This is a genomic window from Chloroflexota bacterium (genome assembly GCA_014360825.1).
In the GTDB taxonomy this organism is placed as follows: Bacteria; Chloroflexota; Anaerolineae; order UBA2200; family JACIWT01; genus JACIWT01.
Window position 1 is genome coordinate 1 of sequence record JACIWT010000012.1, and the last position, 57,671, is coordinate 57,671.

50 protein-coding genes, 4 tRNA genes and 2 pseudogenes (1 of these 56 running past the window's edge) are annotated in these 57,671 nt (G+C 55.6%); 33 read left to right on the top strand and 23 right to left on the bottom strand.

Translation table 11 applies throughout. The features are described 5' to 3' along the window. Positions 1–82: 82 nt before the first annotated feature. The 6 genes from H5T64_09055 to H5T64_09080 all read right to left on the bottom strand — a co-directional run bounded on the left by H5T64_09055 (position 83) and on the right by H5T64_09080 (position 1,867). Positions 83–155 (bottom strand) — tRNA-Trp (locus H5T64_09055). 10 nt (positions 156–165) lie between these two features. Next, positions 166–330, bottom strand: a complete 165-nt coding sequence (gene rpmG, locus H5T64_09060) for a 50S ribosomal protein L33 (protein ID MBC7264487.1) — start codon at positions 328–330, stop codon at positions 166–168. A gap of 35 nt (positions 331–365) precedes the next feature. After that, positions 366–1,568, bottom strand: coding sequence for an elongation factor Tu (gene tuf / locus H5T64_09065; GenBank protein MBC7264488.1), 1,203 nt, complete (start codon positions 1,566–1,568; stop codon positions 366–368). Between the two features lie 38 nt (positions 1,569–1,606). Continuing rightward, positions 1,607–1,682: transfer RNA gene (locus tag H5T64_09070), tRNA-Thr, on the bottom strand. Positions 1,683–1,696: 14 nt separating this feature from the next. Further along, positions 1,697–1,778, bottom strand: a tRNA-Tyr gene (locus tag H5T64_09075). Between the two features lie 15 nt (positions 1,779–1,793). Further along, a tRNA-Thr gene (locus tag H5T64_09080) sits at positions 1,794–1,867 on the bottom strand. A gap of 272 nt (positions 1,868–2,139) precedes the next feature. Here H5T64_09080 and H5T64_09085 point away from each other — a divergent pair. From H5T64_09085 to holA, 3 genes are all read left to right on the top strand, one after another. After that, entirely contained in the window at positions 2,140–2,994 is an 855-nt protein-coding gene (locus H5T64_09085; GenBank protein ID MBC7264489.1) for a 3-hydroxybutyryl-CoA dehydrogenase, read from the top strand. A 159-nt stretch (positions 2,995–3,153) separates the two neighbouring features. Beyond that, positions 3,154–3,648 (top strand): hypothetical protein, encoded by a 495-nt coding sequence (locus tag H5T64_09090; protein MBC7264490.1) that lies wholly within the window; start codon positions 3,154–3,156, stop codon positions 3,646–3,648. A 5-nt stretch (positions 3,649–3,653) separates the two neighbouring features. Beyond that, positions 3,654–4,655: a DNA polymerase III subunit delta gene (gene holA / locus H5T64_09095; protein ID MBC7264491.1), complete on the top strand. Its 1,002-nt coding sequence runs from the start codon at positions 3,654–3,656 to the stop codon at positions 4,653–4,655. A gap of 58 nt (positions 4,656–4,713) precedes the next feature. On the opposite strand, the gene H5T64_09100 is transcribed toward holA, so the two are convergent. From H5T64_09100 to H5T64_09115, 4 genes are read right to left on the bottom strand one after another with little or no spacing between them, the layout of a single operon-like run. After that, on the bottom strand, positions 4,714–5,001 hold the full coding sequence (locus H5T64_09100) for a hypothetical protein (GenBank protein ID MBC7264492.1): 288 nt from the start codon (positions 4,999–5,001) through the stop codon (positions 4,714–4,716). A gap of 2 nt (positions 5,002–5,003) precedes the next feature. Then, entirely contained in the window at positions 5,004–5,348 is a 345-nt protein-coding gene (locus H5T64_09105; GenBank protein ID MBC7264493.1) for a hypothetical protein, read from the bottom strand. Next, the gene (locus H5T64_09110; GenBank protein MBC7264494.1) at positions 5,345–5,587 is read right to left on the bottom strand and encodes a hypothetical protein; all 243 of its coding nucleotides are present in this window, start codon (positions 5,585–5,587) and stop codon (positions 5,345–5,347) included. Before H5T64_09110 ends, H5T64_09105 begins: the two co-directional genes overlap by 4 nt. Further along, on the bottom strand, positions 5,584–6,681 hold the full coding sequence (locus H5T64_09115) for a DNA translocase FtsK (GenBank protein MBC7264495.1): 1,098 nt from the start codon (positions 6,679–6,681) through the stop codon (positions 5,584–5,586). The genes H5T64_09110 and H5T64_09115 overlap by 4 nt, the downstream gene beginning before the upstream one ends. A gap of 236 nt (positions 6,682–6,917) precedes the next feature. Between H5T64_09115 and xseA the strand changes: the two genes are divergently transcribed. Together xseA and xseB are read left to right on the top strand one after the other, a co-directional pair. Beyond that, a complete protein-coding gene (gene xseA, locus H5T64_09120) occupies positions 6,918–8,147 on the top strand; it encodes an exodeoxyribonuclease VII large subunit (GenBank protein ID MBC7264496.1) in 1,230 nt (409 codons plus the stop codon). Beyond that, on the top strand, positions 8,134–8,388 hold the full coding sequence (xseB, locus tag H5T64_09125; protein ID MBC7264497.1) for an exodeoxyribonuclease VII small subunit: 255 nt from the start codon (positions 8,134–8,136) through the stop codon (positions 8,386–8,388). Before xseA ends, xseB begins: the two co-directional genes overlap by 14 nt. Here xseB and H5T64_09130 read toward each other — a convergent pair. The 5 genes from H5T64_09130 to xerD all read right to left on the bottom strand — a co-directional run bounded on the left by H5T64_09130 (position 8,359) and on the right by xerD (position 14,994). Then, on the bottom strand, positions 8,359–9,534 hold the full coding sequence (locus H5T64_09130; protein MBC7264498.1) for an efflux RND transporter periplasmic adaptor subunit: 1,176 nt from the start codon (positions 9,532–9,534) through the stop codon (positions 8,359–8,361). The two genes, xseB and H5T64_09130, sit on opposite strands and share 30 nt — an antisense overlap. A 19-nt stretch (positions 9,535–9,553) precedes the next feature. Then, positions 9,554–12,349 (bottom strand): alpha/beta fold hydrolase, encoded by a 2,796-nt coding sequence (locus H5T64_09135; protein ID MBC7264499.1) that lies wholly within the window; start codon positions 12,347–12,349, stop codon positions 9,554–9,556. Next, positions 12,342–13,070, bottom strand: coding sequence for a hypothetical protein (locus H5T64_09140; protein ID MBC7264500.1), 729 nt, complete (start codon positions 13,068–13,070; stop codon positions 12,342–12,344). The genes H5T64_09135 and H5T64_09140 overlap by 8 nt, the downstream gene beginning before the upstream one ends. 170 nt (positions 13,071–13,240) lie before the next feature. Further along, positions 13,241–14,089, bottom strand: a complete 849-nt coding sequence (locus H5T64_09145; protein ID MBC7264501.1) for a purine-nucleoside phosphorylase — start codon at positions 14,087–14,089, stop codon at positions 13,241–13,243. Then, positions 14,086–14,994: a site-specific tyrosine recombinase XerD gene (gene xerD, locus H5T64_09150; GenBank protein MBC7264502.1), complete on the bottom strand. Its 909-nt coding sequence runs from the start codon at positions 14,992–14,994 to the stop codon at positions 14,086–14,088. Before xerD ends, H5T64_09145 begins: the two co-directional genes overlap by 4 nt. 400 nt (positions 14,995–15,394) lie before the next feature. On the opposite strand from xerD, the gene recA reads away from it, so the two are divergent. The 5 genes from recA (at position 15,395) to H5T64_09175 (ending at position 20,473) form a co-directional block, all read left to right on the top strand. Next, on the top strand, positions 15,395–16,531 hold the full coding sequence (gene recA, locus H5T64_09155; GenBank protein MBC7264503.1) for a recombinase RecA: 1,137 nt from the start codon (positions 15,395–15,397) through the stop codon (positions 16,529–16,531). Positions 16,532–17,046: 515 nt separating this feature from the next. Next, positions 17,047–17,697, top strand: coding sequence for a RecX family transcriptional regulator (locus tag H5T64_09160; protein MBC7264504.1), 651 nt, complete (start codon positions 17,047–17,049; stop codon positions 17,695–17,697). 52 nt (positions 17,698–17,749) lie between these two features. Beyond that, on the top strand, positions 17,750–19,285 hold the full coding sequence (gene rny, locus H5T64_09165; GenBank protein MBC7264505.1) for a ribonuclease Y: 1,536 nt from the start codon (positions 17,750–17,752) through the stop codon (positions 19,283–19,285). Positions 19,286–19,382: 97 nt separating this feature from the next. Continuing rightward, on the top strand, positions 19,383–19,643 hold the full coding sequence (locus tag H5T64_09170) for a stage V sporulation protein S (protein MBC7264506.1): 261 nt from the start codon (positions 19,383–19,385) through the stop codon (positions 19,641–19,643). Continuing rightward, complete coding sequence (locus tag H5T64_09175) at positions 19,640–20,473, top strand: PHP domain-containing protein (protein MBC7264507.1); 834 nt, start codon at positions 19,640–19,642, stop codon at positions 20,471–20,473. The genes H5T64_09170 and H5T64_09175 overlap by 4 nt, the downstream gene beginning before the upstream one ends. Positions 20,474–20,512: 39 nt before the next feature. On the opposite strand, the gene H5T64_09180 is transcribed toward H5T64_09175, so the two are convergent. Beyond that, positions 20,513–21,436, bottom strand: coding sequence for a stage 0 sporulation family protein (locus tag H5T64_09180; protein MBC7264508.1), 924 nt, complete (start codon positions 21,434–21,436; stop codon positions 20,513–20,515). 13 nt (positions 21,437–21,449) lie between these two features. Further along, positions 21,450–22,424, bottom strand: a complete 975-nt coding sequence (holB, locus tag H5T64_09185) for a DNA polymerase III subunit delta' (GenBank protein ID MBC7264509.1) — start codon at positions 22,422–22,424, stop codon at positions 21,450–21,452. Between the two features lie 255 nt (positions 22,425–22,679). On the opposite strand from holB, the gene H5T64_09190 reads away from it, so the two are divergent. From H5T64_09190 to H5T64_09260, 15 genes and pseudogenes are all read left to right on the top strand, one after another. After that, a complete protein-coding gene (locus tag H5T64_09190) occupies positions 22,680–28,448 on the top strand; it encodes a hypothetical protein (protein ID MBC7264510.1) in 5,769 nt (1,922 codons plus the stop codon). A 26-nt stretch (positions 28,449–28,474) separates the two neighbouring features. Further along, complete coding sequence (locus H5T64_09195; GenBank protein MBC7264511.1) at positions 28,475–28,756, top strand: hypothetical protein; 282 nt, start codon at positions 28,475–28,477, stop codon at positions 28,754–28,756. Between the two features lie 89 nt (positions 28,757–28,845). Next, positions 28,846–29,385 (top strand): annotated as a pseudogene (locus H5T64_09200) (RHS repeat-associated core domain-containing protein). Positions 29,386–30,414: 1,029 nt separating this feature from the next. Beyond that, positions 30,415–30,633, top strand: coding sequence for a hypothetical protein (locus H5T64_09205; protein ID MBC7264512.1), 219 nt, complete (start codon positions 30,415–30,417; stop codon positions 30,631–30,633). Next, positions 30,630–31,535 carry a hypothetical protein gene (locus tag H5T64_09210; protein ID MBC7264513.1) on the top strand — a complete coding sequence of 302 codons (906 nt, stop codon included), beginning with the start codon at positions 30,630–30,632 and terminating at the stop codon, positions 31,533–31,535. The genes H5T64_09205 and H5T64_09210 overlap by 4 nt, the downstream gene beginning before the upstream one ends. A 159-nt stretch (positions 31,536–31,694) precedes the next feature. After that, positions 31,695–32,927: a hypothetical protein gene (locus H5T64_09215; protein ID MBC7264514.1), complete on the top strand. Its 1,233-nt coding sequence runs from the start codon at positions 31,695–31,697 to the stop codon at positions 32,925–32,927. Between the two features lie 34 nt (positions 32,928–32,961). Further along, positions 32,962–33,561 (top strand): hypothetical protein, encoded by a 600-nt coding sequence (locus H5T64_09220; protein ID MBC7264515.1) that lies wholly within the window; start codon positions 32,962–32,964, stop codon positions 33,559–33,561. A gap of 35 nt (positions 33,562–33,596) precedes the next feature. Beyond that, positions 33,597–33,995: a VanZ family protein gene (vanZ, locus tag H5T64_09225; protein MBC7264516.1), complete on the top strand. Its 399-nt coding sequence runs from the start codon at positions 33,597–33,599 to the stop codon at positions 33,993–33,995. Between the two features lie 230 nt (positions 33,996–34,225). Then, positions 34,226–34,834, top strand: a complete 609-nt coding sequence (locus H5T64_09230; protein MBC7264517.1) for an RHS repeat-associated core domain-containing protein — start codon at positions 34,226–34,228, stop codon at positions 34,832–34,834. A 416-nt stretch (positions 34,835–35,250) separates the two neighbouring features. After that, a complete protein-coding gene (locus H5T64_09235; GenBank protein MBC7264518.1) occupies positions 35,251–35,445 on the top strand; it encodes a hypothetical protein in 195 nt (64 codons plus the stop codon). A gap of 14 nt (positions 35,446–35,459) precedes the next feature. Then, positions 35,460–35,795, top strand: a complete 336-nt coding sequence (locus tag H5T64_09240; protein ID MBC7264519.1) for a hypothetical protein — start codon at positions 35,460–35,462, stop codon at positions 35,793–35,795. Further along, a complete protein-coding gene (locus tag H5T64_09245) occupies positions 35,792–36,421 on the top strand; it encodes a hypothetical protein (protein MBC7264520.1) in 630 nt (209 codons plus the stop codon). Before H5T64_09240 ends, H5T64_09245 begins: the two co-directional genes overlap by 4 nt. An 18-nt stretch (positions 36,422–36,439) precedes the next feature. Continuing rightward, positions 36,440–36,589 (top strand): annotated as a pseudogene (locus H5T64_09250) (RHS repeat-associated core domain-containing protein). A gap of 229 nt (positions 36,590–36,818) precedes the next feature. Continuing rightward, positions 36,819–37,829 carry a D-2-hydroxyacid dehydrogenase gene (locus tag H5T64_09255; GenBank protein ID MBC7264521.1) on the top strand — a complete coding sequence of 337 codons (1,011 nt, stop codon included), beginning with the start codon at positions 36,819–36,821 and terminating at the stop codon, positions 37,827–37,829. A gap of 58 nt (positions 37,830–37,887) precedes the next feature. Continuing rightward, positions 37,888–38,340 (top strand): CinA family protein, encoded by a 453-nt coding sequence (locus tag H5T64_09260; protein MBC7264522.1) that lies wholly within the window; start codon positions 37,888–37,890, stop codon positions 38,338–38,340. 138 nt (positions 38,341–38,478) lie between these two features. On the opposite strand, the gene rplT is transcribed toward H5T64_09260, so the two are convergent. The 3 genes from rplT to H5T64_09275 are packed head-to-tail and all read right to left on the bottom strand — an operon-like array spanning position 38,479 to position 39,688. Continuing rightward, complete coding sequence (gene rplT, locus H5T64_09265; protein ID MBC7264523.1) at positions 38,479–38,835, bottom strand: 50S ribosomal protein L20; 357 nt, start codon at positions 38,833–38,835, stop codon at positions 38,479–38,481. Positions 38,836–38,868: 33 nt separating this feature from the next. Then, positions 38,869–39,072, bottom strand: a complete 204-nt coding sequence (gene rpmI / locus H5T64_09270) for a 50S ribosomal protein L35 (GenBank protein MBC7264524.1) — start codon at positions 39,070–39,072, stop codon at positions 38,869–38,871. 31 nt (positions 39,073–39,103) lie between these two features. Then, on the bottom strand, positions 39,104–39,688 hold the full coding sequence (locus H5T64_09275) for a translation initiation factor IF-3 (protein MBC7264525.1): 585 nt from the start codon (positions 39,686–39,688) through the stop codon (positions 39,104–39,106). Positions 39,689–40,143: 455 nt separating this feature from the next. Between H5T64_09275 and H5T64_09280 the strand changes: the two genes are divergently transcribed. After that, complete coding sequence (locus tag H5T64_09280) at positions 40,144–40,950, top strand: hypothetical protein (GenBank protein ID MBC7264526.1); 807 nt, start codon at positions 40,144–40,146, stop codon at positions 40,948–40,950. A gap of 80 nt (positions 40,951–41,030) precedes the next feature. After that, positions 41,031–43,883, top strand: a complete 2,853-nt coding sequence (locus H5T64_09285) for a DUF2723 domain-containing protein (GenBank protein ID MBC7264527.1) — start codon at positions 41,031–41,033, stop codon at positions 43,881–43,883. A gap of 4 nt (positions 43,884–43,887) precedes the next feature. Here the strand turns inward: H5T64_09285 and H5T64_09290 are convergent, their stop codons facing one another. Next, positions 43,888–46,548 (bottom strand): hypothetical protein, encoded by a 2,661-nt coding sequence (locus H5T64_09290; protein ID MBC7264528.1) that lies wholly within the window; start codon positions 46,546–46,548, stop codon positions 43,888–43,890. Continuing rightward, a complete protein-coding gene (locus H5T64_09295) occupies positions 46,545–47,786 on the bottom strand; it encodes a hypothetical protein (protein MBC7264529.1) in 1,242 nt (413 codons plus the stop codon). The genes H5T64_09290 and H5T64_09295 overlap by 4 nt, the downstream gene beginning before the upstream one ends. Before the next feature lie 51 nt (positions 47,787–47,837). On the opposite strand from H5T64_09295, the gene H5T64_09300 reads away from it, so the two are divergent. Then, positions 47,838–49,691, top strand: a complete 1,854-nt coding sequence (locus H5T64_09300) for a glycosyltransferase family 39 protein (GenBank protein ID MBC7264530.1) — start codon at positions 47,838–47,840, stop codon at positions 49,689–49,691. Positions 49,692–49,740: 49 nt separating this feature from the next. On the opposite strand, the gene H5T64_09305 is transcribed toward H5T64_09300, so the two are convergent. Further along, a complete protein-coding gene (locus H5T64_09305; protein MBC7264531.1) occupies positions 49,741–51,723 on the bottom strand; it encodes a glycosyltransferase family 39 protein in 1,983 nt (660 codons plus the stop codon). A 106-nt stretch (positions 51,724–51,829) separates the two neighbouring features. Here H5T64_09305 and H5T64_09310 point away from each other — a divergent pair, with 106 nt between their 5' ends. The 5 genes from H5T64_09310 to H5T64_09330 form a co-directional block, all read left to right on the top strand. Further along, positions 51,830–52,936: a glycosyltransferase family 4 protein gene (locus H5T64_09310; GenBank protein MBC7264532.1), complete on the top strand. Its 1,107-nt coding sequence runs from the start codon at positions 51,830–51,832 to the stop codon at positions 52,934–52,936. Positions 52,937–53,052: 116 nt separating this feature from the next. Beyond that, the gene (locus H5T64_09315) at positions 53,053–54,192 is read left to right on the top strand and encodes a glycosyltransferase family 4 protein (protein MBC7264533.1); all 1,140 of its coding nucleotides are present in this window, start codon (positions 53,053–53,055) and stop codon (positions 54,190–54,192) included. Between the two features lie 2 nt (positions 54,193–54,194). Next, entirely contained in the window at positions 54,195–55,625 is a 1,431-nt protein-coding gene (locus H5T64_09320; protein ID MBC7264534.1) for an undecaprenyl-phosphate glucose phosphotransferase, read from the top strand. A 24-nt stretch (positions 55,626–55,649) separates the two neighbouring features. Beyond that, positions 55,650–56,849 carry a YgeY family selenium metabolism-linked hydrolase gene (locus H5T64_09325; protein ID MBC7264535.1) on the top strand — a complete coding sequence of 400 codons (1,200 nt, stop codon included), beginning with the start codon at positions 55,650–55,652 and terminating at the stop codon, positions 56,847–56,849. A 71-nt stretch (positions 56,850–56,920) separates the two neighbouring features. Next, positions 56,921–57,671: the 5' portion of an N-acetylornithine carbamoyltransferase gene (locus H5T64_09330; protein ID MBC7264536.1), read on the top strand. The gene runs 293 nt beyond the window's last position; the window shows 751 of its 1,044 coding nt (coding positions 1–751); the start codon lies at positions 56,921–56,923; the stop codon falls past the right edge of the window.

A 57,671-nucleotide genomic window follows, 5' to 3' on the forward strand; every position in this document is an offset into this window, starting at 1 on the left:
TCTCTTTTTTAGCCACAGAAAACCTTCTCTCGTTGATTGCGGCTTTGGCGGGAGTCATTCCGCTATGCGCTCACAAAAAAGGCAGGCGAGGCAGGAATCGAACCCGCAACCTACGGTTTTGGAGACCGTTGCTCTGCCAATTGAGCTACTCGCCTGCGCAGCCCCTTACCGCTGTTCGCGGTGTTCCGTGTGCTTACGGCAACGGGGGCAATACTTTTTCAACGTAAGGCGGCCCGAATCGTTCTTGCGGTTCTTTTCCGTCGTATAATTGCGCTCTTTGCACTCGGTGCAGGCGAGCGTAATCACGATGCGATTTTCTTTTTTCGCCATGGTATCAACACCCCAATTGGGCTATCGTAGTATTATTACTCGACGATTTGCGTGACGACGCCGGCACCCACCGTGCGCCCGCCTTCACGAATGGCAAACCGCGACCCAACCTCCAACGCCACCGGCACGATCAACTTTACCGTCAGGTTCGCCCGATCCCCAGGCATCACCATCTCCACCCCGGGGTCCAGGATCACCTCCCCCGTCACGTCCGTCGTCCGAATGTAGAACTGCGGACGATACCCCTGGAAGAACGGCGTGTGCCGACCACCCTCTTCCTTCTTTAAGACGTATACCTCGCTCCGAAACGTCGTGTGCGGCGTGATCGACTTCGGCTTGGCCAATACCTGCCCACGCTCTACCTCGTCCCGCTCAACCCCGCGCAGCAGGCACCCAATGTTATCCCCCGCAATCCCTTCGTCCAACGTCTTGCGGAACATCTCTACGCCCGTCACCACCGTCGTCCGTACGTCCGGCCGTAGACCCACGATCTCTACCGTGTCCCCTACCTTCACCCGACCACGCTCTACACGCCCCGTCACCACCGTCCCACGCCCTTTGATCCCAAAAACGTCCTCTATCGGCATCAGGAACGGCTGATCCACCGCTCGCTCCGGCGTCGGAATGTACTCGTCTACCACCCGCAAGAGTTCCCAGATGCAGGCATACTCCGGCGCGTTCGGATCCGTCGAGGGGCTTTCCAGCGCCTTCAACGCCGACCCCCGCACGATCGGTATGTCCTCCCCAGGAAAACCGTAGGTCGAGAGGAGTTCCCGCAACTCTAACTCCACTAACTCCAGCAACTCCTCGTCTTCCATCATGTCTACTTTGTTCAGGAACACCACCATCGCCGGCACCTCAACCTGCCGCGCCAATAGAATGTGCTCCCGCGTCTGCGGCATTGGCCCGTCCGGAGCACTCACCACCAAAATCGCCCCGTCCATCTGCGCCGCACCCGTGATCATGTTCTTGATATAGTCCGCATGCCCAGGGCAATCCACGTGCGCATAGTGCCGCTTCTCCGTCTCGTACTCTACGTGCGAGATCGAGATCGTCAGCCCACGCGCTTTCTCCTCCGGCGCATTGTCAATCTGATCGTAGGCTAAAAAGTTCGCCATCTTCTTCAGCGATAGCACCTTCGTGATCGCCGCCGTCAGCGTCGTCTTCCCATGATCTACGTGCCCAATCGTCCCTACGTTCACGTGCGGCTTCGTCCGCTCAAACCTCTGCTTCGCCATCCTTGTCTCCTCCTATTGAAACGGGCCTAACCTCTTGATGGAGCCCACGATGGGATTTGAACCCATGGCCACGTCCTTACCAAGAACGTGCTCTACCGGCTGAGCTACGTGGGCAATCACAAAAAAGGTGGGCAGGGAAGGATTCGAACCTCCGAAGGCTGAGCCAACTGATTTACAGTCAGTCCCCTTTGGCCACTTGGGTACCTGCCCTTACAAGCAACGCGGAGCCGACGGTGGGACTTGAACCCGCAACCCGCGGTTTACAAAACCGCTGCTCTGCCGCTTTGAGCTACGTCGGCTTGTTTTTATTATAACCACAATGGCAAAGCGGTCAAGTCGGCGGGATAGTATAATCTTTTCCCTCGAATTGTCAAATCATCAACGCTGGGAACTGCTAAAGGCTGATGCAATTTGTGGATTGGCAGCAAATTGACTATCATTGGGTGCGAATGATGGAAAATCGCGGCAAGCACAAATTAGTGGCATTCAAGCATGTGTAAAGAGAAGTCACATCTCTTGGACCATTGATGGCTAACATGTCCTACACACAACCAAGGAGGTAAAAGGGGGAATGAGCATCAAGAAAGTGGGAGTTGTGGGCTGCGGACTCATGGGCTCGGGTATCGCTGAAGTTTGTGCTAGGCAAGGCTATAGTGTTGTAGTCCGGGAGGTGAATGAGGAACTCCTGGATAAAGGTCTGAATAGCATTCGAAAATCGTTAAGTAAAGCAGTCGAGAGAGGCAAAGTATCTCAGGAAGACGCCAACGCTGCGCAGGCGCGGATCAAAGGGACCACCCATATGGAGGATTTGGCGGACAGGGATTTGATAATCGAGGCCATCGTCGAGAATATGAGCATGAAGAAAGAGGTTTTCGCCACCCTAGACAGGATTTGCCCGCCTCACACCATCTTGGCAAGTAACACCTCATCGCTTTGCATCACGGAGATGGCAGCAGTGACCAAGCGCGGAGATAAAGTCCTTGGCTTGCACTTCTTTAATCCAGTGCCAGTGATGCCCCTGTTGGAAATCGTACGCACTATTCTGACCAGCGACGAAACCCTGAGCGTTGCTCAGGAGTTTGGAAAATCGCTGGGCAAGACTACCATCATAGCCAAGGATACCCCGGGGTTCATCGTGAACCTGCTTCTGGTGCCCTATTTGCTGGATGCTATCCGCGCTTTGGAAAGCGGCATCGCCAGTCGCGAGGATATTGACAATGCCATGAAACTAGGCTGTGGCCATCCCATGGGCCCCCTAACACTCGCCGATTTCGTGGGTCTGGATACAACCTATTATATCGCCAACGTAATGTTCGAGGAGTTTAAAGAGCCTCGTTATGCTCCGCCTCCGCTGCTCAAACGTATGGTATTAGCCGGACACTTGGGACGTAAATCGGGCAAGGGATTCTACGATTACCCCTCATAGATTAAGGGAGAGTGGCCAGCAAGTGTCACATTCCGACCACTTATAAACGTTAAGGCCGGCGGGATGTGCTGTGCAGAGTAGGCTAAGGCTTGACCAAGATCAAACCAGCGGCAGGCCAGCACGTCCATTCGGGTTCTCATTAAGAGGGATATCTTACTCATGAAATGGCCATCAGCCATCGAGAAAATACGCCGCAACCATGCTCTGGAACATGCCACGATCCACATCTTGAGCCAGCGATGTCCACGTGCTCAACTCATTGGGCACAGTGACGCTGACGGATTTGTTATCTACGGTCACGTACCCACGGAGATCGTCGCTGCTACCGCATCCGAAGCGCTGGCACGTTTGCAAGCCGGTGAACGCGATTTAGCCGTGCACCCACGCTGTGGGACCAATTTGGCAATGGGTGCTCTTCTGACCGGGGCAACCTCATTCCTGGTGATGAAAAGCAGTGCCAAGCGGAAGATGAGTAACCTACCCGGTGTGCTGCTGGCAACGACGTTGGCGCTAATGGCGGCACAACCGCTGGGCTTGAAAGTGCAGGAGCTCATTACCACTTCCGCTAACTTGGATACGGCACTCATTGCGGACGTGAAGCGCTACATTCTCAGAGGTTTGACAGTTCACCGGGTCTTCGTGCACCACGAGTGAGAGCGATGTTTTATATATTGCACGGCGAGGATGAATTCAGCCTCCACGAAGCACTGACCACAATGCGCGCGAAGATGGGTGAGCGCACGCTCGCTGACCTCAACACAACCGTGCTGGATGGCCGCAAACTTACCTTGACTGAACTGATGAACGCCTGTAATGCCATTCCTTTCGTGGCCAAACGGCGGCTGGTCATTGTGGAGAATTTCGCCTCGCGCCTCGAAGGGCCTCCACGAGGGCAGGGCAAAGCCAGGGGCGTGAAAGCAAACGATGAACTGCTTCAAGCGCTGAGGGAATATCTCCCCAAAATGCCGGAAACCACGCGACTGGTCTTCGTAGAGAACCATACTCTAAGCCCCCAGAACCCACTGTTGGAACTGGCCCAGCAAGAAAAAGGCGGGTATGTCAAAACATTTGAGCCACCCAAGGGCGATGCGCTCACAAAGTGGATTGTGGAGCGAGTGAGAACAAAGGGCGGGGAGATCGAGGTTGTAGCAGCGACAGAACTAGCAAATTTCGTGGGTAATGACCTGAGGAAACTGGATCAAGAGTGTGAAAAACTCGTCCTTTATACCGCTGGAGAACGCACCATCACCACGGAAGATGTGTGCCAATTAGTGAGCCACGTGCAGGCCGCGAGTATCTTTACCCTGGTGGATGCCCTTGGGCATCGCGAGCGCGAACGTGCAATGCAGTTGTTACATGAGCAATTAGACCGGGATGCCACGCCCCTTTATCTGTTCTCTATGATCGTGCGCCAATTCCGCATCCTCTTACAGGTGAAAGAACTACTGGGTCATGGGCTGTCGCCAGCAGAGATTCGAGCGAAACTGGGTATTAGCAGCCAGTTTGTGGTAGACAAAGCGGTGGCGCAATCACGACAGTTTTCGATGGAGCGCTTGGAATGCATTTACCAACGCCTGGTGAACACCGACGCAGACATCAAGACGGGCTGTATGCCGGAGATACTGGCTTTGGATTTGCTTGTGGTAGACCTGTGCCGTTAGGGCAACAAATGGATCAGGCACCACCTCGAGCCTGATCCATTTGTGCGTAGTGAGCGACTTATCTTCTGCGTTGTACTCCGAGCCAGAAATGATGGGGTGGAATATGTGGAACAGCGAGCACCCTTACCCCATTTTGCTCCAGCGTGTTCCCATTAAGTGTCATCGGGTTCACATAGCAGATGTTCGGCCGTCGACCGAATTTCTGCTCATAGCGCTGCGCTGCCGCTGTGATCTTAGTCCCCAAGTCGCGGCGCGGATCGTCGTCGAACCAGAGCAACCCTGCCTCCATCGGTGGCGCTCGCTTGCCCAATTCCAAGGTACCGGATCGATCCGTCAAAGAGGTCAAAGTCAATCCTCCCCGATTACCCGGAAATCCCGTGGGGCGCCATGCTCGACCATTGGCGGTATATAGGACGACGGGAACATCTCACGCGGCGCCGGTGTTCCCCCTTGGATTACGATCACCGGCGGATATTCTCGCTGCCTGAGGTGGTCTTCCGCGCTCTCTTCCCGGGCTCGCATCCGGTGCGTCACAACCAGGACTAATACGCTCATCGGGATGGCGGCGATCACTCCACAGGCTACCCCTACTACCACCGCCATAGCCTCCGCGCTCATGCGATTCCCTACCACAATGGCCAACGCCACTGCAAATACGACGCCTATCACTGCCACTGTTGCTCTACCGCTCATGGTATCTGTTTCCTCCTGCTCTCACACCAAGGACGTGGATCTACACCTTGGCTATCCAGAAGTTTCCCATCTACTCCCAGGGCTACGGCCACGCTCCATAACGCGGCCGCGAAACCCTCCTGATAACCCTGTATGAACTCGTCCTCCCGCCTCATAGTCGAAACGCTCGTCCGGCATAACGCTGCCACCGAGCGAAGGATATTTGCGATATCGTCTCGGAACCAGATGTCTGTGCTCACGGTTTCACCTGCCTTCCGCCGGACGTCAGGCGGTCTCTCACTAATGTCTTCATGGGTAACCATGGCTTCACATCGCCAGCCACAGCCTTCCCCATGTTCAAATTGGTCAGTACTTGAGCGATCTCACCCTCCGAAATGAAAGCAGCCTGCAGCCTCGTTACCTGGCCCTTGGCTACTATCAGGAAATCGCCACGACCCAATAGCCGCTCCGCACCTGTTCCAGCCAGACCCGAGGCGACCTTTGCATCCTCGGGACTCGTGACGCTGCCTACAATACGCACAGGGAAATTCGATTTGACTAGGGATCCGATCACTGCCACGGTCGGCTTCTGGGTGCAGGCAACAAGATGCAAGCCCGCTTCCCGCCCCCGTTGGGTGAGCCGTGTGAGTGCTTCTTCCACTTCAGCCCCGCCCACTAAGATGAGGTCGGCGAGTTCATCGATGAAAATGACGACCCGAGGGGAATCAATTCCCATTCGATCGCGGCGTTCCATCTCGGCCACCAGGCCACGCAAGCGCTCCGGAGCAGCCCAAGGGTCGCGCACCACAGGGAATAACAGGTGGGGCAGATTATCCAAGGGTGCAAAGCCACGACCTTTGGGATCAAACAGGGCCAACTGCAGTTCTCGTTGGCGGCTGTGAAGGGCCAAGGAAATGATCATAGCCCGAGCGAGAGCGGTTTTGCCAGAGCCAGTGGTGCCGGCCAGAAGGACGTGTGCCACATCAGGGCTGGTCAGGTTGAGGAGAATGGGCACCCCAGTTTCGTCAAGCCCAAGCACTGGCGTGCAGGGTGGAACAAAGGCGAGTTGGTCGAGCAACGGAAGCAGGCGAACCGCAGCGGCTTCAACGCGGGGAATCTCCACGTTAAGGGTACCCCCATTGCGTATGATCCGGCAGGAAGGCACACCGAGGGAAAGAGCGATTTCCTCGGAGAGAGCCTGGATTCGTGCCAGACGAGTGCCTAAGGCAGGGGAAAGATGGTAGCGAACGAAGCGCGGTGTGACGACCCCTCCCCATACCTGGGTGGGGAGATGGTGGGAGGCCAGGACCATCTCAATCCGGTCGGCTTGGAATTCGAGATCTTGACGGCGCATAGTGCTCCTCCTAATTGCAAACGAATTGCGTGTCTCTGGTGGCTGGATAGAACAAATGTTCTATTACGGCCCCATTATAGCAGAACATTTGTTCTTTGTCAAGTGGAGCATGTTGAGTGCATTGAAGCGTTTGTAGACGTTGCATAGCTTGTGGTACAATGGCGGTAAGTGCTTGGGCAGTGCACGACCATATTTTAGGTTGTCGATTCTGGGTAGGCTGTTTTCAGGGGTCTGCATTGGAAATCTATTCTGTCAGTTACATTACGCGTTACATCCGCGAACTCTTTGAGGTGGATTTCACTCTCCAGGATATCTGGATAAGAGGTGAGGTTTCCAACCTGACACAGGCGCCCTCTGGACACGTCTATTTCACTCTGAAAGATGAGGCCGCGCAAATTCGCTGCGTTCTCTGGCGATCACAAGCGGCGCGCCTCACCCAGTTGCCTCGCGATGGCGATGGTGTTGTGGCCCACGGGCGCGTCAGCGTTTACGAAGCCCAGGGAGTTTACCAATTCTACGTAGATATGGTGCAACCAGTCGGAGTGGGGTTGCTGTATCTCCAATTCGAGGCTCTTCGAAAAAAGTTAGAATCCGAAGGACTGTTTGCACCGGAGCGAAAGCGCCCGCTACCACCCTATCCACAGCGCATTGGTGTGATAACATCACCCATCGGTGCGGCCATCCGTGATATCCTGCATGTGCTGAGACGGCGCTACCCCATTGCTGAAGTCATCTTGGCCCCAACTTTAGTGCAAGGTGACGAAGCCCCACCACAGATTGTGGCAGCGCTCCGCGCTTTGAACGACTACCCCGACATAGAAGTGATCATTTTGGCCCGGGGAGGCGGATCCATAGAGGAATTGTGGGCATTTAATGATGAACGGGTGGCGCGAGCCATCGCCGCGTCACAGATCCCGGTGGTCACAGGAATCGGACACGAGACGGATTTCACCATCGCCGACTTCGTGGCAGACTTGCGTGCGCCAACTCCCACCGCCGCAGCAGAGATGGTTGCGCCCGAGCGCACATTAATGCTAGAGACCATCACGCGGTATGGTCAGCGCTTGGAACATCTGATGGAACAGCGAGTGCGAGAAGGCGAATTGCGCTTGGGCACACTGCGAGCGAGACTAGGGCGTGCCTCGCCCCAGGCGATACTGGAGGGATATGCGCAGCGCCTGGACGACATAACACGGACGATGATGTCCATGATGGAACACGGCCTGAGCCTGCGCCAAGAGCGGTTGGCTGGCCGAGCGGCGCAACTCCAGAGCTTGGACCCGCAACATATCTTGGAGCGCGGCTATGCAGTTGTATCGCGGACCGACTCGGGAGAGGTTGTACGCCGACGCGGTCAGGTTGCATCTGGGGATGGTATCCAGGTGCGAGTAAGCGATGGACACTTCAGAGCCACCGTGGACAGCAAAGAGAGTGAGCGAGGTCAAAAACAAGATGGGGAACTATAATTTTGAAGAAGCGATGAGACGGTTAGAGGAAATCGTAGACAGGCTCGAGAGCGGTGAATTGTCGTTGGAGGAATCTCTGGCGCTCTTCGAAGAGGGCATGAAACTGACTCAACACTGCTCCAGCCAGCTGGAGCAAGCCCGGCTCCAGGTGCGCCAATTGGTGATTGGATCTGGCGGCATCATGGGTGAGGAACCATTTGAGGCAGGAGACTCAGGGGAGGAGAACAACGTCACCCTCTGAAAGGCCACTCAGGATTTCCACGCTCACCTGGTTCGACAGCCCGGTTATTACCTCAACCTCCTCACGCCGATCGCCGCGCAACACCGTCACAACTTTGCGTCGTCCTACACTCTGAATAGCGCGGCTCGGGAGAAGCAAGACGTTCTCTTTTGCTAATGTGGTGATAATCAAATCAGCATTCATGCCCACCCGCAATGGGAGCGATGCCTCTTCGAGACGCACGAGGGCCTCATAGACCGTGCTCCCGCGCTGGGTCGTGGCAGCAGGAGCGAGGCTAACCACCTCGCCAGACAGTTCCTCTTCCGGGAACGCATCGAAGCGAACGCTCACCTTCTGCCCGGGGGCGACCAATGCCACGTCGAGTTCATCCACATAGGCAACAATCTGCAATTCTGATAGATCGGCCAAACGGATCACAGGGTTGAAACCGTACACCATCTCATCAGGCCGGATGCCAATGCTAAGGACGGTGCCTGCAAACGGTGCGCGAAGTTCAGCCTCCGCCAGCGCAGAACGAGCCCGTTCTAAGGCCAACTGTGCCAATTCCACCTCCTTGTTCAGAGCATCACGCTGCGCGGCACTGGGCCCTTGGACTACCTTCTCAAAGTTCGCTTTCGCAATTTGGTAATCCTGCTTGGCTACTTCCAGCTGGATAGCCTCGGCACTCGTCGCTGCGTCTGGCTGATCCGCTATCTCATCGTAGGCTGCTTGAGCTGCGTTCAGCGAGATAATCGCTTTGCGCAAAGCCGCCCGGGCAGCCTCGATTTCAGCAGCAGTTGGCCCTAAGAGAAGAGCATCACGCTGGCTCTTGCGGATAGTGAGGTTCAACTCGGCCTCTTGCACCTGGCGCGCGAGGTCATCGGCTACCAGCGAGGCCAGCAACTGCCCATTCTCCACCGCCTCGCCAGCCCGTACTTTGACCTCTTTGACCTGGCCCCCTACTTTGAATGCCAAGTTAGCCTCACGGATTGGCTGCACCTGTCCTACCACTTGCACGGTGGCAGTGATAGGGCCACGATGCACTGTCACTGTTTCTAATCTTGGCCGGGTGCAAGTCCGTATCGCAACTAGCACGGCAATTAGAATTGTGACGATCACCAAAGCGAGGAGGAGAAAACCCCGCGGTATGGAGACCTTGTCGCTCATATGCGTTTCTCTCGGTCTGTTATTCAAAGGCTATACACGAATATGGCCCAATGTTGACAATACCATAAGCGCTGTCCAACGCTACAGCAGCACTAGATGCGTCTAACAATATGACCTCCGCCAAATGATATGGGCCATCGCGCCCACTGGCGCGGATGAGACTTCCTGGAAAGGGCAAGGAAACAGACTGTTTTCCTGCGTTGAGGTCGACGATTTGATTTACTCCGCAGACCTCATTTCCCTCCGGATCAGTTAGAAGCCCCCATAGCAGGAATTTCCCCGCCTTTGTTACGTCCAGGCCTACGTTTACGATCAATGCGTTCCAGAGCCCATCGCCATCTTCGTCTTCCACACGAACCTCAAATACTCCGGTCATTGTTGCTGTTTCAGGGGAGACGGTGAAAGTGATTTCCTGCCCGCGTGCATAGCCAAGCCCTGAACGCGTGCCTTCGGCCGTGACAAAGACGAGGTAATAACCACCTAAGGTCGTCTCATCGAACGTGTTTGCGTACAAACCGTCGTTCGCCTCACCATCCCCGTGTGCCCCATCATCGAAAAGTTGCAGGCGGATGCGCTCTCGATTCGGTCTGCCAATTTCCGCCCACACCTGCGCGCCGGATACACTAACGCCTCGGTCGCACAAGGTTGCAGAAATAAGCACTGGTGTGCTTTTCCGACACCACTGCGGCGCGATTGCCACATCCAAAGTGAGGGGTGAGTCGAGCGCGACATAGAAGGCAAAGCCCACCGGTGTGGACCCCGTATCCTTGCGGGATATGTTCACGGTCCATTTGCCAGGCTCTGGCTGTTTTATTAAGCAGGCGACAAAACTCGCTGGGCTGTAGCTAAGGAACTGCACGGCATCCGTTTCCTGTGCCCACTGCGCATCTATTGCACGTCCATTGGGATCAATTAGAGAGAGGGACCACTCGCCTGAATAGCCGCGCAAGTAGAACTGAGCCGCGCTCGCCGCGTCTATGGGGACGGTACAACTGACACTTTGGCCACCACGCACCTCTCCAGAGATAAACGGCGTGTGCACTGCTTTGGGCGGCTCAGCGCGCATAGGTGCAGGAGAAGGCGAGGGCGGGCCATAGCGCAGCGCTTCACGCAGATAGTGGTCGTAGGTGTCAGACGGCTCTAAGTAACTCCGCACACCAGTCAAGATAGTTTCTGCCGACCAGGCGTGAACATCCGGTGTGGTGATATGTGTGGTACTGGGGCCATCTAAGGCATGGGCGCTCCAAGCCGAAACCAATCCGTCGCCGGGCGTGATGTATTCGAAAATGGATGGCAGGGGATCACCACGTGCTTCACCGGCGACGAGAATATACGGAACCTTATAGGTATTGCAGTGTGTAGCATTCCAGAGCAACACGTGTTCCGGCAAAAGTTCATAGATAGAGGGCTCATCCGTCCACTCCAAGGCCTGACGCAGCACGAATGGGTACCACTGGCGCACACCAGCGTGCGGAGTGCCCATAGTGTAGACTGCCGCTACATCATTTCGGTAAAGAGAGGATTCGATATAGGCCCGCGCGTTTAAGCCCCCCATGCTAAAACCAATGATATTCACTTGATCAGAGCCAGTCTCTTTCTTGGCTTGTTGGATAGTCTGCGCCAGACTCGCAGCGTTTTCCAGCATCGTGTTCAGCGGGCTGATCCCCCGTGCATAATAGACCGGGAAACCATCGCGCTCCAACCAGGAGGCTAAGAAACGAAATTCGCTGTCTTCCAGGCGGTCACTCTCCGGTCCATGCCAACCATGGACGAGGATGACGGGTAGTAATTCCTGTGCGGGCAACGGATGACCTGTATAAACGCGTAGTCCGTCAGACAACGTGCCTACCCAGATCTCACCGTTCATGGCGATAGCCACCGCACTGCAATAGCCCGTTGGCAGACCCTCTGTAACCCATCCCGCCCCCTCTAAATACGCCATACCCCCTGCTGTCGCAGCCCAGATTATACCCTCGGGCCCTAACGCTAAGGTGTTCACCTGAGGGTGAGGCAGGCCATCGCTGACACCATAGTGATGCTCTCGGTGCAGGTCATTAGCCTGCAGGCAACTCACTCCTTCCTCTGTAGCCAACCAGACATCGCCATTTGCCGTAACCAATATGTTGTTAACCCGATTATGCTCCAATCCCTCGGCCGTATAGATAGGCGTCCAGCGCTGGCCATCGAATCGGCGGATGCCCTCGCCCTGGATGGCTATCCAGACGGTACTATCTGATCCAGCAACCAATGCATCCACATAATTGCCGCCCAGTGCTCCGGCGTTGTAGCGTGTCCACCGGCCGTTGGAGGAGCGACGAGAAACGCCACCACCATGTGTAGCCACCCATAGCGTACCGTCAGGTGTCAAGTCGAGGTCAGTGACGAAATCATTGCTTAGGCCGGAGTTGCTTTGATTGTACGTCGTCCACTCCTGCCCGTCGAAATGGCTGACGCCCCCGCCATAGGTTCCGACCCATATCCCCCCCTTACCATCTGGGACAATGTCCACGACCCAGTCGTCGCCCAGGCCATGCACGTGGGAATATGTGGTCATACGGCTGCCAGCAAAACGAGTGATCCCCTGTGTTGTCCCTATCCAAATGGTCTCGCCATCCAGTGAGATACAAAAAATGGTGTTGGCGGCTAGCCCATGACGAGTGGTATAAGTAGTCCAGGCTCGCTGAGGGGCGTTCGCAAGGGCAAGGGGGCAATAACATAGCAAGAAAATGGAACCCAATAGCACGCATAGGCCGTGATGGATTGGCAGCAAGGACGTGCTACCTCGTCTTCTTGCCAAGACGAACCGCTTATTCACTGATGGTGACTCTTACCTCACAAGGTGGGCCGAAATTGCCAGTAATATCCACTACCGTGAGGCGTAATTTGTACACGCCCCGGGGGAAACCACTCACGTCCCATGTCCCTAGCAAGCCATTTGAGACGGGTTCACGGTGTACTTCGCCAACGCTATTCCAAGCCTCTGGATTATCGCCCAATCCGTATTCGATCTTGTAGAACTGAAACCGTTCAATGGAAGCGGTCCCAACGATTTGGACGACCCCTGAAAGTTGTGCATCCCACGCTGGGGAGGTGATGCAAACGCCAGGATTAGGACATGGCGCAAGCCGTAACGGCGTAGGCGTGTACGTTGGCATAGGTGATGGCAACCCTGGTGTGGGCCGGACCCGTGTGGGTGTTGGCGGGCCTGCTGTCGCGCTCGGTAATGGGGTGCGTGTAGGCGGTACGATAAGGAAAGGGCTAGTGGGCGTGGCCTGCGCAATGGTCGGCAACTGTACGCCGGGTAAAACGCGAAATTCGAGAATTGTAACTGCCGCTATCAGTATTAGGATGGCCACCAATGAGGTAACGGATCGCATCTCCCGGGCCGTGGCCATCTCTTTCTCCAGGCTGAAGATGGTTGCCGCTCTCTGTCGCCGTGCAGCAAGTAATTCATAGATAGCCCAGAGAAGGGCTACCAGACAGATCAAATAGACCCAAACGACGTATTTCTGAAAAATAGCAAGAACCTGGCCCACAGCATGCCCCCGACCAGCACCAGACAATCTCAAGGCAATGGTATTCTAATTCAGAACGCTGTGGAACGCAAGCCAGTTCCTCTGCAAAGCACGTTTACAAAGAAACCACCCGTGGTAATTCAGGGTGGTATCCTCGCAATACTTTCAAAATACGGCTTTGCGAATTGGCTTTAATCCAACCTCTGGAGTACACCCCGGATGAGCGCAGACAATCGGATAGCGAGTTGCTTCCCTGCCTCTAGAACTTCTTCGTGGGTCAGTTTGCCGCCGCCATTGATGACGTTGCTGATACCCGAGATGCCTAACACGCACATCCCCATATGGCGAGCCACAGTGACCTCGTTAACTGTGGACATACCCACTGCATCTGCTCCAATCAAGCGCAAGAAACGAATGTCAGCAGGGGTTTCGAAACTGGGTCCCCCTAACATGATGTATATTCCTTGATGGAGAACGATGCCTTTGCTTTTGGCAACCTCGACGGCAAGACGCTGGAGTTCGGGGTCATAGGCTTGCGACATATCGGGGAAGCGGGGACCTAGTTGGGGGTCATTGGGACCGCGAAGGGGATTCAACCCCGCCATGCCAATTAAATTGATGTGGTCAGTAATAAGCATCAAATCGCCAGCATTGAACCGGTAGTTCAATCCCCCAGCAGCATTGGTAACAATCAGGGTTTTCACGCCCAGGAAGTGCATTACTCGAATGGGGAACGTAGTCTGTTGCATCGAATAGCCCTCATAAAAGTGGGCTCGACCGCGCATAACAAGCACTTCCTTTTCTTCCAGTTTGCCAATCACTAGGTCGCCAGGGTGTCCCTCCACAGTCGCAACTGGAAAATGCGGGATCTGATGGTAGGGGATGATATCTGGGTCCTGTACTTCCTCTGCCAGTCCTGCCAAGCCAGAGCCAAGGATGATGCCCACAGTAGGGTGATATGTAATCCGCGCGCGTAGGAAGTCCGTCGCTTCTTGGTACTCTGCCCGGGAGGGCGATTGAAGTATCACGTCCGCATTCATCCCTTGGCCCGGGGGTGCGCCTCATTGTAAACTTCTCGCAAGCGCTCGCTGCTCACTTGGGTGTAGACCTGGGTTGTGGCAATGTTTGCGTGGCCGAGGAGTTCTTGAACGTTTCGCAGATCCGCGCCCCCGCTGAGCATATGTGTGGCAAACGAATGGCGCAGGGTATGAGGAGTTACCGGCGCGGTGATGCCAGCCTCTTGAACGTAGTTCTTAACAATGAGCCATAGTCCCTGGCGGGTCAGGCGTTGACCTCGCTGGTTAAGAAAGATAGCCCTTTCATCGGGGTCCCTGAGCAAACGGATGCGTCCACGTTCCATGTATTCTTCTAAGGCTCTTGCCGCTCGGTCGTGGATTGGAATAACGCGTTCCTTGTTTCCCTTGCCGAAGCAGCGCACGCTGGCGGAAGCCAAATCCACATCTCCTACATTGAGGGCCACCAATTCGCTCACGCGCATCCCCGTGGCATAGAGCAGTTCCAAAATGGCTTTGTCGCGCAGGCCAGCGGCGGTTTTATCTTGGTTGGGAGCATCGAGTAGTCTCTCGATATCCTGAATAGAGATCGCCTTGGGAAGATACTTTTTCACCCGCGGGGAATCCAAGGTTGCCGTTGGGTCCTCTTGGATTTGCCCCTCCGTGTTCAGGAAATGGAAGAAAGACTTGATGGCCGCCACCTTGCGGGCTACAGTGGACGAAGCGTACTCGCGTTCGCTCTTGAGATACAAAATGTATTCCATCAAATGGTCTTTGCTTATCTGCGCCCAAGCATTGACACCGGGTTCGCCCCTGCGCTGGATCCAGCGCAAGAACTGGCTGAGGTCATTTTTATAGGCCACACGGGTATTCTCTGAATACCCCTTTTCTACCTTCAGAGAGGCGAGGAAACTATCCACTTGCTCCTGCATGATACGCACGCTCCTTCTCTATGATCAGTTTGCAACCTCGTGTACCTGGAGAGCGAAACCTTCCGGGCATTGGATGCGAATCTATTTTAACCATGACTTTGCATAAAGTCAAGTTGTCCAAGGGATGGAATGGAGCGCAGAACGCTTGCCCTTTACGCAGTGAATGTGGCCCTTTACGGGGACGTGTGAGAGCAGCCTTTGTTGGGTACTTTCAACGTCGGCTCATCTAATTTGCTAAACTGGCATTCTTCGTGTATAATTAGAACAAAATTTCTAATGATGAAATTTGCAAGTTGGTGCTGACGTATTTTCCAATCCTGAGGGCTTGCTTTTTCGCTGTTATTGTAGTAAACTATTAGTAGGATCGCCTCGCTAAGTGAGGGGTGGAAGGAGATGAGCCATGGGCGCCACAGAAGGTAAGGATAAGGCACTGGAGACGACATTGGCCCACTTACGAAAACGCTATGGTGACGGTGTAATTATGAAACTGGGCGAGTCTACCAGCCTGGACGCAGAGGCGATACCAACCGGTTCGATCTCATTAGACATTGCCCTGGGTATCGGAGGCGTCCCCAGAGGTCGGGTTACCGAAATCTACGGCCCCGAATCCTCGGGCAAGACGACGTTGGCCCAGCATATCATCGCCGAGGCACAGAAGGCGGGAGGGGTCGCAGCGTTTATCGATGTTGAACACGCCCTGGATCCTGGATATGCCGCTAAATGCGGTGTGGACGTAGATAATTTGTACATCTCCCAGCCAGACACAGGGGAACAGGCCCTAGAAATTGCCGAAGCCTTAGTGCGTAGCGGTGCAGTGGATGTAATCGTCATTGATTCTGTAGCTGCTCTCGTTCCGCGAGCGGAGATCGAGGGCGAAATGGGCGATTCACACATGGGTCTGCAGGCCCGCCTGATGTCCCAAGCGCTGCGCAAACTGGTCGGAGCGATCAAGCGTTCTAACACCGCGGTGATTTTCACCAATCAACTTCGCCAGAAAATCGGCGTTGTGTTCGGCAACCCCGAGACTACCACTGGGGGCAACGCGCTGAAGTTCTACGCTGCAGTCCGCTTAGATATGCGCCGCATGGAGGGCATCAAGCAAGGTGGTGATGTAATAGGTAATCGCACGAAAGTGCGAGTAAAAAAGAACAAACTGGCCCCGCCCTTTAAATCTGCCGAGTTCGATATCATGTATGATGAGGGCATTTCCCGCGAGGGTGATGTGCTGGATGTGGCCACGGAATTGGGCATCGTCGAAAAGCGGGGCGCTCATTATGCCTTCGGCGAGGTCCGTTTAGGTCAAGGGCGGGAAAACGTGAGGCTCTTCCTCAAAGAGAATCCCGACATCACCGATGAAATTGAGGCGAAGATACGCGCAACCGTGGGGCTTCCGCCCAAAGGCGAAAGCGGCCCTGCGCGAGTCTCCGCAGCGCTTGGCAAATTGCCGAAGGCCGAAATCAGCGATGAGGGCGAGCCTCTTGCCGAAGAGGGGTTATCTTACGAGGACGATTTCGAGGACGAAAATACCGATCTCTAGGGTTCTTTCGTAAGCAACGGATCGGGCGGTGGCCCGGCTGTTGGGAGACTATATATCTTCGGGTCTAATTTTATAGGCTAGGTCAGCCGCAGTACTCCCACTTGAGAAGAGATGGGGGAGCCAGTTCCCAATGGTGGGGGCTAATGTTTAGCGTTCTCTTCGAGTGCTTTGCACTGGACATGATCATGGCCCCAACCGAAGCATGGCCATTCACCAATCCTTACGGGTTGGATGTTTCATAACCAAGGGGTGAAGCGGACTCCGATTATTGAGCCTTTTCGGGCCCTGATCAACGTTTGAAAGTGCAAATACAACATCCTGGAAATGGTCCCAGGGAAACTACCTTGGCATCCAGCGAGAACGTGACAGAGAACATTGCAGTAGCGATCACCTTGGGAACCTGGACTGGTCTTAGGGTGTGCCTGCCTGCGACCAGATTAGGAACAACTGCGGCTGAAGGGTCGCAGTTGTTCTTATATCCCTAAGAATAAGAAGCAGAGAGTGCGGTTAACGCAATGCCGAAAGTCACAGCCCTGAAGAGGCAAAAAAAGAATGCTCACCGGGTGAATGTGTATTTAGATGGGGAATATGCCTTTGCTCTTCAGGATATTGTGGCCATATCACTGAAAGTGGGGCAGGAGTTATCGCCCAACGACATTCTTACCTTGAAAACACAGGATGTTTTTCAGCGCGAGTACGATCGCGTTCTGCATTACCTGAGTTACCGCCCGCGTAGCGTACGCGAAGTGCGGCAATACCTTGCTGACAGGGATGTGGAAAGCGGCATTGCAGATAACATCGTAACTCGACTACAGCGGGCTGGCCTATTAGACGATGCAGCATTTGCTCGATCCTGGGTAGAGAGCCGAGATTCGCTCAGACCTCGAGGCCGCTACCTATTGGCCCGAGAGCTGCGCCAGAAGGGTGTACCTGATGAAATCATCCAAGAGGCTTTGCAATCCGTGGAGGAGGAGAGGAGCGCCTACAGAGCAGGGGTAAACCGTGTGGGTGCACTGCAGGGGATGGATTATCCAACCTTTCGGCGACGGTTGGGCGATTTCCTGCACCGCCGAGGCTTTGGCTACGAAATCATCCGGGAAACCGTGCAGCGCCTCTGGCAAGAAATGCAGGAGGGCAAACTCGGCTTACAATCCAAACACTCCTAGGTCCCAGCACCTGGGTTATTCGATAAATTAAGGGGGAAAGCGAACAGTAATTATGGGAACCTCAACTATTACATTGATTCTGGAGAACTTGATCGTGGGCCTGGTGGCCCTGGCTTTGGGATTTTTCCTTAAACAATACCTTTCTGGCACTCAGTTAAAATCCAAAGAGGATGAGGCCAAGCGACTCCTGACTGAGGCACAGACGAAAGTCAGGGCCGCTGAACTGGAAGCGAAGGCGGTGGCACTCAAGATCCGCGAGGAGGCCGAAGCAGAAATCAAGCGCCACCGCATGGAATTGCAACGACAGGAACAGCGGCTTCAACACCGCCGGGAGAGCATTGAACATAAGTTTGATGCTCTCGAAAAGAGAGAGCGCAAACTCGAGGAACAAGAGAAACTATTAGAACGCGAGCGTGCTAAGATCGCTGAACTACGTCAGGCACAAATCTCAGAATTACAGCGCATCTCCGGTTTGAGCGCAGAAGAAGCAAAGACCTTGCTTCTGAAGAGTGTAGAAGAGGAAGCACGTCAGGATATGGCCAGGGTCATCCGTGAGGTGGAGGCGCAGGCGGAGGAGGAGGCGGAGCGCAAAGCGAGAGAGATCATTACTCTGGCTATCCAGCGCGTGGCCTCAGATCAAGTAACAGAGACCACCGTGTCCACCGTACCCCTGCCCAGTGATGAGATGAAAGGGCGCATCATAGGACGTGGTGGACGCAATATCCGGACCATTGAGAATATCACTGGCGTGGATTTGGTAGTGGATGATACGCCCGAAGCAGTGATCATCTCTAGTTTCGACCCTGTCCGGCGCGAGGTTGCCCGCGTGGCACTCAACAAACTCATTTTGGATGGACGCATCCACCCAGCGCGAATCGAGAAGGTAGTGCAAAAAGCACAGCAAGAGGTCGAGGCCATCATTCGTGAGGAAGGCGAGCGCGCTGCATACGAATGCGGGTTACCGGGACTTCATCCTGAACTGATCAAACTCCTCGGCACCTTGCACTTCCGCACCAGTTACGGGCAGAATGTGCTGCAGCACTCCATCGAAACAGCGCACCTGGCTGGCATCATGGCGGCCGAATTGGGAGCCGATGTGGCCTTAGCCAAGGAGGCCGCACTCTTGCATGACATCGGCAAGGCGGTGGATCATCAAGTCGAAGGACCGCACGCTCTGATCGGCGGCGACATTGCCAAACGCTTAGGCAAATCCCCTAAGATTGTCAATGCCATTGCCGCCCACCATGGAGAGGAAGAACCGCAGTCAGTGGAAGCTATCCTAGTGCAGGCTGCGGACGCCATCTCAGGCGCTCGGCCAGGCGCGCGTCGAGAGACGTTGGAGAGCTATATCAAACGCATCCAAGCGCTGGAGACGGTAGCGGATTCCTTCCCCGGGGTAGAGAAATCTTATGCCATCCAAGCCGGGCGTGAGGTGCGCATCATTGTCAAGCCGGAGGAGATAGACGATCTGGCCGCGATTCGGCTGTCGCGAGATATTGCCAAAAAAATAGAAGAGAGTCTCGAATACCCTGGTCAAATCAAAGTAACCGTCATACGCGAAACGAGGGCCGTGGATTACGCCAAATAGGAGGTGAAACATGGCAGTAGCAATGAGCGAAGACGATCTCACACTATCACCTCAGCAGTCAACAGAACCCACTGACGCAACAGCAAAGGAGACGAAGATGGAGGTCCTCAAGGTATCGGCAAGGTCTCGTTCGACGGCAGTGGCGGGAGCCATTGCTGGCGTCATCCGAGAAACTGGGCGCGCCGAGGTGCAGGCCATTGGCGCAGGCGCAGTCAACCAAGCGGTGAAGGCTGTGGCTATAGCCCGAGGTTATCTCGCTGAAGATGGCATTGATATCATCTGCATCCCCTCGTTCACCGAAGTAACTATTGCCGACCAGGAGCGCACAGCAGTCAAACTTATCGTGGAAAAGCGATGACCGGACGGGTAGACTTACACGTACACACCACGGCGTCGGATGGGCGTTGCCGGCCGGCAGAGATAGTTTCAATGGCCGCCCAACTGGGGCTGGCCGCCGTGGCCATTACGGATCACGATACGACCGTCGGTTTGGCAGAGGCGCTGGATGCCGGTAATTCTTTTGGCATCGAAGTTATCCCCGGAGTCGAACTCAGCACAGACCTACCCGAGGGCGAGGCACACGTTTTAGGCTATTTTGTGCGCCCCAATGACTTCGCTTTTCAGCAGACGCTTCACAAACTAAGAGAGGCGCGACAAGACCGCGCCCAAGGCATCCTTCGCAGGCTGAGGAAGTTAGGATTGCCGTTAGAATGGGAAGAGGTGGTTGCTTTTGCCGGTGATGGTTCCGTCGGCCGCCCTCATATCGCCCAGGCTATGCTAACACGGGGATATGTCTCAACTATCCAAGAAGCCTTCGCGCTCTATATCGGACGACACGGCCCCGCCTATGTAGAGCGCTTCCGGCTCCCACCAGAGCAGGCGGTTTCCATGATATTAGAGGCCGGGGGGCTACCTGTTTTGGCTCATCCTATCTCGATCACGGAATGGGTACCACGGTTGGTATCCGTGGGCCTGGTCGGCCTGGAAGTGTATTACACGGGATACAGCCCTATGGAAATTGACCTCCTCATCGGCCTCGCCGAGCGGTATAGCCTCGTAGCAACGGGTGGAAGCGACTTCCACGGCGTAGAGATAATGCCTGAGGCATTATTGGGCAGCGTGGATGTGCCCTATAGCGCGGTGATAGAATTGCGCAAGCGGTGCGCCGTACCACAAAGCATATTGTGAGCCTTTTCGGAAGGGGGAACGGGTCGGAGGTTCTTTCATTTACTCTAGCCCGTTCCCTCGTGTCATTTCTTCTTCACTTGAGTCATCGGGCCGGTTCTCAGAACGCGGATGATGGGACCCTTGCGACCGTCTCCTCCGCTTAGGGAGAACGGCTGTTTCCTGTACTTCGGACTGCAGTTCTTTCGCGCTCAACTCAATTGTTGCTCCACTTTCTAGCGCCACCATCACGGTTTGCTTGATCACATTCGCGCTGGAAACCTTCCCTGGTCCATATGGGGTCATTACTACTTCCCCTACACCGGGTAAAAGGCGCTTCACCTCTTGATAAAACTCATCCTCGTAAGCCAAACAACAAAGCAATCTCCCACACATACCGGAGATTTCCGTTGGGCTCAGCGGTAAGTCCTGATGTTTGGCCATTTTTATCGAGACGGGACTAAAATCGCACAGATGCGTGATGCAACACAGTGGCCGGCCACAGGGCCCCAAACCACCGAGCAATTTGGCTTCATCACGCACACCGATCTGGCGCAACTCGATTCGCGTGCGGAAAATCCTTGCCAAATCGCGTACCAACTCCCGGAAATCCACCCGTTTCTCGGCGGTGAAAAGAAAGGTCAGTAGACTTCTGTCGAAGTTATATTCTGCCCGCACTACTTTCATAGGCAGGCCATACTCCGCCACCTTCTCCCGACAGCGCGCTAAGGCTTCCTCTTGTCGCCAGGCGTTCTGTTGCATCTGCAGCAGATCCTGAGTCGTAGCCCGGCGAATAATGGGTTTTAGTTGTCCGACGACCTCCTGGTCGGATACTTCATGGGGCGGAATCACCACTCTCCCCATTTCCTTGGCCCTCACTGTCTCCACAATGACGTACTCGCCTGCCTTCAGATCATCGAATCCTGTGGAATCGAAGAAGTAGATTTTGGTTGCGGGCCGGAAACGAACCCCCACTACGCGAGGCATGATTGACCCTCCTTTAGGCCCCTAGAGAGGGAAGGCTAAGCAACAGGGCCTCCATTGCCAACCGGGGATTGACGTTGTGCTCCAGACGGTCCGCCGTAGCACAAAGGGTTTGGATAGCACTGCGTGCTACCTTCACTCCGGTACGCTTGGCCTGCTGCCGGAGCACCATAATGCGGTCCAAGTTGGCGATATCCTCTTCCTTGCAACCCCCACTGAGCAGCATTACATCGCGCCACCAAGAAAGCCACATCTCCAGGATATCGGGCAGATTTTCCGGATGTTGGCTGAGTTGGTCCGCCATCTGCATTCGGTAAGTCCGTCCCCTCTCCAATGCATTCTCTAACATTTCCAAGTAGCGGGCTCTTCTTTCCACTAAAGCAGGATTGCTGGCGGCCATGATAGCCCAGCCAATCCGCCCTCCCGATAGATGTGCCAATAGCACAGCGGCTTCTGGCGCTACCTCCCGGGCCTCGAGAGCCTCCTGCACCTGACTGAGGGACAATGGTCGCAGGCTTAGTACTTGGCAACGGGACACCACCGTCGGTAAGAGCATCTCGATCCGAAGGGCAGTCAGGATGATAACGACTCGCGGGGGAGGCTCTTCCAGGGTCTTGAGCAGGCAGTTGGCTGCCTCGGTGGTGGCGCGGTGAAACTCCGGCAGGATGTACACGCGCCAGCGACCCTCGAAAGGAGAGAGAGACACTTCGTGTTGTAGGGCGCGCACTTGGTCAATCTTCAGCACGCTGCCCTCCGGCTCCATCAATCGCACGTCGGGGTGGACGCCGCGCTCGATCTTGCGGCACGCTAAACAGTGACCGCAGGGCACGTCACTGCCGAGGCAATTGAGCGCCTGAGCATAGTTCAGTGCCAGTGTTGTTTTTCCAATATGGGACGGCCCTACAAGCAAGTAAGCATGCGCCGGATGACCATTTTTAGCGCTATGGGATAGGAGAGCAACCGCCCACTCATGTCCCACGATGTGCCACATTGGGTTGTACTCCATTACGAAACCGATTTGTGTTAATTTTAGCCCACCCTCTATCTCGTGCCAAATGGTTCTGCCCTACCAGGACGCCAGAGCGAAGTCATTTCTTCGGGGTTCGTAGGGACTTAGATTCCTGAGAGGACGCTGCCACCTACACGACCACGAAGTTCTATGATTTCTCATGTTACAGAAACCTTTTGCCAGATCTGGCGTCGTTATGATAAGATTGTCATAAGCGAACTGCCTTGGAGGCTAGATATGGGTAGCCAAAAGACATCTGCTGAGAGATTGCTAAACTTGCTGGTCATCGCATCTCTGGTTATTACCACAGCGGGGTTCGTGCCCCTTCGTGTCGCGGCCGGAACGCAAGTAAATCAACCCGCTGCCGATCAAACCATCTCCGCGGTGGCCTCTGCCTCCGCCAGGGCCACATCACTGTCTCCATCCATGCTGCCAAAATCTCAAGGCGATCTTGCTGTCTTCCCTAGTACACCCGCTCCAACCCCCGCACCGACATCAGAGCCCATGCTCACTCCGCCGCCGGCAGACGAGGCCTATATCACCCCTGAAGGTGGCGGAGTGTTACAATCGGCGAACGGCCGCATTCGCCTGGAGTTCCCGCCCGGTGCAGTGCGCGAGCCGGCGACCGTCCGGTACGTCGAAGTCCTGGCCCAGCCGTTCACGCTCTCTACCGACACCCTGCTGAGGTTCAACCTGGAAGTGGTGGGAGGCGCCCAACCCACCGATGCGCGAGGCCACGCCCTGTTCGATCAGCCCTTGACACTGACCATCAATCTGGAGGGACTGGTGGCGGCGCAGCCCCTGTTGGCGCAGAACAAGCGCCTGGAGTTCGCCTACGTCTCAGAACGCTACGGCGAGAGGGCCACCTTGGTGGCGGTCCCTCTGACCAGTGTGGATTGGGAACGGGGACAGGTGGTCGTCGTGTTCGACCACTTTTCAGAGTGGGAGTTGATGGCTGCTGACCAACTCCCGCCGACCGACTGGATGTTCCCCACCAACCTGGGTGCGGCCGTGGACCCCTTCACCGGCTCGGCAGCGTACAACTACTCGATCGAAGTGGTGCCGGGCATCCAAGGCCTGCAGCCACAGTTAACCCTCTCCTACAGCAGTCGAACCGTGGACAACCTGCTGACCAACATCCAAGCCCCGTGGGTCGGTCTGGGCTGGTCGCTGGAGACCGTCGAGGTGGTGCGCAAGATCACTACCCACCGGGGCAGCCAGGGCATGGTCTACGGTTACGAAAACACATTCACGTTGATCTTCCAGGGGCGCTCGCAGCGCCTGGTGCGCGAGCCAGGCAGCCCGCCGGCAGGCAAACCGGCGGTATACCATGCTGAGAGCGAGGATTTCTTGCGCATCGAGCGTTACAACGCCCAGCACGGTGGCCAAAGCCCATCCAACACCTGTGGCGAGTATTGGGTGATCACGGCCCGCGATGGGACGGTGTACCGCCTGGGCTATAATGCCGACTCCGAGCAGGTGGCCAGCATGCAAGACTACAACCCCAACAACCCACCGGCGGCAGGGTATGCCGGGTCGGCCACCAACCGGGTGGCATATCGCTGGCGGCTGGATCGGGTGACGGACACCCACGCTAACTACATGACCATCTCCTACTCTGAGGAGCAGAAACAAGATCCGGTGGTCACCGGCAACCCCACCTACGACCACGCCAGTTATCTGAATGAGATACTGTACACGGGACACAACCCCGGCTTCTCACCGCCTCACAAGGTGCAGTTCGAGCGCGAGGGTCGCACCTTCGACACGAATACACCCGTCTCCTGGCTGGGTTATGAAGGTTCTCCGAACAGTAAACCCTACGCCTTGTTTGAATCCCAGCGTCTGAAGCGTATCAAGATCTACAAAGACACCACCCTGGTGCGCAAGTACGAACTCGGCTATACCTACATCGAGCATGGCAACCGCAAGAACACCTTGTTGCAAACCATCACCCAATATGGGTTGAGCGGGTTGTCTCTGCCGACAGTGACTCTGACTTACCAGGGCTATGAGAACCGGAACCCTGGCGGCGAAGGCGACTGGTTCGTTTACGACCGGCTGATTACGGTTACCAACGGCTATGGCGGGAGTGTCGGGTTCAGTTACGCCTACTTCGGGCATTGCGAGTTCGGCTGTGGACGCTACTACCGCGTCTCGGAGATGCGCACCCTGAATGGCCAGGGTAACACGGCCAAGGTGCAATACACCTACCAGACCCCAACGTGGAACAACTTTGCCCCAGACGATTATGACACTTTCTGGGGCCATGACGTGGCGACGGAAACCGTCTTGGCCTATAACCTGACCACGCTTTCCCAAACTATCTACGACTTCAACGTGGCTACCATCGAACGGAGGGGGCGCCCCGAGAGCGTCAAGGTAAAAGACAGTAGCGGGGCAGTGAGGCAGACGACAACCTACACTTACTACCAGGAGTACACCGTATCACCGCAATCTGACCAGTACTGGCGTTTCGCCGCTTTCGTAGCCCCCAGCGAAGTGGTAGTCTATCCGAACGATGGGTCCTCGGTGTACAAGAAGACCAAGCACTACTATGAAGCCAGTTCGCAAGGTGGGAAACAGTACGGCAATCTGACCCAACTGGAAGAGTACAGCGGCACCGTCGCAGTGCGTAAGACGTGGTGGCGCTTTTACCCCGATGCAGATTACTGGATCATCAACAAGCCTGGCTTCACCAACGTCTACACCTGGACGGGCAGCACCTGGCTGTGGGAGTCCTCGACACAGTATTGCTACGACGATAGTTGGTACTATGCCAACCCCATTGGCTCCACCAACTACGGCGGCAACGGCAGTCACAAGGGCGAGTTGACCCTGGTGCGCCGCAACACCGGCGAGACCTATTCGCAGGGCGGCCGCACCTATTACAAGATGGTGGACACCGTCTATGATTACGACGTCTATGGCAACCAGATCAATATCATAGAGTACAACTCCTACGGCAGCCTCTCCGATGGCACACCCCCGCTGGGTGCGGTGGCCAGCCAGAACCCCCGCCCCATTACCATCACCTATGAGAGCACCTACCACACTTACCCCAGTCAGGTGACCAATGCCAAAGGCCACACGGCCACTTATATCCATAACGCTGGTTTTGGCACCCTGACACATGTAACCGACCCGAACAACGACGAGGTAGACTATGAGTACGACGAATTCGGCCGGCTGAAGAAGGTATGGCGCCCCGGCGACGACAAAGACCTGGGCCATGCCGCCACCTCCGAGTACACCTACACCGACAGTTACCCCTTCCGCGTCTATGTGAAACAGCGCGATGACCTGGGTGGGGGCGGTACGGCCACTTATTATGAGACCTGGTCCTTCTACAACGGCCTGGGGCAGTTGATCCAGACCCAGAAAGAGGCGGTGGGCGGGATCATTGTGGCCGACACGGCCTACGACTCCCGTGGGCTGACGGAGAAGATCGGCCTGCCCCGCGCCAGCACCGGGGGCGGCAGTTACAAGACGCCCAATTGGACCGGCGCCACCACCAACCAATACGATTGCCTGGGCCGGCTTACTCTGGTAACCTATCCCGATGGCCGCACCGTCTCACGCAGTTACACCAACTGGACCACAGCGGTCATTGATGAAAACAGCCACAAGAAAGAGTTCGAGAACGATGCCCTGGGCCGGCTGATCCGTGTGCGCGAGTATACCGGCACCAACCCGTACACCCTATACGCCACCACCATTTACGCCTACAACAGCCTGGATCAGTTGATCCATCTCTGGGATAACGCCAGTAACCACACCGGGATCACCTATAACAAACTGGGGCAAAAGACAGCCATGGGCGACCCCGACATGGGCAACTGGGCCTATGCTTACGACCCCATCGGCACGCTGGCCAGCCAGAGCGACGCCAAGGGCCAGACCATCGCCTTCTTCTACGACGAACTGAATCGCCTCCTGCGCAAGGAATACCCCGCGGGCACAGTCCTGGCCAGCTTCACTTACGATGACACGACGGGAGGTAACAAGGGCAGGGGCCGGCGGACGGGGATGAGTTATAGCGGAGGCGGCTCGGCCTCCTATATCTATGACGGCCGGGGTCGCCTGACCAAAGAGACCGACGTCATCCCGGGCCCGGGAGGCGGCACTTTCGTCACCCAGTGGACCTACAACGATATGGATCGGGTGCGGACAACGGTGTATCCAGGTGGAAACGGCGGGCAGACTGGAGAGACGGTAACTTTCACCTACGGAGCCGATAGTTGGCTGAAGAGCGCGGTTGGCACCAACACTTACGTGGGCGACACCACCTACAACGCGCTGGGGCAAGTGGAACTGAGAAAACTGGGTAGCGCCGCCACCCCTGTGCTGACCACCGACTACATCTATCGCACAGACAATTTCCGTTTGCAATGGATCAAGACCGGCCAGAGCAGCCCCTTCGAGGGGTTGCAGAAACTGGAGTACACCTACGATGCGGCGGGGAACGTCCTGACCATCAAAGACTACAACGCCGGCGGCACCCAGACCCAGAGTTTCGTTTACGACGCGCTGGACCGGGTGACCACGGCTACCGCGAGCGGGGGGACGGGGGGCCTCTACAGCGAGGGGTACACCTACAACCCCATCGGCAACCTGCTGAGCAAAGGCGGGGTGAACTACACCTATGGCTCCAGCAAGCCCCATGCGGTGACCGCGGCTGGTTCTAACTCCTACGCCTACGACGCCAACGGCAACACGATCACGCGCACAGTGGGCAGCGACACCTACGCCCTGACGTACGACGCAGAGAACCGCCTGACGCAGGTGAAGAAGAACGGGGGCGCCATCGCCGCCTTCGTCTACGACGGCGACGGGGTGCGGGTGAAGGCCATGGTCAACGGCACGACCACCGCCTACATTGGGGACTACTACGAGCAGACGGGGAGCACCATCCGCAAATACTACTACGCCAATGGCCAGCGGGTGGCCATGCAGGAGAACAGCACCCTCTACTGGCTCTTGACGGACCACCTGGGCTCCACCGCCATCACCGCCAACTCGAGCGGCAGCAAGTACGGCGAGTTGCGCTACAGGGCCTATGGCGAGACCCGCTACACCTGGGGCACCACGCCCACCACCTATCGCTTTACCGGCCAGCGGGAAGAGAGTACAATAGGGCTGTACTTTTACAATGCCAGATGGTATGACCCGGCCTTGGGGCGATTTGTGCAGGCGGATACCCTCGTGCCGGAGCCGGGGAACCCGCAGGCGCTCAACCGCTACTCGTACGTGCTGAACAATCCGCTGCGGTATACGGATCCCACTGGTCTCTTCTCAGAGGAAGAGATTATGAAGCACCTAGAGGTGGATACCTGGGAGGAAGTGCTGGCCTTCTTCAGAGCCGGAGGATTGCTGGCGGGAAGGTGGGGTTGGCTCGCAGTTCTGCGCCAAGCGCAGTTGGGAGATGAGGTCCAGTTCCTGGAGGGCTATGCTGGCTTCTGGCCTGCGCCGGGACCTGGGGGAAGGGTTGCCTCGCGCGGCATTTTCGTGGAATCGAATGGTTCGCTCTACATCCGGGGCGCTGAAGGCGGCCTGATAGCGGCAAATGAGGCAGCGAAGGTGGGTAATGCCTATCTGCTGGCCAGGCCGTCGTCGGACTATAGGTTGCCGATGGTGTTCGGGCCGTACTATGCTGAAAGAATGTACCCGCATCATTACCAACTTGACCCGGGAAGGGTGGATTGGGTTGGGGCTGGTCTTGATGCTGGAGGAATTGCTGCCGACGCGCTCACCTATGGAGCAGGGGGCAGGCTTGTTAATGTAGCCGAAATCGCTGTAGCTGGCAGACAGATTGGAGATGCTCTCGATGTAGTGAGCTTGGTGAGGAGTGGATACCCGTTTGCGAGGGGGACTCTGAGGGGAGGGCTCTCTTACGCTCAAGTCAGAGACTTCTCTCTGGATACAGCCGCACTTTGGATTCCGTTTGTGCCTGATTTCGTGAGTCTGGTGGCGAATTTCCGTGAGGCTTCCTATCCAGTGCCTTAGGCAAAACAAGACCGAGAGGTTGACCGATGACCGATGATTGGGCTTGCATCTTCGCTGTAGAGGTGTTGATGAGTTTGGCTCTTATCTTGTGGAGCTTGCGAATCTGGCTTAAACCTAGTTCCTTGAGTCCAGACTCCTTCATGTACCGCTATTTCTATGTTAGGTGGCGTGCTTGGCGGGGAGCGAGTGGGGTGGAGTCTGAGAAACTCACCGAGAGGCAAATAAGATACTTCGGCATAGGAGGGGTGATTGTGGGGATTGTCGGGATTGCGGTGGTGATAATGGGATTAGCGCTGGGTAGACCGTGACGTCTTTTATGCTTGCGCGCTGGCGAGGCATAACTACGCGCACTTGTGGGGCATATGTGCTGAGCCTTACGACGCCGAGAGCTGGCCTCATCCATGTAAAAAGCGCTGCGACGGCCACCTTCGTCTACGACGGCGACGGGGTGCGGGTTAAGGCCATGGTCAACGGCGTGACCACCGCCTACGTTGGGGACTACTACGAGCAGACGGGGAGCACCATCCGCATGTAAGGGCGTACGGCCGTACGCCCCTACGCCAATGGCCAGCGGGTGGCCATGCAGCAGAACAGCACCCTGTACTGGCTGCTGACCGACCACCTGGGCTCCACCGCCATCACTGCTAACTCGAGCGGTAGCAAGTCCGGCGAACTGCGCTACAGGGCCTATGGGGAGACCCGCTACACCTGGGGCACCACGCCCACCACCTTCCGTTTCACCGGCCAGCGGGAAGAGAATACAATTGGGCTGTACTTTTACAATGCCAGATGGTACGACCCGGCGCTGGGGCGGTTCGTGCAGGCGGACAGCATCGTGCCTGAGCCAGGGAACCCGCAGAGCCTGAACCGGTATTCGTACGTGCTCAACAACCCGCTGCGGTATGTGGACCCGAGTGGGCACTATACCTTTGAAGAAGATCCAGATGACCCCTGGATCTACCGAGAATGGGATCCACGCGTCCGCTCTCGGTACTGGTACACCCACCCCGCAGTGCAGTTAAGGACTGTGAGCGATGCTGAAGTCCTTGCCGCAATAACATCCCCCCTCTGGGGGGCCGCCGGGGCGGTGCTTGTGGACGCGGCGCTGACGGAGGTGGCTCTACCTGCGGCGAAGACGGTCGCGGGCCAGGCAGTGGCCCGCCTTGCACCGTTGGCACAACAGGTGTGGGAGAGAGGCAAAGAGGCTATTCGTCTGGCACGACCAGATGGAGTACGATGGGGACCACATACGGGCGCCGGCCCTCTTGGTGAGGAGATCGCCAAACTGTTCCGTGGGGGCAGCTACACTGAACTCAAGCTTAATGTAGAAACAACGCTGTACCGCGTCTGGGGTGGGAGTTCTCCAGAATTAGGTCCCTGGTGGAGCCGAACCCCTCCGGCAGGTCCTCTCCAGGCAAAGATTGACCTGGCTTTGCCGTCCGGCAACACCGCGCTGAATGTAGTAAAAATCCAAGTGCCCGCAGGAACAACGATCTATGAAGGGTTTGCGGAGCGGCTTGGAGGACTCTTGGGCGGTGGAAACCAAGTATTCATTCCGTGGGTTGATCCTAGTTGGGTGGTGAGAACATGGTAGATAAAAAAGTCATCAAGATGATTTCACATTGGTTTCAGATCGCTAGAGGTTGTAGCCTGTTACTGCCTGACGGGTGGTTTGGCGGACGTCCTCATGAAGGCCAACACACACTCACATACTTGGAGGTCCGTCCTCACAAGCTACTCATGGAGCTAGATGAGCAGCTTCTCCTGATATTTACAGAAATTGCCACGGTTCGCATTGAGAATTCGGATCTAGTTCTGACAGACTTCCAGCAATTCGTTTTCGATTGGCAGGGGTATGGAGACCTTTTGCCACACGTGGCAGTGTACAGACAAGGTACAGTAAAACTTGTTCCGCCGATAGGCACGACTATTAAGGACACCATATAGCCCATCGGAGCGGTTCGGCTTGGCCCCGGACGATATCCTTTCAGTTCGACTGGACAAAATCTTCCACCAGCAAGAGGTCACCGCCCGGCTGTTCCACGAACTACCTACTTATCCATCCCGGGCATTCTCGCCTCAAGTAATCTGGAACGCCTACACCCGGGTGTATGGCAGACAACTGGGTCGCTGGGACTGGCTGGAGGCCATTTGGCCCTATTTTGAAAGATGGGGGGTGCGATGAAACGCATCACCCACATCGGGATCTGGTGGGACCCTCGTAAGCCCCCTGAGGAATTGGAGAAAGACAAAACACGCATTGCAGAGATCCTTAGGCGGATGGGGATGGGATCTCTGTTTCATCCAGAGCAGCATTTCTATGATTTTCACCTGGAGGCAGGGTCGAAGGCTCTGGAGACTTTGGTGGAGGAACTTCAGACAACGCCTCATTTAGCAGACTCACATATTTGGGTTGAGACTCGCTATACTCGCCAAGAACTGGAATCTGCCGCCATGCTTATCTGGGGGCCAACCAATCAGGCTATTGAAGATGACTACTACGATTTTTCTGCCGAGGGCGAGGAGCACAGAGATTTGTACAAATACTGTCCGGCTTGCGGGGCACCGATCGGACAAATCCGTGATTTCATCGCCCACAAGGCCCTGATGCGAGGGAAAGAGGTCTCGTTGACCTACTCGAATCAAGTGATTCTGTCCGAACGGGTAGGGCACCTCCTGCAAGAACATAGCTTGACTGGTTTCGAACTGCGGCCGGTGCGCCACTACAAGAAGCCCTACAAGGGAGAACCCACCCTATATCAGCTTAAGGTCACAAACATGCTGCCCCCGATGGCCTCGCCCCCCACCGAGTTTGAGCGAATTCAGCACTGTGAGGTTTGCGGTACCACGACCCGGTATCTCAAGCACACGCACTTTTGGGGGAAGATTCAATACTACGAGGATACAGACATTTATTATCCCAAGGGCGTGCTGGAGGTAGTCAAGGACTTTAACTACACCGCCGAGAAGTTCGAAGAGCTACGGGTTGCACATCCATATGTGATCATTACCCAACGAGTGTATCGCCTGTTGCATGAGCACAAGGTGAAGAACTGGGCAGCGGTGCCGGTGTATCTGGTGGATTAGCGCGATGAACTCGATCAAGATAGCCTTTATTGTCTTGCTACGCGTTGCTTTGGCGGCCAACTTGTTGGTCGGTGCCAGCTTGTCCCACTCTTCTGTCATCGCCACGTCAGCGGCGTAGCCGAAGCCTACGACGCCAATGGCAACACAATCACGCGCACGGTGGGCAGCGACACCTACGTCTCCTCGTACGACGTCGAGAACCGCCTGACGCAAGTGAAGAAGAACGGGGCCGTCATCGCCACCTTCGTCTACGACGGCGACGGGGTGCGGGTGAAGGCCATGGTCAACGGCACGACCACCGCCTACGTCGGGGACTACTACGAGCAGACGGGGAGCACCATCCGCAAATACTACTACGCCAATGGCCAGCGGGTGGCCATGCAGCAGAACAGCACCCTGTACTGGCTGCTGACCGACCACCTGGGCTCCACCGCCATCACTGCTAACTCGAGCGGTAGCAAGTCCGGCGAACTGCGCTACAGGGCCTATGGGGAGACCCGCTACACCTGGGGCACCACGCCCACCACCTTCCGTTTCACCGGCCAGCGGGAAGAGAATACAATAGGGCTGTACTTTTACCATGCCCGATGGTATGACCCGGCCTTGGGGCGATTTGTGCAGGCGGATACCATTGTGCCGGAGCCGGGGAACCCGCAGAGCCTGAACCGGTACTCGTACGTGCTCAACAACCCGGTGCGGTATACCGACCCGAGTGGGCACTGGGTGCCTGTGGATGAGGACGAATACGGAAGACCAACAAGAAGGCCTTATGTGCCGCCAGTAGTTATATATATCCACAGGGAAATGGTGACCAATGTGCAGGGTAGGATTATGAAGTTGCTCCAGTCTTTGAACCAGGCGTGCTACAGTTGTGCCTGGGACGATGTGCCTGACTGGATGCCTGGGGTCGGAGAGGGGCGAAGGAACGCAGCTATTGCTGATACAGCCGCAAAGACAGAAGCATTTGCGATCTTCGGCTGGATGGTACGCCAGGAAGGTCCTTGGGACCCCAAGCCCCACATTGGTCGGGATTACGGCACCTCCCAACGAATTGGGGACGCCTGGTACTACTACGATATCTGGGGGAACATGATGTTTGGCTACCTGGGAACGGCAGCCGGTTTCTCCGAATCCGAACTGCTGGAGGGCGCAGGCCTGGAGCAGATCGGCTCCAGTATGGGATACGCCATACGCGAGCGGAAATCCAGTTACCTGCCAAGGCGAGAGCCAGGAGTTAGTGGACTGCGTGCCTGGGATGATCCTGTTGATCAAGTCACAACCCAGATTGGTATCAACTTGTGGAATGCCTACAGTCTCAACGTCACCCCGATGGACATCATCCAGGCAATTAAGGCAGAACCGAGAATCCCCACGAAAGATGAGCCGTGGTGATGAATCAGCAGAGACCGCGAAATGGGAGGTAGAGATGAAAAAGCGTACCCTTGGCTGCGTTGGTTTGCTATTCGCTTGCGTGGCTCTGATGTTCTTCTACATCGTGATATATGGCAGGCCAAAGACGAGAGCACAGCCGGTGAATATGTACGATCTTATGGTAGACGTGTCAGCCTTTCCCCAGGGATGGGATGTGGAGTTTGGACCCTCTCACCCTCCGCCAAGGAAACACCTCAGAGGGGAGAGTGAGGGCTTGTATGTGCAGTTTGCGAGGGGCTTTGACCATGGCGCAATGCACATAGTTTGCAGATATACAAACGATCTAACAGCAACGGTTTCCTTTTACGTGGACAATGAGTTCCCCAATCTGAGAGAGGCTATGATAACCCCGTGGGCAGTGCCTGAAGGATGGTCATACGAGAGTCCGGTTGCTGACCGCTTCAAGTTCGCCTGTGCTGAGCTTGAAATATTAGGGCGATTCCGGAGTTGCTCAGCGGTCGCTCAATATGGTGAGTACATCTCTGTCTTCAGAAGCAAAGTATCTCCTGAGTACATGACGCTACAAGACTTGGAACGCATTCTCAAGGCCATTGACGAGCGCATGGCTCAGCACCTGAAAGGCAATAGCCGGTAAGCATGAACTTATCAAGCAAGGGCAAGGAGTGTCCTATGCGGAGGAAGCTTCTCTTGATCGGCTGGATCATCGGCATTCTATTCCCCTTTGGGTGGCTCACCTCGTATTCTGACACCTATCGCCAAGTGTTCGATATGATCTTCAGTCCTCTGTGGGTTCACATCCTGATGCACACTCTGCTCTACCTGGTGTTGGCCTATCTCCTGACCTGCTTACTGTTGAGGGGCCGTTCTGCACAGATGAGCCTATACCACCTCGGCCTGTTGCTTTTAGTGATTTTCATCATCGCCCTGCTGCAAGAAGGTTTTCAACTGCTCTACCAAGGGAGGCTGCCGGGTGCCGATGAGTGGCTGGACATGGGTGTTGATTTGGTCGGGGGTTCATTGGGGCTTCTGATGTTTTGTGTACGAGTGAGAAGGATATCTCAGCGGTAGGTCGAGAACTGCTAATAGGCGTTGTCTGCGGCGCACGATGAATGTTCAAGTAGACGAGTCCGATAGTGATGTTGTGCCAACTTGCCCCTGACCGGCCTCAGTCGGGGTCTGGTGTTTGATGTGCTCTTTGACAATCTGAGAAGTATCCTGCATCTATACCTTCCGCTAAGGTGACCACAGCGGTGCTGTGGGTGACCAAGTACTACTACGCCAACGGCCGGCGGGTGGCCATGCGCACGCCCTCCGGCGTCAGCTACATCCATGCTGACCACCCTTCGGCTTCGCTCAGGGCAGGCCTGGGGAGCACGGCAGTCATCAGCGGGGCGCAGAGTGGCAACATCAGGTACTACCCGTACGGGACCACACGCAGCGGCGCTGTGGCCACCGCCTACAAGTTCACCGGGCAACGGTTGGATGACAGCACAGGGCTGTACTTCTATGGAGCCCGCTACTACGACGCGGCCCTGGGGCGGTTCATCCAGGCAGATACCATCGTGCCGCAGCCGGGGAACCCCCAGGCGCTGAACCGGTACTCGTATGTGCTGAATAATCCGCTGCGGTATGTGGACCCTACTGGTCGTCGGTATGAGCAGAGCGCCGGGTACGTATTCGATCCCAATTACTGGCGGGACCTCCTACTCTGGTTCGTTCGCGAGGCCAACCGCAATGCCCGGCTCCCGGAAGTGCAAATCATGCGTCTCAACAATGTAGTGGGCAACTTAGGCCCACCTGGTGCTGGCAGCAAAGCTCTGGCTGGCGGTATGTTCTATCAGTTGGTCCGGGACAGCGGCCCATGGGATTTCAAGGACGAGACTGAAGATAAAAGGAAAGGAGGCTGAAGAAGATGCAAAGAGCCTTGCTGATAGGGACATTAGTAATGCTGTGCGCATTCGCAGGGGGGTGTGATGTTTTTACTACCCCTCCGCCCCGAGATTGCGCAATAAGCAGTCTAGTTATAGATGAAACAGTTTTCCCCCCTGGCACAGTGGCTGATCTCCTGGTATCGCCCTTGCCAGGAGGACCGATCCCCAAAACGGCTTTTGAATCCGCTGGGCGTAGCTTCCACTACTCACGCACCTTTGGGATCACTACACACAACGTTTATCGCTACAAATCAGCAAATAGGGCAGCCGACGAGTTCGCGCGACGTAGAAAACTTGAATTTTCGGAGGGAGAGAACAGAGGACCTTGGAAGAAGCCAAGTGATCTTACTTATGAAAGCCCCATCGCTGACCAATTCTGTGTGGCTTGTGGCATGGATGGTAGCTTTTACACTTGCGTGATGGTTGCCCAATATGAAGAGTATTTCGTGCGGCTAAATGTCCACATGTCTCCTGACACCATGACCTTCCAGGATCTGGAGCGCGTGCTCTGGGCTGTTGACGAGCGCATGGCCTACTGCCTGAACAAGCCGCTGCCAACGGCACCAGCCGGAACCGCCACGCCATAGCCATAAGGCCAGGTTTGCGCGCAGGAGAACATCGCTCCTTTGACACGTGGTCGAACATCCACTATGGTTATGTTGGCATAGCAGCGGGCTTCTCGGCTGATGCTCTGCTTGATGGCGCAGGGCTGGAACAGTTCGGCTCGGATATTCTCGCTTACCGAAAATGGCCTCAGGCTGTTCCGGGAGTCAGCGGGGTGCGACGATTTGATCAGCTATATGATCAGGCAGCGATCCAGGTCGGCGTTGATCTGTGGAAGACCTATAGCCTGGCAGTAAAACCGGAGGATATCGTCTGGGCGATACAAACTGTGCCTGGTCTCGATAGACGGCCGGCACAAGGAGGGCATCTATGAAGAAGATAACTTTGGGCTGCTTGGTTTTGCTGCTTTTGGTCTGTGGGCTGCCGGTAACCCTTTGGGCCCTGCCTTCACTACTGCCACCTACCGTAAGAACACCCCCAGTGGATATGCGTGACTTGATGGTAGATGCGACTCCCTTTCCCCCAGACTGGCGTGTGGTGCGCGGGCCAGAGCCACAACCCGAAAGATCGAGTTTGGATTGGGGAGATGAGAATCTATCTGTGGGCTTACAGCCCACTGGTGATAGAGGTTTTGCGTCTCACTACGTTTTCAAGTTCCGCAACGAAGCTGCGGCTATGTACGGTCACTTTTGGATTCTAAGACAGGGGGTATTGTTTCCTTCCCACCGGGAATCGAAGATCCCCGCTGAATGGACCTACCGCAGTCCGATTGCCGATGATTGGCGCTTTGCCTGTGTAGATTATGGGCAAGGCAAGCGAATGTGGTGTGCTGCTATGGCACGGTATGATGAGTATATCTCCGTACTTAATACCACCGTGTCCTCTGAGTATATGACCCTAAAAGACCTGGAGGGTATTTTGAGGGCCATTGATGAACGCATGGCTCAATGCCTGGGCAAGCTGCTGCCAACGGCACCAGCTGGAACCGCCACGCCATAGCCATAAGGCCAGGCTTGCGTGCAGGAGAACACCACGCCCACTACATATCGCTTTACCGGCCAGCGGGAAGAGAATACAATTGGGCTGTACTTTTACAATGCCAGATGGTATGACCCGGCCTTGGGGCGATTTGTGCAGGCGGATACGATTGTGCCTGAGCCGGGCAACCCGCAGGCGCTGAACCGATGTATATGTTTTGAATATCACTGCACAGGACCCCTAACTATATCCCGAGTGCCTTAACCCTCGCTAACGCCCATACCGCTTATCGCACTCCTGATGGCGTCTCCACTTCATTGTGTTCTCTCAATATGCAATGCCTCTGGTCTTCTCCTTGCGGGGAAGACCACGTTGGTGCTATACTCTAAGTGATATCGAGAACGGGAGAGCATTTTATATGGATGAGGTCAAAGTCTTGAGCGTCATGCGGCTGAGCGAAGAGAACCTAGAAACCCTGCGCCAAGTCTCACCGCAACTGAATATCTCGCAGATTACATGCCACAAGCCAGAGGAAATGGATCCCCTCCTGGACGAAGTGGAAGTGCTCTACACTTACTATGCGGACTTCGATCCTGCCCTGGCCCCGCGCCTCAAATGGATACAACTCTCCAGCGCGGGGGTAGACCACCTCTTAGATAAGCCCGTGATGGCCTCAGACATCCTCATCACCACCACAAGTGGTATCCATGCCATTCCTATCGCCGAATATGTTTTCGCCTCGGTACTGAATTTCTGGCGGCAATTCCCGCGCCTCCTAGGATACCAGGTCCGGCACGAATGGCCTCATGGACGCTGGGATGAGTTCCGGGGCGAAGAACTGCGAGGCAAAACGATGGGCATCGTCGGTTACGGCAGCATCGGGCGCGAGGTAGGTCGGTTAGCGAAGTGCTTCGGGATGCGTGTACTGGCCCTCAAACGCGCTCCCTCCAAGCGGGCCGACCCGGGCCATATTGTGGCGGGAGCAGGCGACCCGGCTGGCACCATACCTGACGCGATTTACGCCCCTGAGGAGTTGTGCGAAATGGTGGCGCAGTGCGACGTTGTGGTCATCTGCTTACCCCTGACAGCGGAGACCAAGGGGTTTGTCGGCAAAGAAGCCTTGCGCGCCATGAAACCCGCTGCCTACCTGGTGAATGTCTCTCGCGGCGACGTGGTGGACGAAGAAGCCCTGGTGCGAGCCCTGCGTGAAAGATGGATCGCTGGGGCCGGGCTCGACGTGTTCCACCAGGAGCCACTGCCGCCAGATCACCCGCTCTACGACTTGGAGAACGTCATCTTGACGCCACATATCTCTGCTGTCACCCACGCATACGACGACCGGGCGACCGCGCTTTTCGCGGAGAACCTCCGCCGTTATCTCCATGGAGAGGAGTTGCTGAACGTTGTGGATCGGGAGCGAGGATACTGAATCTGGGCTAAAGTACGATGACCGGCCAACGGACGAACTGGCTGCCCTGGCGGGCCATATGCTGCGCGCGGCGCGGCTCACTCTGGCCGTGGCTGAATCCTGTACAGGTGGGCTCTTGGCCCATCATATCACCAATGTCCCGGGCAGTTCGAACTATTTCCTTGGCGGAGTCATCGCTTACTCCAACGAGGTCAAAGTACGATTGTTGGGCGTGCCTGTTGAAACGATCGAGCAGCATAGCGCTGTCAGTTGGCAAACGGCACTGGCGATGGCGCGGGGAGTGCGTCAACGGCTCGGGGCCGATGTGGCCCTTTCGATCACAGGTATTGCTGGCCCGACCGGGGGCACGCCCGAGAAACCCGTCGGCCTGGTGTATCTTGGTTTAGCGGCGGACGATGCCGAACGCTGGGAAGAGCACCGCTGGTCCGGCACCAGGTTGGAGAACAAGGAATTTTCCGTGAGAGCAGCGCTAATAATGCTGCTGGCTTATCTGGAAAAGCGATTTTCCTGAAATGCACTATCAGTGATATATCTCGTTTCTAAACCCGCTACTTTTCGCTAGTCTGAGAGCGGCATACGAAAAAATTCTCAGCGGACCTACCGCCCGCTGAGAATTTTGTTCCACTCGCTTGGTGCGATGATGATACACTTAGGCTATAGCGCCCTTGGCAATCTCGACCAACCGTGCGAAGGCTGCCTCATCACGGATAGCCAGGTCGGCCAGCATCTTGCGGGAAATTTCCACGCCAGCGCTCTTCAAACCGGCAATGAAGTGGCGATAATCGAGTCCATTCAGTCGAGCTGCTGCATTGATGCGGGTGATCCAAAGCCGGCGCATGTCGCGCTTTCTATCGCGCCGGTCGCGATAGGCATACCAGAGCGATTTCATGCGCGCCTCATTCGCACGACGATACAATCGGTGCTTCGTTAACCGCTGTCCCTCTGTGAATTCAAGTACTTTCTTATGACGGCGATGCGCCGTCACTCCTCGTTTTACTCTTGGCAACTGATAGATCCCTCCGAGAAATTCCTAAAGTGCTCACTTCAGGTAAGGTGCAAGCCGTTTGATGCGCTGGATATCACTCCGGTTCTCGACCGGTAGCATCTCGTCATAAAGGCGCTTCGCGCGCTTGGCTCGCTTGCGCCTCAAATGGCTCTTGCCCCCCTTCGTGCGCATAATTTTACCAGATCCTGTGATCTTAAATCTCTTTGCTGTTGCTTTATGTGTCTTGATCTTTGGCACAGTCTATCTAACGCTCCTTAATTTGATTGTATCACTCTTGCTTACTTTGCGAATCCCCAATGCTTTTGCTCGCGCTCCCAGCGCTGGTTGCTTTGGCTTTCGAGGTCACGAGCATCAACATCGTAGGCCCTTCCATGTGTGGTTCTTGCTCAACCATCGCTACATCGGCGAGTCGGGCCGCGATATCATCCAGTAGTTTGCGGCCCAATTCTTGATAAGACATCTCGCGGCCTCTGAACCGGACACGGATCTTCACCTTTGCCCCTTCATCCAGAAACTCACGCACGCGTCTGAGTTTCACATTGATATCGTGTTCGCCGATCTTCGGGCGCATGCGAATCTCTTTGATTTCCGTGACTTTCTGGGCTTTCCGTGCCTCCCGTTCTTTCTTTGCTCGCTCATACAGGAATTTGCCGTAATTCAGCAAACGGCACACCGGCGGGCTTGCATTGGGAGCCACCTCCACTAAATCGAGGTCTCGCTCCTGAGCAAGACGCAGGGCATCGCGAATAGAGAAAATACCGAGCTGGCGGCCAGTCTCATCAATGAGACGAACTTCGGGAGTCCAGATCTCTTCGTTGATTCGATAATCTCTGCTTATCTGATTCGCCTCCATAAAAAGTGCGCTACCACGGCCTGGCGAAGCAGGACAATGTGCCCCGCCCACCGTGCGGGCAGCGCAACTATACAGAGAGATGAAAACGTGATAAATAACAACCTTATCATATCATAATAGGCTCTTGTAGTCAAATACACCAGGCGCTTGCACCAGATGCTCTCTGACACAGCGCTCGCCCGACGACCCCTCTGACTTCAGCGGACACGCCCATCTATGTTTTTCTCTGCATGCCAGTAACCCATCAAAGCCATTGCCCTCGCTCCATACACTTGGGCTTTGAAATCTCCACAATTCCTCGGCCTCCAACTGGCCTTATCCCAATCGCTCTTGCTCCCGATTGGTCTGAGATCCACTCCAGGCCGTAGGTTCACTTCGACGAAACGGCTATTTTGTGCTAAAATTTGCGCCCACAGAGGCGCGATGAATCTCTCCACGGACAGGAGGATAGGCCAATGCCGCTATCATCAAAGACCCAGACTCGGGCAACCTCTCATAGTCATAAGGAGACCACTCCATCACCTCTGCGCTGGCTTTGTTTGGCCGTCGTGTCTTTGGTCTCATTATTTACTGCCTGCAGCAACATTACCCAACCAACGAACTTTGTCAACCCCGCGGCGACTAAATTTATCGAAGGTGCCACTCCAACTTGGGCCCCGCTCCTCCTAACACCTCCGCCTACCAAAATGCCTTCCCCAACTTATCCACCCAATGCGGTCCCCCTAACGCCCACCTTCGGACTGCCGGCACCCCAGCCAACCTGTGAGGCTACGCCCCAATGGGGGCTAGGGGATGTCTGGGCCAACGAGCCCGTGCGCACGCGCCTGGGCTGCCCGACCGGAGAGCAGATGGGGGAACAGGGAGCACAGATCAACTTCGAGCACGGTCTGATGCTCTGGCGACCGGATAAAGGGTTGATTTACGTGCTCTATTATGACCATCAACTAGGCCGGAGATGGGAGGCGTGGGCCGATACATATTTACCGGGTGACCCCGATATGGACCCCTCCATTACTCCACCCACGCCCGAAGCCGGACGCTACCTCTACCAGCCGACCGGCCGCTTTGGCAAACTCTGGCGCAGCCAGCCAAACCTGCGCGAGAGATTGGGCTGGGCTGTGAAAGAGAGCGGCCAGGAAAGTGATAGCCTTATCAAAACCTTCTCTGGCGCTCTGCAAGATTTCGCTGGCGGGCTCATATACTGGAACGGTGCGGTTTCTTTCGTTCTGCGCACGGATGATATGACATGGGACCTGTACTGACCCCTCCCTCCCAGCCTAGCACATCCCATAAACTCCAGCGCTGGGCATTTCTTCCCTTGGGGTGTGCGCTGGGCCTTTACATGAGCAGAACCATAGTCGAGATGCAACCCACCTCGTTACCATTCCCCACAGCCCTACTCGTCCTGTTGGCTTATAGTATCCCAAGCGTATTCGGCGTAGCGATCGCCCAACGGATTGGAGTGGAATGCGTGCCTCTTGCACTCCTCGCCGTATACGTGTTCTGGCCTCAGGTAGATCTAACGCTCTCCACAGTGATTGCGTTCGCATCTCTATGCGCCTGTGTTACCGCCACTCTACGTCACCTTCCAGATTGGCTTCCTGATAGCCTCGTTGGAGTGGCCGCGTGTGCATTATACCTGCACACCTCGGCCCCGGGCATGCTCCCAGCCGATGCAGGTGAATTCCAATTGGCTTCGGCGGTGCTGGGAATCGCCCATCCACCTGGCTACCCGCTCTACACCCTGCTCGGCAAATTAGCCACATTCTTGCCCGTCGGCAATGCGGCCTACCGCGTAAACCTTCTCTCTGCCTTCATCGGCGCGCTAACACTGGTCATGGTCTGCCGAACTGTGCGTCGCGCCACTGGCGATAAGGAGGCAGGCATTGTGGCTGCTGCCAGTCTTGGGGTGGCCGCCACATTCTGGGCTCAGAGCACCACAGCCAACGTTCGCAGCCTGACCGCGCTCCTCACCGCGTTACCAGTATATTTCTTAATCTCCTATCTTCGAGAGCGCTCACCACGATATATCATTGGTTTCGCTGTCACTCTGAGCCTGGGGCTAACCCATCACGGCTCGCTTTCTCTGTTCATTCCGGTCTATATTGCTTACCTGTTTTTGGTCGATCGGGAGTTGTTGATCTCCCCTCAAAGGTGGGTCCAGCCTCTGTGTGCCTTTCTTCTACCTCTGACCGTGCTTCTGTATCTGCCACTACGTAGCCTGATGAACCCGCCCTTCGACCCTGCGCCCATTCGCTCTGTGGGAGATTTTCTGAACCATGTGCTAGCCCTGGGTTTCCGGGGTGATCTTTTCTACTTCCGAACCATCGAAGATCTGGCCCTCCGCATTGGCGTTCTGAAGAACATCTTAGCCCTGGAATTTAGCTGGGTACTGATGAGTGCAGCCATTCTGGGCATGGTCGTTACTTTGGTAAAACACCGTGATTTAGGCATCCTATTTCTCGGCATTTGGACTATCAATGCCCTCGCCGCTTTGACCTACCGTGCACCACAGACCGTTGAGTACCTGATACCTGGCTATGTGGCATTGGCTTGTCTCATTGGCCTAGCCGCGGCATATCTCCATGTGGCTACTCGCAACAAACTTTTTGCTGCGCTCGTTACCTCAATCTTGCTATTGGCTGCGTTCCTCAATTTCGCCAACAATTACCCAAGCTACCTTGCTCTGTCTCATGATACCTCGACGCGAGACTCCGCCAAGAACTGCTTGAGTAACGCGCCACCCAACGCTCAGATATTGGCCAATTGGCACTGGGTCACACCGCTGTGGTACCTGCAATTGGTCGACGGGATGCGGCCCGACGTAACGGTGCGCTACGTCTATCCTGAAGGGGCAACGCCCATCGCCGAGACCTGGCAACAGCGCATTGTTGAAAGCGTGGCCATTGCACCGACCATCATCACCAACTACTACCCCAACTTCGTGGAACTGCCCTACCGCATTGAGCCATTTGACAACGCGTTTTACGTGCGAACCCTGCCGAGTTTCGATTTGCTTCCAGGGATAAGCCTGGTAGATGCAACTCTCGGTGGTGTTATCCAGATCCTGGGTTTCCGCCTGGATCACCCGGCTGTCCTTCCTGGCGGTCGGCTGACTATCCATATCTATTGGCGGCCCCTGACAAAACTAAACCGCGACTACTCATTTTTCGTGCACTTGGTTGACCAGAATGGCATACCGTTCGGTCAAGGTGACGTAACGCATCTTGCAGCCCGGTACACCGTGGGCGAGATAATTGCGGATGAGTACACCATCTCCACTTTGACAACCACTATGCCAGGAGTCTATCGCCTTATTGCTGGCAGCTACATCACACTACCCGAAGGCGGGTGGCAACGCCTGACCACGAACACGGGCAGCGATAACGTCTGGTTAGCAGATGTACAAGTGACACCCCAAACACAGCCCCCAGTGACGCTACACCCATTGCGTGTACCTTTCACGAGCGGCGTGCGGCTGGTGGGCGCCGATTACGATGATAGTATCCCCGGGCAGCGTCGTCTTTATCTACACTGGCAGACCACTACCGAATCCCCACCCGCGACGCGGGTGATGATTTACGCTGGGGACGCGTTATATGATCAAACGGCACTACCAACGTCAGGCCCGCCCCACTACTTCACAACTGCCCATGACTTACCTGAGAATGCCGCGCAATTAAGCGTGGAACTACGAGGACCGACCGACAGACCACTCGCGGTGCTCGGGCCATGGAACATGCCTCGAGGTCAGCGGATAACCCTGCCCCTGCCCAAATCACGGAATCGCTATGTGCCCTTGGGTGGCGAGATGGTGTTGGTAGGCGCAGACTACGTGGAAAGCGCCCATCGGGACAAGGATTGCCGAGTAACACTTCGCTTTCGCAGCCTTGCCCCACTCACGCATGACTATGTAGTTGCGCCAAGTCTGACCGGGCCTTCGGATGCCTGGCGAGCGGGAGACGACAGTGTGCCTGCCCTGGGAGGTATCCCGACCCTGAAGTGGCTGCGTGGCTGGGACGTAGAAGATGTGCACCGCATCCCTGTGCCAGGAAGTGCGACTACTGGCCAGGCCACTCTGTATCTGACAGTGTACGATGCCTTTACATTGAAATCGTTAGCAGTACTGGATGAAAGATTGGCCCGGATAGGCCAGGGGACGATATTGGCATTAGGTAAGATCGAAGTTGAATGAAGGGCTATGGCACAGCCTCAATGGTCACACCACCAACTCGGACCGAGCCGATCGCAGTCAGGGTAGCGGCGTCATAGAGGACGATCTCCAATTGATAATCATGGCCCAGCGATAGACCTGCCGGCAACGCCAAGAATACCCGATCCGTCACCAGTTCGCCGGGCCGCCACAGACTCGTGGGATAAAAGCCATAACGAGGTTGTTTGTCTTCAGCAACCAAGCGTTCGCCCTCAGGCGACAACAGTCGCACCGAATACTTGTAATTCTCGCCTACGGGAGTGATGGCTCCCCATTTCAGTGTGATCACTAACCCCTCAGGGGACATCTGTCTTGCGGTTACACCATACAGTGCAATGCGCTCACCGTACATCGCTATCGGTGGGCCTGCCCCGACTGCGGAGACCCAGCCATCCACGTAAACAGGATGAAGATACGTCGTGCCTAGTGTCTCCCCCGCCTCGTTCACGGGCTGTATCTCATTCTGACCGTCCCACACTCGGAGAGCCAACAAATATAGCCCGCGTACGGTCTCTTGTGGGACAGGCAGAACGTGGGTGGTCTCCTGACCAGTGATCACCTCCGAAGAGGAGGCCACCGCATCAGGAATGCCCAATAAGTGCTCGGCCGGTGTAACGAGGCGCACCTCGGCGATCAGGTCATCCTGTGTCCCACCGTCCCAGTGAAGCGTGAGAGAAAACGACTCGCCTGCCTGCGCCATTTTGGTTGAGAGATCGTATCCGCGCAAGCGGATGGCACTGCCAAAGCGTAGACCATCGGGGTTGTGGTGTAGATACGGTTGACGGTAGAAATCCCAGGTGAGATCCAGCAGAGTGTTCCCCTGTGTGCGTACGGTAGTCGTGCTTACCAAAGGGACGAGGACGAGCAAACCAACCAGTCCGGTCAAACCGCGGATCAAAGTCCAGCGGTTTAGGACAAGGCTCCGGACGAGAAACAGCAACGTAACAATCAAGCAGAGCAACGTGCTACCCTCGGCGATGGTGCGGAGTGGTGTGCGTTCAAATCGCAGAACGACTTCGTGACTGCCGGCTGGGACTCCCAGGCTGATATAGCCAGAACTTGGCACCGGGCTGATTTCCGCGGGTTCTCCATCCAAGGTAGCCGTCCAGCCCGGAAAGTAGTGAGTGTAAAAGGCAATTGTCGCACCCTCCGCACCTGCAGCCACTCGCCAACGCTCAAGAGTGGGCGAAACCTCTGCTGGTTCTACAGCGTCCAGTGACCCCGCCAGGACCAGCGGAGTGGATTTAAGTCCCTGGTTCAGCAGCACTGCGGAGGTATAGGGCCGTGGATCCACCCATGTTGGCAAGTAGTCACGGCGGATGGTGGTACCAATGTTGGCGGTGAAATACTCGTACCAGGCCAGACGTTCAGGCGTTACATCGGCTTCGGTGATGAGCAAGCGCTCAGGACGCAATCCGATCAGACTCGCTAATACAAGCAGCAGCGCCAGTACGCAGGCTACCGATCCTGATCGTGGCAACGTCCGCATGCCGGCAGCGATCAGGAGTGCAGCAAAACATGCCTGCACGGACAGAAATCGCCAGGGGAATTGCACCAATGGCAAAAGTGGGATGTTCTGCCAGAATGGCCGCGAGAGGGGTGTGATCATCCATGTGGACACAATACATGTGATTAGGCACAGCGTCTCGCGGCTATCCCGATGACGCGACCGGAGCCAAGCCGCTGTCACGGCCAACCCACCGAACAAGGTAGCCAGCGCCTGCATTAGCCCCAGGACAAATGGTGTGTGCTCACCGTCAATCCGGTAGTCAAATAGCAGGCTCCCCTGCACCAGGTTAAGGCTGCGAAAATGTCCCTCATAGTGAAAGTACCCGGTGGTCATATCTTCCAAATGCACTATGCCCCGTTCAAGCAATGCTGGCAACCAGAACCAGGCACTTAGGCCCAAGCCCAGCACTGCACCTACCACCATAGCCGCGAGCACCCGGGCTCGGTTTTTGGGTGCACTCAAGATAAGGTACAATCCCCAAAGTATGGCAAAGGGTGAGAATATCAACGCGGAAATGTTGTGGCTCAGCACTAGCCCGGCATAGCTGAGCGCCAAACCGCCAACCGCCCCTGCAGAGGGCCTTTCCTGGCAACACAGGAGCGTGTAGAGGATCAGCGGATAAAAGACAAAGGCATAGAATTCAGAAAGGGAATCCCCGCGAACATAGACGTTCACCAAGTGAAAGGGCGCGTATGTGTAAGCGAGAGCGGCGAGGGCAGCCAAGATCTGATGGGTCCACAGCTGCCTTGCCAATATGTACATTGCCAGCGCTGCGCCGAGGAAGCCGACTGCCTGTGTTGCCTGGATAGCGGGAATATAGCCCCATCCGAACAACTTGAGCACCGCGGCCAGGTAATATGGGAGGGAGGCATAATAGTGGAAAAATGGATAGCCCAGGCCATACGCAGCCTGGGGCATCCAACGAGCGGGGATAATGCCCCGACTCAAGTTCTCTACCAGTTGTTGAGTTCGTACCAACAAGAAGGGACTATCACCCCCAGCCCGCGTGTTCACCATCCCCCCGCCGGTCACCAGGGGCAGAACGGCGAGGCTCGTCAATAGCAGGGTAACCAAGAGCGGCCATTCGATGCGCCGCGTCCATCCCTGCGCAAAGGAGGCCGGGGAGATCGATCTCATAGCCGCTTCTTGAGGTAATAGAAACCGACTGGCAAACAAAAAGCGACCAGCGCTACCAACAGACCGCTCGAGTGATAGATCGCATTACCCGCCCTCGGCAAAAGCGGTTTCGGCGTAGGACGAGGGGTTGGTGTCGGCGTGTAAGCGGGTGTGCTGGTGGCTGTGGCGGTCGGAATCAAACGGGCACCAAACTCCACTTGGAAACGCGTGCCGCCCGACACGGCCACACCCCACCGGTCAGGGCTGGTGGATTCGTACCCATAAGGATTTTGTCGCGTGATGATGTAGTTGCCTGGAGGCAGGCCTTCCACGCAAATGGGTTGGGCTTGGGTTGTGCTTTTAAACGTACTCACTGCCACCCCATCCATATTCATCACGGTGATGAACACGCCGTGCAGGAATGTCTCCTCAGCGTCGCGCTTGCCATTCCCGTTGGCGTCTTCGAAGGTAACGAAGCAGATATCTGCCGTTATTGGCGTCGGGGAGGCAGTGGGCGTTGGGGAGAGAGTGGGCGTCGCAGTGGCCTGTGGTGTGTTGGTAGGTTTGGGCGTTGTCGGCTTTGGCGTGGGTTTGATGACCGAAAGACAGGCTTCATCCCAATAGGAGTCATTGAAGTGGGAGCGGAACTCCGGATTGCCGCGAGTGAAGACGGTGATAGTGCTCGCCTTAGCCACCGCGCTAACACTGAGTTGCATCCATGTGTTATACTCCATACGTGGTTCAGACCAGATAATATTGGGTGATTGCCAGTCTGTACCACCGGTGGGGTCAATGCCAACCCAGACTCGATAGTTGCCTGGCCTCACTGCATTGTCTGGGTTTGGATCTTCACTGCTCCAGACCTGTACCCAGATGGAGAAGGTCAATTGGCTGTTCACAGGCACAGCGACTTGTTGCCACAAACCCGCGTTATGGGTGGAGTAGGTCGTGAACATTTTCTGCGCGAAATTGCCGTGATGGATGCGGCGCGTGCCATGTTTGCTGGCGTCTTCTGGCTTGTACTCAGGCCGGCGGTTGTACCCATCCGCCTGGAAAGGACCATCTTGATACCATAGGTTCCAGCCATTGGCGATTGTAAGTTCGCCTGCCCCTCGGTCGCTGAACCCATCCTCGAAACTTGGGTTGACTAATGCGTTGTTAATGCAACCACCTTGAGGACTTGGACTGGCATAGACGCGAAGTGGCATCATCACTAGAAAAGCGATGGCTAATATACGAAGTATTTTCATGCTCTGCATCAGAGATGTTTGACCTCCTTTTTTCCGACTTACAAGGGCCTAAAGGATCTAATGTCTGCCAAATTTGCTAAGTTCAATAAAACGAACGCCACTCTAGTCCTTAGCCTGTTTTTGGCCGCTGCCTTGCGATTGATGCATCTGGCTGCCACGCCCCTAAGTTGGGATGAGGGTTGGAGCATCGGCCTGAGCACTTTGGGGCTCAGTGAGATCAATCGCATCACCGCGCTCGACGTACACCCCCCATTATACTACGATCTGCTCAAAACATGGATGGTCTTCGGCAAGTCCGAGTTCATGGTACGCTTCCTGTCGGTTGCAGCAGGTCTGTTGGCTGTGCCACTGGTGTATGTGGTAGGTCTGCGGTGGGCTAATGAGCGCGTCGGCCTGTTAGCCGCTCTGTCTGCAGCCGCCAGTCCGTTCCTGATTTACTACTCGCAAGTGGCACGTATGTATGCCCTTTGTACCGCGCTGGTGTTACTGGCAACGTATTCCCTGCTGCGAGCGGCAAAAGAAGAGCACCTCACTTACTATGTGGTTTTCACCCTCTCCGCCACAGCGGCCCTATACACTTTTTATTATGCCCTATTCCCCCTTATCTGTGTAATTGCCTACGCTTTGTGGCAATACCGCCCTCGGTGGCGACGGATTTTTGCCTCTTGTTTGGCTCTCGGGATACTCTATGCCCCGTGGGTCTTTTATGCTCTGCCACCTATGCTCAACAGGATAGGGACACGGACTGGCTTTGAATTTGCCGTTGCTGATCTGGTGCGTTTCGCTGCTGACGGTTTCTTCGGCCTCGTCTTTGCCTATGGTGCGGGATGGTGGCCAGTGTATCTCGTGCTCATCTTGTTCGCCGCGGGTTTGACCGTAACGCTGATAGAACGCCGCAACGCCAAGCCGATCGCCATGCCCTTGGCAGCGATCGTTCTCACGTTAGCGAGCGTCTCCGTGGGTGCGAAAGCCCACATGTTTGCCGCTCGCTATGCCATTGTGGCCAGCCCGTTTCTGGCGCTGGCGTTGGCCTGGGCATGGGACGCGCTCGGCCGACGCTCAGAGTTGGCCATGGCTGTTGGCATTCTATTATGGATCATTTCCATCACACCCAGTATCAGTGGTTACGTATATCAAAAAAGTTACGAGACCTCTGGCGCGTTTGATCCGGCCAGCGACCAGCGTTATTTATCCCGCATCACTACCCCCGATGATATCGTTTTCTTCAATGTCCTGAGCCTGGCTGGTGCTTACGAACGTTATCGCCAAGCGGATGATCCAGCCTGGTCTTATCTCCTGCGTTGGGATCCCGTGGTCGAGCCGTTGGAACCGGCAATACAAAATCGGCTCCTGCCTGCGACCCGAGAACACCAGCGGCTATGGTTTGTGCTGTACAAAGGCGGCTTCGGTCCAAATGGGCCTCTGCTGGACTGGCTGACTTTCAACCTCTATCCTGCTGTCGGTCAGTGGCGAGAGGATACTTTCTACCAGCTCTACCTGGTCCCCCAAGGCTCGCCTCGAAAAGTCGAACTGAACGCCCAGTTTGAGAAAAACATTATACTGGACAGCGCTGAATTTCCTACCCAGGCTTATGGGGGTCTTACCGTACGCCTAATCTGGCACGCAATACAGATCCCGATCGGTGATGTCAAGGTATTCGTACACCTCTATGACGCCGACGGCCACTTGGTGGCCCAGCATGATGCCTTTCCGGCAAATGACCTACGCCCGCCCTCTACCTGGCAGGTAGGTGAAACCATTGTGGATAACCATGGCCTGGTACTACCCCCCATAGCCAGTGGGAAATTCAGTTTAGTTGTAGGTCTCTACGAACCGAGATCCGGCGATCGTCTGCACTTGCCAGATGGCAGCGATCACCTCTTGCTCGGCGAGGTTGAAATATCGCCTGAGTAAAGGCGTGTCCGAGCGGCCGCATACAGGTTGGCTGTGAGATCTCGACCAACTACATCGTTGGCACAGGTATCACTACACTGTCTCCACTGGGTTGTCCCTCAGCATCCAGTGTCCGCAAGCGGCTCATATTCTCCAGCCGGTATAGCCCCACCCGCAATTCAACGGCTGTCGCGCTGTCCAGGTGCAGCCTGTGCTCGTCACAGACGATGTCACCGGGCCGCCACATTGTAGTAGGGTAGTAACCCCGGGCAGGTGGGGCATCATCCTGGGTGAGCATTGCCCCGCCGCTTAACGCATGTACGAAGACGGTGTAATCCACACTCATCGGGTGCTCTGCTTTCCAATATAGAGTTAGGTGTAATACACCTTCAGGCCCGCTTATCTGTTCGCAGCCCAGGAGAGTGATCCCCTGCTCGAAGCGCACATCCAGGTTGCGAGGCACTTGGCTAGCATCGGTGGTCTCGTAAGCCAAGTAAAGCAGCCTGGGCTCAGACTCCAAGTCACCGCGCTCGTAGGTGTCTTCACGAGCGCAGATGACGGCATTGTTTGGTAATACTCTCAAGAAAGCCTTATAATTTTCGTATGGCCAGACCACTAATAAGGTTCGCGGAGTGACGGAGGGTGTTGGAATTGGGGCCTCATCCCAAAGAAGGGTGAACCGTGGAGACACTGGGACGAGGAAACGCACGCTTGGCCAGTCGCGCCACAGCCGGGCTTGTAGATATACCGCACCAGCGGATGCCGAATCGCTCACCGCACTCATCCGGAACCCAGGGCCAATCCAGCCAACACCCGTCATCTGGTTGATACACGCGGCCAGTTCTGTAGCACCAGTTTCGAAGTGATAATAAACCGTCTCGCTTGGCGCATAAGCCAGAAAATAATCGCGCACAGTCCAAAGGCCACTGACAGCAACGATAGCGACCAAGGCTACGATAGCGAGCATTTGCCAACCACGACCTTCCATCCAGGTAGCGATCGCGTCCAAACCGAGGGCTGGGATGACGAAGACGAACGGCAAAATGCCCGCGGCACGCAAAAAATGAGGCGCTCCCTCGGCCAGGATGGTTGGTAGAAGCATCGCCGCGACCCAAATGAAGGTGAAGCGATGCCCCAACCGCCTACCGCGCAGGGCGACTATCACTCCGACCAAGAACGCCGTTGCCATCAGCAGATCAAACACGGGCCGATAGGGCAAGTTGTGTCGCGGAATGAAGTCGCCTCGAGTAGTGAACATGGCGAGCGTCCGGGCTAGGTTCAGTGCCAGTGTGCCCCAGAGGTCACCATGGTTGATCGCCGGATTAAAAATAGATACCTGATCAGTGCGGCCCAGGATGATCTCCGGGTGTCCCCAAGCATATAATCCAAGGGGCACGAGCATCACTGTAGCGGGGATGAGGAAATAAACAAGATCGTGGCGGAGTAAAGAGCGCCTGCTGAATACCAAATAGGCAATGAAGACAGCCAACGCAATGACTGTGAAGCGCGTCGCTAGATAGGTGTAGAAGGCAAGCCCGTACATCGTCCCAGCAAGCATGATGTCCAGGTGACGGCGAGCACGAACCCCACGCCAAAGAAGCCACAAACTGGCCGTCACAAGCAGGGGCATGGCGATGACGCGGAACCCGATGCGACTCAGATTGACGTGCCAGAATGACAAAGCCGTGATAGCAGCAGATAAGAGAGCGATGCGAGCATTGAGGGCCTGGCGCGCCCATAGATAGATGACTGGGATGGTCCCTGTACCAAGGATTGCCGCGACGAGGCGTATGGCGCCGGGGCTGCGTCCAAACAGGGCCACGGAGACAGCCACTAGGTAGATGAAAAGTGGCTCGCGACCGTTGTTCGCTGGAAAGTAAATAGGCCGTTCTCCGGCTAGAACTCGCAAGGCATCAAGTCCGTTGTACGCTTCGTCGCGATATAAGCCCGGCGGCAACGAGCCGATGGCGTAAAAACGGAGACCTGCCGCTATTGCCAGGATAATCAAGAGACAAGCCCACTCCATCCGAGATGGGTGATCTGACTGTCGCAAAGCGTTGCTCTCCCGGCGTATCGCCATAGTTTACCATAAAACTTTGGATAAAACTCAATAGCCATTATAAACTAAGTACCGGAAATATCCAAGGAGTTCTCATCTCGTGCGGGTACTAATGCTTTCGAAAGCCTGCATTATAGGTGCTTACCAGCGAAAACTGGAGGAACTGGCTTCTATACCAGGCGTTGAGCTGACGGTTATCGTTCCGCCTTACTGGCGGGAGGGCGACCATGCCATTCTGCTCGAACGGCTCTACACACATGGCTATGATCTTATCATCGAAGAAATGGCGCTCAATGGACATTTCCACCTGCATTTCTATCCCCGTTTGGCCCGCCATTTCATCCGCCTACACCCCGATATCGTCCACGTAGATGAGGAACCGTACAACCTAGCAACTTGGCAGGCCATGCATTTAGCGGTGTCAACTGGCGCGCGGGGCCTCTTTTTCACCTGGCAGAATATCCTGCGCCGTTATCCGCCGCCATTCTGCCTGTTCGAGCGCTATAATTTTGCCCATGCTGCACATGCCATTGCCGGCAACCATGAAACAGTGGAAGTACTGCGGGCAAAGGGTTACAAAGGGCCGATACAGGTCATCCCCCAATTCGGCGTAGATCCACAGCTATATCGCCCTATGAGAATAAAAGGAGGTGAAGAGCCGTTCACCATCGGCTACGTTGGACGATTGGTGGAGGAAAAAGGGATAAGGCTGCTCGTAGAGGCTGTGGCGGGATTAGAAGGGGATTGGCAATTAAGTATTGTCGGTGAAGGTCCACAGCGGTCTGTTATAGAGCGACTGAGCCATAAACTTGGCATCGCCAATTGTGTTCACTTCCAGAGGCACATACCCTCCATACAAATGCCCGCTCATCTCAACAGCCTCGATGTGCTCGTCCTGCCATCTCTCACCAAACCCAACTGGAAAGAGCAATTCGGGCGGGTACTGATTGAGGCCATGGCCTGCGAAGTACCGGTCATCGGTTCTGACTCGGGTGAGATACCCCACGTCATTGGCGATGCTGGCCTTGTCTTCCCCGAAGGCGACGTAGTAGCCCTACGAAATCATCTGCGCCGACTGATGGACGAGCCAGAGATTCGTCGACAACTTGGTCAACGGGGTCGCGCCCGCGTCCTCGCCCATTACACCCAGGCGCGCATAGCCCAGGAGACCTACCAGGTGTATCAAGGGATATTGGCCGAGGGATAATCGAACAGGATGCACCAGTAGGCAAGGAACCTTGTTGGAATTCGTAACGTTTGTGGTATAATTTCGAAGTAGTGAATGAATTTGCTGTGATTCAAAGGACGTCAACGCAAAGTTCGATTGAGCGACATATTGTAGTGAATGCCCAACTACTATCACTCGATTCTACCTACCGTGCGGCAGGTGTGAGCCGCTACATCTACAATCTCGTTGGCTGTCTGCATGATGCCGACCCAACCAGTCGTTATACAGCACTGGTAGGCGAACATGTACAAGGATGGCGTGGCATCGGTCAGCAAATCTCTCGGATGCCCACGAATCAGCCTCTTGTCCGCGTTCTCTGGGAGCAGACCAGATTGCCATCTCACCTACGAAGCCTTCACGCCGACTTACTGCACGCGCCGGTCAATGTCGCTCCACTCCAGTCTGTTTGCCCGACGGTTGTTACTGTGCATGATCTGAGTTTCATTTACTATCCCGACAGTTTTCGCGCCTTCCAGCGCCTCTACCAGCGGACGATGACGCCCATCTCGATAGGTCGGGCGGCACGAATCATTGCCGTCTCCGAAAATACCAGGATGGACCTACTACGGCTGTGCAGAGCCGACCCGGCGCGAGTGCAAGTCGTGTACAATGGTGTGGAGGGACGCTTCCGTCCCATTGACAAACCAGAGGTAGAAGAATTCCGCCGCCGGCGCGGACTGCCAGAGCACATGATCCTTTTCGTGGGAACGTTGGAGCCACGCAAAAACGTGAGCACCCTACTGAAGGCCTACGCTTTGCTGCGAAAAACAGGTAGGACGAAAGTTCCACTTGTTATCGCCGGCGGCAAAGGTTGGTTCTATAGCCCTATCTTTGCATTAGCGGAGGAACTCGGCCTAGGAGAGCACCTGCTCTTTCCAGGCTATATCGCAGACGCAGAACTGCCTCTGTGGTATAATGCGGCAGAAATTTTTGTTTTTCCCTCGCTTTACGAGGGTTTCGGCTTGACTCCGTTGGAGGCTATGGCCTGCGGGACACCGGTCATTGTTTCTTCTGCATCCTCACTTCCCGAGGTAGTCGGTGATGCTGGCCTTATCGTCGAGCCGCAGGATGTAGAAGGACTCGCTGAGGCCATCGCTCAACTCCTGGATGATCCCGCCTTGCGAAAAGAACTGGGAGCAGCGGGGCGACGCAGGGCCAGGGAATTTACCTGGCCAAAAACTGCCCAGAAGACTGCCTCTGTCTATCGGCAAGCACTGGGTGAGGAGAGCAACTGAATATGTCACCCCACCTCAAACGAGTGTGGACAACCGCGAAAATCATAAGTGACGCCATTCTGATTAACGTCGCGTATTTCATATCCTACTGGATTCGTTATGAACTAGAGTGGTTCCTACCAGTCGAGGAAATATACCAGTTACCATTCCAAATGTTCGTGCCCAGCGCAGTGGTGTACACGTTCATCCTGCTCTTGGTCTATTGGGGAGAAGGTGTCTACAAAGCCAAGCGGGGCCAATCCTGGTTGGATGAAGGCTATCTCGTACTCCGCGGCACGGTGGTTGGCACCGCTATCATGATCGTGCTTTCCGTCTGGTACTATACTACACTATACTCGCGCTTGCTCTTCTATGTCTATGCTCCAGTGGCCATTATTGTTCTGCTCACCCTCAGCCGCTGGGTCGAGTCGAGGATCAAAGCGCGCCTACGCAAACGGGGCATCGGTGTCGAGCGGGTGCTGATTGTAGGTGCCGGGGAAACCGGGCGCATGATCATACGTAACTTGGCGGCCCAACCAGAACTAGGTTACGAATTAGTCGGCTTTGTGGACGATAATCCTGAACGCGGTGAAGTGGACCTGGGTCGCTTCAAAGCCCTGGGCAATACCGAGAAAATCCCCAATATCGTGTCGCAATACAATGTGGACGAGGTTATCATCACCCTCCCTTGGATGTATCACCGCAAAATACTGAGCATTATGGCCCAGTGTGAAAGGCAGCGGGTGCGGGTGAAAATCGTGCCAGATCTTTTCCAAATGAGCCTGAGCCAGGTGGGCATTGACGACCTTAATGGCATTCCCCTCATCGGTGTTCGCGAGACGATCATCGAGGGCCCGAATCTGGCCCTGAAGCGAGCCATAGACGTCATCGTATCCGCATTGGCTCTCCTGATCCTATCACCATTTATGCTTCTGATCGCCCTCCTCATCCGCCTGGAATCGCCTGGATCGCCTATCTTTAAGCAGGTACGGTTGGGAAAGGATGGGAAGGCTTTCACCGTGTATAAGTTTCGCTCTATGCGCCTGGGCGCAGAAGAAGAGCAGCAGCAACTTATCGAATTTAACGAAGCCACTGGCCCCCTTTTCAAGATACGCCAAGACCCGCGACGCACTAGGCTGGGCCGGCTCTTGCGACGCCTCAGCATCGATGAGTTCCCACAGTTTTACAACGTTCTGCGCGGGGAGATGAGCCTGGTAGGGCCAAGACCCCCACTTCCACAGGAGGTCGAACACTACCAAGAGTGGCAAAAACGGCGTCTATCCGTCCGCCCCGGCCTGACGGGGCTTTGGCAAGTAAGTGGGCGTAGCGATTTAACGTTCGAGGAAATGGTTTTGCTTGATCTGTACTACATCGAAAACTGGTCTTTAGCGCTGGATCTAAAGATCATCCTTAAGACCATTCCCACTCTAATTGGAGGCACCGGGGCTTATTAGGGCTTGGAGGTAACATTCGATATCATGTTAATCGGGCCTCTTTCTGAAGTTGATAAGGAACGACTCATCGGCTTCCTCGCCGATTTGATCCGCATCCCCAGCCCTTCCACAGGCGAAGAGCAGGTAGCGAAACGCTTGGCTGATGAGATGCGGTCGGTAGGCTTTGAGGAAGTGCATATTGATAGCATCGGAAACGTGGTGGGGCATATCGGACCGCGGAAGGGCCCCGTGCTCCTCTACGATGGCCATATGGACACCGTTGGCATGGGCGACATTCGCGCCTGGACTCGCGATCCTTACGGCGCCAACGTTCAGGATGGCTACATGTATGGCCTCGGTGCAGCGGATATGAAAGGCTCCCTCGCAGCAATGGTTTATGGGGTTAAAGCCCTGACGGACGCGAAAGTGGAGTTAGGGGGCGATCTCTATGTTGTCGGTGTAGTCCAAGAGGAACCCTGTGAGGGACTAGCCATTAGCACATTCTTAGAGAAAGAGGGATTACGCCCAGACTATGTGGTAGTGGGCGAAGCCACTGAGATGCAGATCGCCAGAGGGCAGAGGGGGCGCATGGAGCTCAAAGTAACAACCCAGGGGCACTCTGCTCACGCCGCTATGCCGGAGCGCGGAGTGAACGCCATCCATGCCGCCGCACGTATTATTGTAGGCATCGAATTATTAGCATTGGATCTGGATGAAGACCCCGTCTTGGGCAAAGGGAGCATCACCGTAACGCATATCGAAAGCCAAAGCCGCAGCCGCAACGCTGTGCCCGAATCATGTTCTCTCTATATTGACCGGCGCTTAACCAGCAACGAGACCGAAGCCAGAGTGCTCACCGAGATACGCCGTTTAATCGGGCGAGAAGGTGTGAAAGCCGATGTAGAAGTGACGGAATATCTGGCTACTAGTTATACTGGGTATCCTTGCAGAGCCCGCCAATATTACCCAGCCTGGGTTACCCCCGAGAACCACTTCTTAGTGCAGCGAGCCATTGCCACGGTCGAAGAGGTGCTGGGATACCGACCAAAGGTGGGTCATTGGCGCTTCTCCACAGATGGAGTGTATACTGCGGGTGTGGCTGGCATTCCCACCATCGGCTTTGGGCCCGGTGATGAGCGATTCGCTCATGCCCCTGACGAGCGTATTCGCATTCAAGATGTTGTGGATGCGGCACAGGTGTACGCTCAGCTCGCTGTGAATATTTTGGGAACAGTTCAGCCCTAATAAGGGCATGCTCTCTTTCCAGAGAGCGGAAATAGATTCGCAAACTACTGAGACTAACAAGGAGGGTCAATATGAAAACCGATTCGTTCAAAGGAAGAGACTTTCTAACACTGCTGGATTACAGCAAAGAGGAGGTGGAGACTATCCTGGATGTGGCGACTGACCTCAAGCGCCGTTACGCCACCCGGGAACCTCACGATCACATCTTGCGGGCTAAGACGTTATTCATGATCTTCTACAACCAGTCGCTGCGCACCCGCAACTCCTTTGAGGCCGGGATGACCCAGCTAGGCGGGCACGCTCACTTCCTGGACCCGGAGAAAATCTATGCTCCGGCATTGGAAGGCGACGAGCGAGCCTACTCTACCGAGCGCGTATCGGACGTAGCCCGGGTGCTGGCGCGCATGGGCGATGCCATTGCCATCCGCTGCTATGGCGACCCGGTCGGTTGGGTATACGGTAAGGCGCACGAGATCGAGAGGAACTTCGCCTACTGGGCCAGCATCCCAGTCATTAACATGGAGGACGACAAGTACCACCCCTGCCAGGCACTCGCAGATGTGCTCACAGTCAAAGAAAAGTTCGGCGGTTTCAAAGGCGTCAAGTTCGTGATGAGTTGGGCTTATTCGCCGAGCGTCCACAAGCCCCGCGCTGTACCTCAGAGCGCCATTATCGCCGCCACAATGATGGGCATGGATGTGGTATTGGCTCACCCAAAGGGCTTCGAATTGGACGATGAAGTGATCAAGGCATGCCAGGATTATGCTGCAGCCTATGGTGGTTCCTTCGCTGTCAGCAATGATATGAAAGAGGCGGTAAATG

Excerpts from the sequence above, each read along its gene's own strand:
- rpmG (MBC7264487.1), bottom strand. The coding sequence starts at position 330 with ATGGCGAAAAAAGAAAATCGCATCGTGATTACGCTCGCCTGCACCGAG.
- tuf (MBC7264488.1), bottom strand. The coding sequence starts at position 1,568 with ATGGCGAAGCAGAGGTTTGAGCGGACGAAGCCGCACGTGAACGTAGGG.
- H5T64_09085 (MBC7264489.1), top strand. The coding sequence starts at position 2,140 with ATGAGCATCAAGAAAGTGGGAGTTGTGGGCTGCGGACTCATGGGCTCG.
- H5T64_09090 (MBC7264490.1), top strand. The coding sequence starts at position 3,154 with ATGAAATGGCCATCAGCCATCGAGAAAATACGCCGCAACCATGCTCTG.
- holA (MBC7264491.1), top strand. The coding sequence starts at position 3,654 with ATGTTTTATATATTGCACGGCGAGGATGAATTCAGCCTCCACGAAGCA.
- H5T64_09105 (MBC7264493.1), bottom strand. The coding sequence starts at position 5,348 with ATGAGCGGTAGAGCAACAGTGGCAGTGATAGGCGTCGTATTTGCAGTG.
- H5T64_09115 (MBC7264495.1), bottom strand. The coding sequence starts at position 6,681 with ATGCGCCGTCAAGATCTCGAATTCCAAGCCGACCGGATTGAGATGGTC.
- xseB (MBC7264497.1), top strand. The coding sequence starts at position 8,134 with ATGGGGAACTATAATTTTGAAGAAGCGATGAGACGGTTAGAGGAAATC.
- H5T64_09130 (MBC7264498.1), bottom strand. The coding sequence starts at position 9,534 with ATGAGCGACAAGGTCTCCATACCGCGGGGTTTTCTCCTCCTCGCTTTG.
- H5T64_09145 (MBC7264501.1), bottom strand. The coding sequence starts at position 14,089 with ATGAATGCGGACGTGATACTTCAATCGCCCTCCCGGGCAGAGTACCAA.
- xerD (MBC7264502.1), bottom strand. The coding sequence starts at position 14,994 with ATGCAGGAGCAAGTGGATAGTTTCCTCGCCTCTCTGAAGGTAGAAAAG.
- recA (MBC7264503.1), top strand. The coding sequence starts at position 15,395 with ATGGGCGCCACAGAAGGTAAGGATAAGGCACTGGAGACGACATTGGCC.
- H5T64_09160 (MBC7264504.1), top strand. The coding sequence starts at position 17,047 with ATGCCGAAAGTCACAGCCCTGAAGAGGCAAAAAAAGAATGCTCACCGG.
- rny (MBC7264505.1), top strand. The coding sequence starts at position 17,750 with ATGGGAACCTCAACTATTACATTGATTCTGGAGAACTTGATCGTGGGC.
- H5T64_09170 (MBC7264506.1), top strand. The coding sequence starts at position 19,383 with ATGGAGGTCCTCAAGGTATCGGCAAGGTCTCGTTCGACGGCAGTGGCG.
- H5T64_09175 (MBC7264507.1), top strand. The coding sequence starts at position 19,640 with ATGACCGGACGGGTAGACTTACACGTACACACCACGGCGTCGGATGGG.
- H5T64_09180 (MBC7264508.1), bottom strand. The coding sequence starts at position 21,436 with ATGCCTCGCGTAGTGGGGGTTCGTTTCCGGCCCGCAACCAAAATCTAC.
- holB (MBC7264509.1), bottom strand. The coding sequence starts at position 22,424 with ATGTGGCACATCGTGGGACATGAGTGGGCGGTTGCTCTCCTATCCCAT.
- H5T64_09190 (MBC7264510.1), top strand. The coding sequence starts at position 22,680 with ATGGGTAGCCAAAAGACATCTGCTGAGAGATTGCTAAACTTGCTGGTC.
- H5T64_09195 (MBC7264511.1), top strand. The coding sequence starts at position 28,475 with ATGACCGATGATTGGGCTTGCATCTTCGCTGTAGAGGTGTTGATGAGT.
- H5T64_09210 (MBC7264513.1), top strand. The coding sequence starts at position 30,630 with ATGAAACGCATCACCCACATCGGGATCTGGTGGGACCCTCGTAAGCCC.
- H5T64_09220 (MBC7264515.1), top strand. The coding sequence starts at position 32,962 with ATGAAAAAGCGTACCCTTGGCTGCGTTGGTTTGCTATTCGCTTGCGTG.
- vanZ (MBC7264516.1), top strand. The coding sequence starts at position 33,597 with ATGCGGAGGAAGCTTCTCTTGATCGGCTGGATCATCGGCATTCTATTC.
- H5T64_09230 (MBC7264517.1), top strand. The coding sequence starts at position 34,226 with ATGCGCACGCCCTCCGGCGTCAGCTACATCCATGCTGACCACCCTTCG.
- H5T64_09235 (MBC7264518.1), top strand. The coding sequence starts at position 35,251 with ATGGATGGTAGCTTTTACACTTGCGTGATGGTTGCCCAATATGAAGAG.
- H5T64_09245 (MBC7264520.1), top strand. The coding sequence starts at position 35,792 with ATGAAGAAGATAACTTTGGGCTGCTTGGTTTTGCTGCTTTTGGTCTGT.
- H5T64_09255 (MBC7264521.1), top strand. The coding sequence starts at position 36,819 with ATGGATGAGGTCAAAGTCTTGAGCGTCATGCGGCTGAGCGAAGAGAAC.
- H5T64_09260 (MBC7264522.1), top strand. The coding sequence starts at position 37,888 with ATGCTGCGCGCGGCGCGGCTCACTCTGGCCGTGGCTGAATCCTGTACA.
- H5T64_09275 (MBC7264525.1), bottom strand. The coding sequence starts at position 39,688 with ATGGAGGCGAATCAGATAAGCAGAGATTATCGAATCAACGAAGAGATC.
- H5T64_09280 (MBC7264526.1), top strand. The coding sequence starts at position 40,144 with ATGCCGCTATCATCAAAGACCCAGACTCGGGCAACCTCTCATAGTCAT.
- H5T64_09285 (MBC7264527.1), top strand. The coding sequence starts at position 41,031 with ATGAGCAGAACCATAGTCGAGATGCAACCCACCTCGTTACCATTCCCC.
- H5T64_09290 (MBC7264528.1), bottom strand. The coding sequence starts at position 46,548 with ATGAGATCGATCTCCCCGGCCTCCTTTGCGCAGGGATGGACGCGGCGC.
- H5T64_09295 (MBC7264529.1), bottom strand. The coding sequence starts at position 47,786 with ATGCAGAGCATGAAAATACTTCGTATATTAGCCATCGCTTTTCTAGTG.
- H5T64_09300 (MBC7264530.1), top strand. The coding sequence starts at position 47,838 with ATGTCTGCCAAATTTGCTAAGTTCAATAAAACGAACGCCACTCTAGTC.
- H5T64_09320 (MBC7264534.1), top strand. The coding sequence starts at position 54,195 with ATGTCACCCCACCTCAAACGAGTGTGGACAACCGCGAAAATCATAAGT.
- H5T64_09325 (MBC7264535.1), top strand. The coding sequence starts at position 55,650 with ATGTTAATCGGGCCTCTTTCTGAAGTTGATAAGGAACGACTCATCGGC.